The organism is Staphylococcus sp. AtHG25, assembly GCF_003217445.1.
Taxonomy (GTDB): Bacteria; Bacillota; Bacilli; order Staphylococcales; family Staphylococcaceae; genus Staphylococcus; species Staphylococcus haemolyticus.
On record NZ_QJSN01000014.1, the window covers coordinates 1 to 50,669 of the forward strand.

Below are 50,669 nucleotides of genomic sequence, written 5' to 3' on the forward strand. Positions count from 1 at the left end.
AAACTCATTAAAAGGTTATCTTTTGGTTATAGAAATTATGATAATTTGCGTAATCGAATTATTATAACTTCGCGACTATTTGCCTCAACAACAAAAAAAGAGATTAAACAACCTAAGGTTGCTTAATCTCAATATTTGGACTCATCAGTCCGATTTGACCTAGAGCCGAATATTTAAATTATAAAAAATGTAAGATATTAGCAAAAAAATATTGAAAACGCTTTATATTATAGGTATAATTAAATTGTTAAAAAAGAACTGCGTGTTACTATTCGATTAGGCATGAGCAGATAAGCTATCATTATTTTTGTCATAAATGATGAGCTTATTTGGTCATGCTTTTTTAATGCGTAAAAAGATACATTGAAAGGATTGAGTCAAAATGTTTAAAAAGCTATTTGGACAATTGCAAAGAATTGGTAAAGCATTAATGTTACCTGTGGCAATCTTGCCTGCAGCTGGATTATTACTAGCAATTGGAACAGCTTTTCAAGGTGAAGCATTACAGCAATATCTTCCATTTATTAAAAATGGAGTAATTCAAAATATTGCTAGCATGATGACAGGTGCTGGTGGTATTATTTTTGATAACTTACCTATCATTTTTGCACTCGGTGTAGCAATAGGACTAGCAGGTGGAGATGGTGTAGCAGCCATTGCAGCTTTTGTCGGATTTATTATTATGAATAAAACAATGGGAGCATTCTTAAATGTTACGCCAGCACAATTGGAAGACCCATCTAAAGGATTCGCAAATGTTTTAGGCATACCTACACTTCAAACTGGAGTGTTTGGTGGGATTATTATAGGGGCTCTAGCAGCTTGGTGTTATAACAAGTTTTATAATATTTCCTTACCATCGTATTTAGGATTCTTTGCGGGTAAACGTTTTGTGCCGATTATGATGGCAACGACATCGTTTATTTTAGCTTTCCCAATGGCTTGGATTTGGCCATTCATTCAAAATGGATTAAATGCATTTAGTACAGGTTTATTAGATTCTAATACTGGATTGGCAGTATTCTTATTTGGATTTATTAAACGATTACTTATTCCATTTGGTTTACATCATATTTTCCATGCGCCATTTTGGTTTGAATTTGGTTCTTGGAAAAATGCAGCTGGAGAAATTATTCGAGGAGATCAACGTATTTTTATTGAGCAAATACGTGAAGGTGTTCATTTAACTTCAGGTAAATTCATGCAAGGTGAATTTCCTGTTATGATGTTTGGATTACCAGCAGCAGCATTAGCAATTTATCAAACAGCTAAACCTGAGAATAAAAAGGTAGTTGGAGGCTTGATGTTATCAGCAGCTTTAACATCATTCTTAACTGGTATTACTGAACCATTAGAATTTTCATTCTTATTCGTAGCACCATTATTATTCTTTATTCATGCAGTACTTGATGGATTATCATTTTTAACGCTTTATCTACTAAATTTACATCTTGGATATACATTCTCTGGAGGATTCATAGATTTTGTTTTATTAGGTATTCTTCCAAATAAAACACCATGGTGGTTAGTGATTCCGGTAGGATTAGTTTACGCTGTCATTTATTATGTAGTATTTAGATTCTTAATTGTTAAATTCAACTTCAAAACGCCAGGTCGTGAAGATAAACAAGCCTCTGTAGCTAATACATCTGCAAGTAAATTACCATTTGATGTGTTAGATGCAATGGGCGGTAAAGAAAATATCAAGCATTTAGATGCTTGTATTACGCGTTTACGTGTTGAAGTCAATGATAAATCTAAAGTAGACGTTGAAGGACTAAAAGCGCTTGGTGCTTCAGGGGTGCTTGAAGTAGGAAATAATATGCAAGCGATTTTTGGACCTAAATCAGATCAAATTAAACATGATATGGCACGTATTATGAATGGAGACATCACAAAACCTAGTGAAACCACTGTGACTGAAGATACATCAGATGAGCCAGTACAGTTGGAAGAGGTAAAAGAAACTGATATCTATGCACCAGGTACGGGTCATATTATTCCATTATCTGAAGTGCCAGATAAAGTATTCTCAGAAAAAATGATGGGTGACGGTATTGGATTTGTTCCTGAAAAAGGCGAAATTGTAGCACCATTTGATGGTACAGTTAAAACGATTTTCCCAACGAAACATGCCATCGGTTTAGAATCTGATACAGGAATTGAAGTATTAATTCATATTGGTATCGATACAGTGAAATTGAATGGTGAAGGCTTCGAAAGTTTAGTCGATGTCAATGAACCTGTCACACAAGGTCAACCATTAATGAAAATTAATTTAGCATACTTAAAAGAACATGCGCCAAGTGTTGTCACACCAGTGATTATTACAAATCAGGGTGATAAAACATTAACATTCGATGATGTTGATTCAGTAGATCCTGGTAAACGCATTATGACAATTAAATAATAAAACAAGCCTGGGACATCACATGTGTCTCAGGCTTGTTTTATGTGTTGGCAGTCGATGACTGAATTGAAAAGGTGTTGTCTCAAGGTTTTCAATTCTAATCCTCTTTGCCATGGCGGGGCGACGAATTCAGAAAGAATGCTGTCCCCCTTATTTTTTATTTAATAAACAACATTATTCAGTTATATCATTCTCAATTAATAATTTGATAGCTTTATGATCTGTAGCATTTCTGAATAAATCATAAGCATGTTCAATATCACTTAATTTACTATAATGTGTCATGAGTTGTTCAGGTTGAATGATTTTAGATTTGAGAGCTTCCAACAATTCTTCAGTAGTATTCGCCGAAACTAAACCTGTTGTCACATTGATATTCTTAATACATAATTTATCGATATCAAATTGTACTGGTAATCCATGAACACCAAAATTAGCGATTGTCCGTCAACACCAATTAACTTTTGACATAAATCAAAGGTTTGTGGAGTACCAACATCTTCAATGGCTACGTCCGCACCACGATGGTTCAATGTTTTTACTTGAGCAACAGCATCTTCAACATTCGTTGAATTAATTGTATGTGTAGCACCTAATTCCTTGGCAGTTGCTAAACGATTATCATCCAAATCGAGCATAATAATTTTAGAAGATGAATAAAATTGTACTGTTGATAATGCAGCTAATCCAACTGGACCTGCACCTACTATCGCAACCGTACTACCTGGTTTAACTTTACCTTTTAAAACACCAATTTCATAACCCGTTGCTAAAATGTCAGAGAGCATAACGAGTGCTTCGTCTGGTAAAGATTCTGGTGCATGGTATAAAGAGTTGTCTGCGAAAGGTACTTTAAAATATTCTGCTTGTGTACCATCTATGAGGTGACCTAATATCCAACCGCCATCTTTTTCACAATGTGCATAAATACCTTTTTTACAATAGTAACATTTACCACACGACGAGATACAAGAAACAATGACTTTATCTCCAACTTTGAAATTGTTTACACTTGAACCAACTGATTCAACGAAACCAATACCTTCATGGCCAAGTGTTGTGTTTGATGGTACTTCCGATGTATCGACTTTAATAATATGTAGATCAGTACCACAAATCGTGTTTTGACCATTCTAATAATTGCATCTGTACTTTCCGTAATGATTGGCTTCTCTTTATCAATCAGTTTTGCAAAGCCTGGCTTTTCATAAACATAAGCTTTCATATGAATTATCCTCATAAAATATGCGAATATTTTCACAAACACTATACTATGTAAATTTGACTATGTATTTAATAAAAATAATATATAATAAAATAGACATATATATAGTACGCTCATTAAATGTTGTATAGTTAAAGTAGATGAAAAATGCATGTAAACGTCGTAGAATATAATTGAATGATGACTTAAAGGAGATTATATTTTATGGGACATGAAGGCTTGTTAGTCGCCGAAAGAGAAATCGAAGTTAACAATTGGAGATAAAGTGCATTGTATTGGACAGCAAACAGGTGGTTTCTTAGATTTAGAACGCCAAAGAGAAACTAAGATGCCAGAGGTATTTCAAAACTTATTAAAATAAGTGAAAGTATAGGTGAGGATATGGCAAAGCATTTGAGTAATATGGAAGCCTTCCATCAAATTATTAATAATAATCAGTTAGTAGTAGTTCACGTAATGCGGGATCATTGTTCAGTGTGCCATGCTGTATTACCACAAATTGAAGATATTGTAGCATCTTACCCTAATGCAGAACTCGCCGTCATAAATCAATCAGATGTCGAAACCATTGCAGGTGAATTATCTATATTTACTGTACCCGTTGATTTAATCTTTATGAATGGTAAAGAAATGCATCGCCAAGCTCGATTTATAGATATGCAACGCTTCGAACATCAGTTGAAATTAATGTATGATAGTTGCTTTGAAACATAAAGTGAGAGCGGGCCCCGGCAAAGAGAATTTCATAAAGAAATTCTACAAATAAAGCAAGGTGGGGTTTGGGGCCCCAGCAAAGAGAATTTCATAAAGAAATTCTACAAATAAAGCAAGCTGGGGTTACGAATTAATTTCTGTGCTCCCTACTCACTTACTTTTAATATCAGCACATTTGATCAATGATAGCATCGGCTTGTCGCTGATAGTCTAAGATGATATCAGCAGAATGATGTAGCTGTGATAATTCTTCTTTTGTGAGAGCTAATTCAATAATTCGGTCAGCACCATTTCCGTTAATAACGGTAGGTACACCGATATATACATCACTCAATCCATATTCACCTCCAATGTAACTTGAAACATTCATAATGATATTTTTATTAAATAAGATGGCTTCTACGATTCTAACTAGACTTAGTGATATTCCGAAATTGGTTGTGCCTTTTCGAACATAAATATCGTAACCAATTTGAGTTGTACGGTTGGAAATGGAAGTCTTAAATGCTTCTATATTCGTATTAGAAGGTAATAAATCTAACACCGGCTCACCTGCAATTTGTGCGTGTGACCATACTGCGACTTGTGAATCACCATGTTCACCAATAATAGGTGCATAGACTTGATTCGGTGCTACATCGAATTCTCGACTTAAAAAGAATTGGAAACGCGCAGTATCTAAAGAAGTGCCTGAACCAATGATTTTATTTTTAGGAAAATTCGACACTCGTTTAACGACGTAACTCATAATGTCGACGGGATTGGAAGGTAATACAAAGTAGCCATCGAAACCACTATCTACAATACGTTGAATCATTGGTACAAAAATGTCTACATTATCTTCTAGTAGCTTAAGACGTGTTTCACCTTTAGCAAGTTTAGCACTTGCACAAATCACTATAATATCAGCGTCTTTACAGTCTTCATACTGTCCGACATGCACATTTACGAAGTTATCGCCAAATGGAGTCGCATGATTTAAATCCCACACATCTGCTTTAGCCTTATCCTCATCAATATCTATAATTGTCATCTCATCCACTAAACCTTTAGCTACGATTGCATGTGCAAACGCAGATCCTACATAGCCACTTCCAATAAGTACAATTTTATGACGTGCCATAAATCGTTGCCTCCTTTTATAATTTGAAAATTCGGATAATTTATATAAGGATAGCATGTTTTCCTTAAAATGAAAATATTGTTTAACGATAACAGTGTTAATTACTAAATGAATTGTCGTTTAAGGTTTATAATATAGACATGTATAGGAGGTCGTTTAAGCTATGAAAAAAAGTATGATAACCGTAGCAACATCTGCGATAATAGGAACGTTAGCATTTGTTAAAGTTAAAGAGAAACGCAGTTACAAAAGTTTTATAACTGAAAAATATATACGAATGTCTGGCATGAAAAAAACGTTTGAAAATGAAGCGGACGCGAAAAAAGCATTGGAAGAAACGAAAGAAATTACAGCTGGAAAATATGGTGGCACTAGTTATGAATTTAAACATGACGTTCGAACAAAAAGTTGGAATGGGTGCGTCACATATATTGTGAATGACCAACGTAACCATCAACAAAAAGTTGTTTTATATATTCATGGTGGTGCATGGTTCCAAGATCCACTAGATAATCATTTTAATTTTATAGATGAACTCGCAGGACAACTTGATGCGAAGGTCATTATGCCGATATATCCTAAAGTACCTCATCGTGATTATCGTACTACATTCGAATTATTAAAACTTATTTATGATAAACAAGCTGCCAAAGTTGAAAGCAGTGAACAGCTTATTGTGATGGGAGATTCTGCAGGCGGACAAATTGCATTGTCATTTGCCGAATATTTAAAAGCAGAAACTACACTTCCACAACCTGGACATATTGTAATGCTATCTCCAGTGTTAGATGGTACGTTAAGCAATCCAGATGCTAAAACGTATGAACGCATTGATCCAATGTTAGGTATAGAAGGTAGTAAATACTTTATAAAATTATGGGCTGGCCAATTACCTATTGAGGACTATAGAATATCGCCAATTAACGGTGACTTAGAAGGATTAGGTCGATTATCCATTTTTATTGGTACAAAGGAAACGTTATACCCTGACGCTTTAAAATTATCCCAAATGCTTAATGATAAAGGTATTGAACATGATTTTATGCCAGGATATAATTTATTCCACATTTATCCTATCTTCCCATTACCAGAAAGACAGAAATTCTTTACACAACTTAAATCAATTATTCTATAAAAATTAAGCGCCGAGGACGAGATGATTACTAAAGTGACACGATGAATTCACGAAGAATTCTGTGCTATTCAGGCTAGTCATCTTTCAATTCCTTGGCGCTACATTATTGATTACATTTCTTCAGGTTGTTTCTTAAGTGACAACATTAAAATTAAAATAAGAATTAATACGATTCCAATGACTTGGACTGATTGGAAAGTAACACCAAGCCATAATGCACTTGTAACAACTGCTATCACTGGTTCAATCGTACCTAATAACGTTGTCTCCTTAGGTGATAAGTATTTAAGACTATCTATAAATAAATAAAATGCGAAAGCAGTCCCAGCGATAATCCCAAAAATTAAATAAATGATTGTAGATGCACTCATGTTGCTAAAGCTAACATCCCATATAGGATGCTTGAAACTCATTGCACAACCTGAAATAATCATTGCCCATCCTACGATTAGAATTGAAGGGAACTTTTCAAGTAAGCCTGTGGCATAAATCGTGTAAAACGCAAGTGCTAAGCCAGAGATAATTCCCCATAACAAACTCGTAGGTGATACGACTAAATGAGAGATAGATCCATTTGTTAAAAGTAGAAAAGTCCCAATTAACGTCATTGTAATGGCTAAAATATCAAAAGGACGAAATACGTCAAGACCACGTATGACGAACCAAATAATGATATAGACTGGTGCAATGTATTGGAGAAGTGTAGCTACTGCGACATTGCCGGTTGCGATGGATGCCATATAAGCGTATTGGACAAAAAGCATCCCGATTAAACTATATATAAACAAATTAACAATTGTTTTGGGCTTCTTAAAAACAATAAACATAGATTGCTTAGGATGTAATAGTTTGTACAGACTCAACAAGAAGATGCCACTTATTAGTAGGCGAGCAGTAACATACCAATCCACTTCAATATCTCGTTGATTAAAGAGTAAGTCGGAAACAGTCCCACCTAATCCCCATAAAGTAGCACCTATAATTGCAAATAATACTCCTTTTAATCTGTGTTGTGTGTGATTCATTGAATGCACCTCCATCTGTATTTTGTTTTATTATAAATCTCATAATATAATGTATATAAATTTGATAATACTCAAATAGTAATTAAAAGTATCAAGATATTGAGGTAGTGCGATATGGTTTCTAAAATTATTATTAATGAAGACTTAGAAGAAAAGATTAATTATCCTGATCGACGTTGGCCACATGTCATTCTACATACATCATTGAGTGAGACATTACTCGGATATATACCTTTACATTGGCATTATGCCTTGCAATTTATGTATGTCACAAACGGTGTGATTAAGGTAAAGTTAGCAGAAAATACATTGGAGATACATGAAGGGGAGGGATTATTTATTAATTCAAACGTTGTACATGAAATTCGTGACGCGAATGAAGGCGCGCGTTTCTAATGCTGGAACATTGGATTGCCCAATGTCACGGAATATATCAATTTTACTTATGTTAGTCGAATTGTTGATCAAGCGCAATCCATTCCATTTATTAAATTAATACCAAAAGATGAAGAAAATGTAAGTTTGTTACGGCGTATTGAGATAGTAGGACATATTTACTTATCACAAAGAGATTATTATCAACTGCAAATTCTTAGCGAATTTTATCAATGTCTAAATCATCTTTTAAATATTTTTAATCAATATGAACAAATCAATCAATATTTCTTTGATCCAAGAGTTAAACAATGTATTGAATACTTACAAAGTCATTATCATAAAAAGGTGCAACTGAGTGAGTTAAGTCATATGGTTCATATGAGCGAAGCGGAGACGATTAAGTTGTTTAAACGATTTGCAGGGGACACGCCATTCAATTTCTTACAAAATTATCGACTAGAGCAGAGTGCTAAGCAACTCATGTATCATCATAAAAATGTGACTGAAGTGGCAATGGATTGTGGATTCTCAACTACAAGTTACTTTATACAAAATTTTAAGCAGAAATATTCACTCACTCCTAAGCAATTTCAAATAAAATATGCAAAGTATTTAAAATAAAATAGGTGCATAGTGTCATCAATCAGATGAGCTTGCACCTACTTTTTCAGTATTTGTATTTGAAATTGTATCATTTGTATTTGAAACGGTTTCTTCTTTGGCAACATCATCACTTGTTGCTGAAGCTTTATTTAACTTTGTATCATTTATGCTTTCGTTAGAATCTTTAGTAACACTATTAATGTGTTGATGGTCTGTGTCTAAAACTGAACTACTCATATCATTGCCTTGTAAGCTACCCACAAGAATCAATACTAAATAGCTTGAACAAACTAATAATACCATTGCTAAATATATGCTAATTGCTATCTTAACAGGTTTAGTCAAAGGTTTACCCATCAGTATCCTCCTAAAGTTGTATCTTTAATTACCTCTAAATTAACATCAGTATTTTAATCTAATGTAAATGCGACGTAAATATTTGATAATTTCTCAAATAACTAGAACTAAATTTAAATTTTAGAAAAATATTTTTAAAATCATTCTTTATTTGTAAAAGTAAAATATTGAATATTTCTAAAAAAATTAATCTTTGTTAATATAATTTTACATTAGATTTACAATGTTAAAACTGACTAAATACGCACATGATAGCATACCCTTATTAGAAGTAATAATTTATTTATTATGTTCATATGAAGCAAGAGCGTTTGGATTTATTAGTCACTTCTATAGAAAATGTTTAAAGACATTTTTGATATACATAGCAATGAAATACGTATTTAGACAACTTAATATTAAAACAATTAAAGAGAGGTACTACACTGTGATTCTCATTATAATTTGTATCGCATTGATTTTATGGCTTGGTATTAAAGAGAAGAATCGCCATACTAATCGACTCAATAAGATTCCAATTAGAATCAACATAAATGGTATTCGTGGTAAATCAACGATTACGAGAATGATTTATAGCGTATTAAGAGAAGACCATTATCATGTTATTGGTAAAACCACAGGCACAGATGCTCGAATGTTGTATTGGTTTACTGACAAGGAATACCCCGTTATTAGAAAACCACAAGGTGCGAATATTGGTGAACAACGTGACATTGTGCGTAAAGTTGTTAAACAAAAAGCTGACTCTTTAGTTAATGAATGTATGGCAGTTAATCCAGACTATCAAATTACTTTTCAAAAAGATTTAGTTAAAGCCAATATAGGCGTTATCGTCAATGTCATGGAAGACCACATGGACGTGCTTGGACCTACACTTCAAGATGTTGCTCAAGCGTTTACTGCAACAATTCCTTACAAAGGGACTTTAGTTGTTATGAAAGACGACTATACGAAATTCTTCGCAAAAGAAGCTAAGAAACGTAAAACAAAGTTAATTGTCGTAGATAAAGATGAAGTTCCGGAATCATATTTAAGAAAGTTTCCATATCTCGTCTTCCCAGATAATGTTGCTATTGCATTAGGCGTTGCAGAAGCTGTTGGCGTTGATAAGGAAACTGCATTGAGAGGCATGTTAAATGCACCACCTGATCCTGGTGCGGTTGAAATCAAATACTTTAATGCAAATCGCACACGAAATGTATTTGTTAATGCATTTGCTGCTAATGAACCTCAATCGACAAAAGCTATTTTAAACAAAGTTGAATCTTATAACTATCCATATACGAAAAAAGTAGTGATTTTAAATTGTCGTTCAGATAGGGTAGATAGAACGCGTCAATTTGTTGAAAACTTTATTGATGATGTAGACTTTGACACACTCATTTGTACAGGTAAAAGTACACAAATGGTGACAGACTTAATGCAACACTTACCTGATAAAAAATATCTTAATTTTGAAAACCGTGAGTTCCCAGAAATTGAGAAAGCTATTTTGCAAGAGTCACAAAACGCACTCATATTCTGTGTAGGAAATATTCATGGTCCAGGTGGTAGAATAGCAGAATTTATAGAAGGGATAGAATAAAATGATAGGTTCAGAATTATACTTCTCTCTATTTGTCGGTATTGTATTAAGTTTAATATTTGCCGAGAAATTTGGGATTAATCCAGCAGGACTCGTTGTACCGGGTTATTTAGCACTTATATTCGATCAACCCATCATGTTGTTATCTGTGTTAGTCATTAGTTGTTTAACATTTTTCATAGTTACATATGGTATTAGTAGATGGGTTATTTTGTACGGAAGAAGAAAATTTGCGGCGATGATTTTAACTGGGATGGTACTTAAATTCCTGTTCGACTTGATTTATCCATTGACGCCATTTGAAATGGTTGAAGTGTCTGGTATTGGTGTCGTTATTCCAGGAATCATTGCGAATACAATTCAAAAGCAAGGTGTCGTGATTACGTTATCATCAACGATGTTACTTACATGTATCACGTATGTCATCTTATTCTTATATAGCTTTATTAATTAATCGCGAGCAAGGAGCGCAGAGTAATGAAAAAGAAAAAACGGTTATCAGCGAGCGAATGGTTACTTAAGCAATCGAAACGTCACAAACGTTTCAATTTTAGCTATACACTTATCGTTTTAATTGTGGCACTTGTACTTCTAGTATTCGCTATTAGAGCTGTAAAAGTTGAGCCAGTCGAGGCAATGCCAAGCTCAGGTAATGATTATATTCGTAGTACATATTTAGGCAATATCACATTGAATAAACATTTTCGACAAATGGATCTTAACGAAGTGTTTAAAGGGTTAAAGCAACCACTTCAACAAAGTGACTTTTCAACTGCTTCACTTCTAGTGAGCCATTTCTCAAATGATCCTAAAACGAATATTAAGAAGAATACTGAGAATATTATGTTCTTGAAAAAAGAAAATGTTAAAAGTGTCAATTTAATTAATAATACGATTGATAACGTGCAAGCCCAAGATTTAAGTAAACAAGTGGAAGCACAAACGGATTATAACTTTATGACTGGTAATGGCTCTAACCCAATTAATAGTAAGACGGTGCAACAAACGGTTAAAGGTAAAAAAATAGCTAACGTGTCATTCACTGACGTAGGTTCAAACTATGAAGATCCACTTAAAAATACAACATCTATTAGTTTAGACCCAAAAATATTTGTTCCATTAATCAAAAACTTAAAAGAAAATAACGATTTAGTTGTCGTAAACGTGGATTGGGGTATTACCAATGAACGTAGTGTGACGGATCGTCAAAAAGAATACGCACATGCGCTAGTGAAATCCGGTGCAGATGTAATCATTGGTCATAACTCAGTTGTCCAAAAAGTTGAAAAATATAAAAATGCAAGTATCTTCTATAGTTTAGGTAATTTAACATCAGATTCATTCTTATCTAAAAACCAAAAAGGTATGGTAGTTCAGCACGATTGGAATGGGCAGCATAATAAATTTAGCATTACACCTGTACGTGGTGCAGATGGCAAAATAACGAAAGACAACATGAATAAGATGGAGGCACAACGTTATTACAATAATATAAATGATAAATCAATTCACCTTAAAGAGGAGAATGGAGGATATACCTTTGAATATTAAAAAACATTGGTTAGGTATTGTAACAACGCTCATTATAATTGCAATTCTATTGATGGTGACGTTTGCCAAAGTGAACGAAGGCCTTGATAACTATGAGAAGAATGAATTAAAAGATGCAACGGAGCAATATTTGTCTAAAGGGGCCAGTTAGTATGAATATTTATAGTAAAGTGACATTATCAGTCATTTTAGTTATCACCATTTTAATATCATTTGTCTTTTACTACTTTAATAAAGAAGACAGACCTGATAAAGATACATTATTCGAAAATAAAATTGCAGATCATAAATCATCTGGCAGTAATAAAAAATATGGCGTAGCATCTAATAATGCGATTGCCACGCGTGTCGGTAATAAAATTATTGAAGATGGTGGTAATGCAGTAGACGCATCTATGGGTGTTTCTTATGCGCTAGCGGTAACAGAACCGCATTCGTCTGGTTTAGGTGGCGGTGGTGCCACGCTTACATATAACGGTAATGAAGGCGAAGAACCAAAGATGTACGAATATAAAACGCTATCTTCTTATAATTATAAGAAAGGCGATGAAATTGGTACACCTGGATTTGTGCAAGGTATGCATGATATGCATCAACGAGAAGGTAAAATGGATGAGAAGAAAATTTTTAGTTACGTAGTGCCATTAGCCGAAGATGGCTTCGAAGTTGATTCAGAATTAGAGCGTAGTTTGAAAATCTACGGTTCTGATATCGATCGAAATTCATCTTTCTTCAAAGGAAAACGTACAGTACGTGAAGGCGATGTAGTTAAACAGCCCGCTTTAGCTAAAACACTTAAAGGTATTAGAGATAAGGGGCCTAAATATTTCTATAAGGATATTGCTAAGAGTGTATCTAAACAAATCGATAGTGAATTAGTTGAGAAAGACTTTTCAACATTTAAAACTGAAGAAAAGAAACCAGTATCAACTAAATATTTAAATAATACAATATACTCTGCATCAAATCCTTTAGGTGGGGTTTTAATGTTACAAGGTTTAAAAATTGATGAAAGTGCCAATACAAATAATGATAGAACAGGTTATATCAATGGCATTATTAAATCACGTGATGTAATGTACCGAAATAGAGATATTGTTAATGGTCAGGAAGCGAATAACGACTCACACTTATCGGAAAATTATTTATTAGACAATTTAAATAATGTAAATAGTGGCGGTAATGAAATGAATAGTGATTTTGATACGTCATTAGATACGACGAGTACAACTCATTTTGTTGTCATTGATAAGAATGGTAAGCTTGCTAGTACTACAAATACATTATCTAGTTTCTTTGGTTCAGGTAAATTTGTTAAACAAGGTTTCTATATGAACAACTCTTTAACAAACTTCTCAAGTGATCCTAATAGTCCGAACTATGGTGGAAAACATAAAGCACCACGTTCTTATACATCACCATCCATTGTTGTTGGTCCGGATTTCTATATGGGTATTGGTACACCAGGTGGAAACAAAATTCCTACCATCTTAAATGAAGTGTTGATTGACTATTTAAGAGGTGACGGTTCCCTACAAGAATCTATTGATAAACCACGTTTTTATAACGATGGTGGTACAGTTTATTATGAGAATGCGACAAGTGATGAAGATATCAATACATTCAAGAGTATGGGATATGGTGTTAAAGAAAAACGTAATGACGCAAACTTTGGTAGTGTTCAAGGCGCAATATATAATAAAAATGATCAAACTGTTGAAATCGGTCAAGATGTTGGTAATAGATAATGGTTTGGTAAAAGCAAAATAATATTTTTGAGAGGCTGGGACAAAATAAAATGTCTCAGCCTACTTTATTATTTTGTCAGTAGATGACTGATTTGAAAATGCGTTTGAATAAAGCTTTTTTCAAACCTAGTCATCTTTGACGGGGTAGGACAACGAAATAAATTTTGAGAAAATGTTATTTCTGTCCAACACCTTTTTCTAAATAGAAATAAAGGGAAAAGAATTGAAATCATAGTTTACTATTGAAATTATCATTAAAATCGATATGATAAATATATAGGTTATAGAATTTAATATTAAAATTATATAAAATAAATATATATTGAATTGTTTACATGATATGTAAGATGAGCGCCTCTTATAATGATGGACAAGGTGGAATGGTTATGGAAGATGTAGTATTAGGAATAGACTTAGGTACGAGTGCAGTTAAAATAATAGCTGTTAATCGACAAGGAGAAGTAATTGCTTCAACGAGTGAACCTTTAACATTGATACAAGATCGTGCCGGTTATAGTGAGCAAGATCCTGAAGAATGGTTTAAAGTGGTTAAGAAAGGTATTAAATATATTAATGAAGTGCCTATAATGGCGAATTATACTGTCAAAGGGATCTCGTTCTCAGGACAAATGCATGGTTTAGTGCCATTGAATAGCGAACATAAACCTGTACGTCATGCCATTCTATGGAATGATACCCGTAACTCTGAACAATGTGCGCAAATCAAAGAAGTATATGGTGAAAGATTGAATGGCAATCCTATTCTTGAAGGATTCACACTTCCAAAAATGCTTTGGATGAAACAAAATGAGCCATCACTTTGGGAACAAGTAAGTGTCTTCGTATTGCCTAAGGATTACGTACGCTATTGTTTAACAGGTCATATTCACATGGAATATTCTGATGCAGCCAGCACATTACTATTAAGTCCAAAAACACATGATTGGACTAGAGATGTAGGTGAACGATTAGGCATCGGAGATATTTATCCACCTTTAGTACGTTCAACAGAGGAAGTTGGAGTAGTTCGTTCAGAATTAGAACAAGAGCTTGGTTTCAAAGCTCCTGTAAAGGTTTATGCTGGTGGTGGAGATAACGCATGTGGTGCCATTGGTGCAGGAATCATTAATGGTAACGATACGCTTTGTAGTATCGGGACATCAGGTGTCGTACTCAATGTTGAAAGCGAAGGCTACACTGAATACAAGAACAACATACATTTCTTTGATCATAGCGTTCCACAAACATTCTATGCTATGGGCGTAACCTTAGCAGCAGGTTACAGTTTAAATTGGCTTAAACAAACGTTCTTTGAACATGAAAGCTTTGACGATATCGTTAAACAAGCAAGTATCTCAACAATTGGTTCTAACCACTTATTATTCGCACCTTATTTATCAGGCGAACGTACTCCACATGGAGATGCTTTTATAAGAGGCAGTTTTATTGGTATTAGTGGTAGCCATAATAAGGCAGATTTTGCTAGAGCAGTATTAGAGGGTATTACCTTCTCTTTATATGACTCTATACAATTAATGCGAGAAGCTGGTAAAGAGATTACGCATATTACTTCAATTGGTGGTGGTGCGAAAAGTTCATTTTGGTTGCAGATGCAAGCAGATATCTTTAATGCTACAATAAGAAAGTTAAAACACGAAGAGGGTCCTAGTATGGGCGCTGCGATGATTGCAGCATATGGACTGCAATGGTTCGAAAGTTTCGATGAATGTGTAGATAAGTTTATAGATATTGCTCAAACATTTGAACCAGACGCTAAAAGACACGCACAATATGAAGCATATTATAAAGTATATAAAGATATTTACCGTCATACGCATCAATTAACTGAAGCATTATTAAAAATTGAAGATTAATTCAATGATAATAAACTGGAGCAGCAATGGTTGTTCCAGTTTATTATGTTAAAAACTAAATCATTTTAATTTTGCAACAATTTCAAATGTGAGCACTTTGTTATGTAAAGGTTAGTTGTCACGTTAAAGTGAAAATATCAACAAAGAAATGTATACAATTTACCCGAAATTTCAAATAATAAATACGCTGTTGAAAAGGTTTACAAAGCAGCTTTTATTAGTGTAAAATAACACGTATTATTTATTTCTTTTCAAAAAATTTAAAACTAAAATTTTTTAACCTCAAAAAGTTTCTAAATGTGATTTATTTCACAATTTTATTTTATTGTCATTGAATATGTCTTGAGATCGTTTTCTTCACGTTGTAGTATGACTATGGTAGTTAAATAAATAGAAAGAGGTTTTGGGGAATGAACATCATTTTAGGAGTAGGAACACTCGTATTAGTGCTTATCGTTATGACGCTATTCTTAAACTTTGCGCCATACGGTAAACAAGGACTACAAGCTTTATCAGGAGCTGCTTGTGCAACTTTCTTACCACAAGCATTCCTAAGTTACGCTATTGGTGGCGTATTCCATATCGAGTTTTTACAAACAATAGGAGATTTGGCAGGAAGCCTTGCAGGTGTTGCAGTAGGTATCTTAACTGGCTTGAAAATGGGCATCTCACCTGTTTTTGCAGTAATCATAGGACTAGTATTACACGACTTTAAATTATTACCAGCATTTATAGCAGCGTATATTATTTCATTCGGTATTAAATTTATCGAGAAAAAAGTCCCAGAAGGGTTGGACTTAATTGCTGTGATTTTAATTGCTCCAGCACTTGTATTTGGCTTAGCTACAGTTATTAGCCCAGGGGTTATGGCTGTATTAACTCAAATCGGTGGTGCAGTTACATCAGTAGGAGACAGCAATCCATACGCATTAGCCATTATTTTAGGATTAGTAATTCCAGTAACGGGTATGACACCACTAAGTTCAATGGTATTAACTAGCTTATTAGGACTAACTGGTATACCAATGGCTATCGGTGCTTTAACATGTACTGGTTCATCATTTGTTAACTATGTATTATTTAGCAGACTTAATATTGGCGGAAGTAAATCAAAAGCATTCGCAGTATTTGTTGAACCATTAACACAAATCGATTTAATCGCAAAATACCCTCTACAATTATATGGTACGAACGCAATTATCGGTGTTGTAAACGCTTGTATCGTTACATTCAGCGGACTCGTAATCGGTGTTAAAGGTATGGCAACACCAATTGCAGGTGCAATCGTCTTATTCGGATTTAACGATGCTACAAAATCAATAATTACAATCATCGTCGTTGCAGTTGTAAGTGTGGTATTAGCATTTATCTTCAGTACGTTAATTAAAAAATTCAACCTAATGAATATGAGCATAAAATTGCCTAGCAAACAGAAACAACCTAAGGAGAGTGTTTAATTATGGCTACTAAAAAAAGCTACGATTATCAAAGTGCATTTGATATTATTGGCCCTGTAATGATGGGACCTTCAAGTTCTCATACAGCAGGTGCAGTTAAAATTGGCAACGCTGCTTATGCAGTATTAGGTGGTATGCAGCCAGATAAATTAACAATTCATTATTACGAATCCTTTGCTCAAACTCATCAAGGACACGGTACAGATTTAGCTATCGTTGGTGGTGCAATGGGCTATAGCACATTCGATAGTCGTATTAAGAGTTCGTTAGCAATCGCTAAAGATCAAAACATTGAAGTAAATATTATCGAAGAAGAAGGCGACAGTATTGGTGAGCATCCTAACTGTGCGTATCTTGTTGCAGAAGGAAATGGTCGTCACATCGAAGTAATTGGTAACTCAATTGGTGGCGGTACGATTAAATTAAAACGCATCAGTGTAGAAGGACTAGACATTGATTTTAACTATGGTTTACCTATCTTAGAAATGGATGGAGCGGCAAATAAATCAGAAGTTAATCACTTTATCAATGATGTGAATGAACTTGGTGCAGACATTAAAGAGGAAATGACACAAACGGGCGATAATTTTAGTTTAGCAGTATTACCACTAAACAAAGCATTATCTGAATCAACGTTAGATCAAATTAAAGAAAAATATAGTCACTTAAATATATCCTATATTAAATAGAGGGGGATTAAAGATGTTTGATTCAATTAGAGAAACTATAGACTACGCAGTCGAAAATAAAATGTCTTTTGCAGATATTATGATTCAAGAAGAGATGGAACTTTCAGGCAAGACGCGTGACGAAGTTAGAGAAACAATGAAACAAAATTTAGACGTCATGAGAGATGCCGTAATTAAAGGATCAACTGGCGAAGGTGTTAAAAGTGTAACAGGTTATACTGGCCAAGATGCCATTAAACTTGCTAAATATAACGAGAATAATCATGCCTTATCAGGACATGAAATGGTTGAAGCAGTTAAAGGTGCGGTTGCTACTAATGAAGTAAACGCAGCTATGGGTATCATTTGTGCAACTCCAACAGCTGGATCCTCCGGAACGATTCCGGGCGTATTATTTAAATTAGAAAAAACACATGACCTTACAGAAGAACAAATGATTGATTTCTTATTCGTTTCATCATTATTTGGTCGCGTTGTTGCTAACAATGCAAGTGTTGCAGGTGCTACAGGAGGTTGCCAAGCAGAAGTAGGTTCAGCTTCAGCAATGGCAGCAGCAGCTGCAGTATCAATCTTCGGTGGCGAACCGGAAGCATCTGGACACGCTATGGCATTAGCGATTAGTAATTTACTTGGTCTAGTTTGTGACCCAGTAGCAGGTTTAGTAGAGATTCCATGTGTAATGCGTAATGCAATTGGTTCTGGTAATGCATTAATTTCTGCAGACTTAGCATTAGCTGGTGTTGAAAGTAGAATTCCAGTAGATGAAGTTATTGAAGCTATGGATAAAGTAGGACGTGGCTTACCAGCTGAATTAAGAGAAACAGGACTTGGTGGTTTAGCAGGTACACCAACAGGAGAAGCAATTAAACGTAAAATCTTTGGTGAAGCTGAAGTTAATAGCTTTTCATAATATAATTGAAATTAGAAGCCATTCTTGAATGTCAATATGACATTTAAGAATGGCTTTTTTAATACTTATGACAGATTTATCATTTTGGCAGTAGCTATCTGGTTTGAAAATGCACTTGAATCAAGTATTTTCAAATCTAGTCGGGGCTCCAGCAAAGAGAAATTCATAAAGAAATTCTACAAGCTAAGCAAGCTGGGGTTTGGGGCCCCAGCAAAGAGAATTTTATAAAGAAATTCTACAAGCTAAGCAAGCTGGGGTTTAGGGCCCCAGCAAAGAGAATTTTATAAAGAAATTCTACAAGCTAAGCAAGCTGGGGTTTGGGGCCCCAGCAAAGAGAATTTTATAAAGAAATTCTACAAGCTAAGCAAGCTGGGGTTTGGGGCCCCAGCAAAGAGAATTTCATAAAGAAATTCTACAAGCTAAGCAAGCTGGGGTTTGGGGCCCCAGCAAAGAGAATTTCATAAAGAAATTCTACAAGCTAAGATAGCTGGGGTTAAAACGAAATAAACTTTGAGAAAACATCAGATATGTTCTACTTCCATTTATTTATCAGAAAATTTAAAAAAGTTATTGCAAAATTTCACTAATACGTTTAAAATAGCCGAAAAGGGGGATGATGATATGCTAAGGTTATGTATCATCTTTTTTATATTCGTGACTAACACAACCATTACACAGTTATGGACAGTTGAGGGAACATGGGAGAATCTCTTATTACAATCGATGTCACTAAGTATGATTATTGTATTCCTGTTTTATTATGTGGGTTTAGTAATTGCGGAGAAAAAGAGGAAACAAATAGAAACTTTATTTAAGAAAGAATTCTTTCATGAGAAGGAAGACTTTTTTGAAAAAGACGATAAAAGAAAAGTAAGTGAGTAAAAGGGACTCACTTACTTTTTTATTTGTCATGCAAATCATATTGGTAAAAAGCAAGATCTAACCAGCGATCAAATTTGTAGCCAACATTTTGAATGGTACCTGCATGTTTGAAGTTAAACTTTTCATGTAATTTGATGCTGCTATCATTGGAAGCATCGATACCAGCTACAATAGTACGATAATTTCTAGTTCTGGCATCTTCAATAAGATGTTGTAATAATTGAGAAGCAATGCCTTTGCCTCGATTTGATTTATCTATGTAAATCGAATGTTCAATAGAATATAAGTAAGCCGGCCAGTTTCTAAATTGACCGTAAGTTGCAAAACCAACAGTCTTGCCAGCTTCTTCAAATACAAATATAGGTTCATTTGCTTTATTCTTCATGTCAAACCAGGCTTTACGTTCATCTAAAGTTTGAATATCGTATGTGTAAATAGCTGTAGTATGCAATATTGCATCATTATAGATTGATAGTATTGCCGGTAAATCTTCAATTTTTGCTTCTCTAATCATTATGGCACCTACTTTTCTAAGTTTGTATCAGTTTAAAACGAGATTTCAATTGTTGCAACTATATGTAATTAAATATGACACGATAAATTAAATTAAACTTACGAAATAAACATGATATACTATGACCTAAGAAAGTCACGTTAAAGGAGTAATACATAATGAAGAATTGGATTAATCGATTGATGACGATACTTGGTGTCATACTCATCTTAGTAGCAGTGTATCTATTTGCTAAACCACATATCGATAATTATTTACATGAAAAAGATAACGACAACAAAATAGAACAATATGATAAACAGGATAAGTCTAGCAATAAACAAACACCAACCATTCCTAAGGATAAAACTAAAATGGCAGGGTATATATCAGTGCCAGATGCAGAGATTAAAGAACCCGTGTATCCTGGACCAGCGACACCAGAACAGTTAAATCGTGGTGTAAGTTTCGCTGAGAAAGATGAATCGCTAAGTGATCAAAATATATCAATCGCAGGTCATACATTTACCGATAGACCACATTACCAATTCACAAACTTAAAAGCAGCTAAAAAAGGTAGCAAAGTATACTTCAAGATAGGAAAAGAAACACGCGAATATAAAATGACTAGTATACGTGATGTTAATCCAGACGAAGTTGAAGTATTGGACGAACACAAAGGTGAAAAGAATCAATTAACATTAATTACATGTGACGATTACAATGAGCAAACCGGTATTTGGGAAAAACGTAAAATCTTTGTGGCGAAACAAGTTAAATAAATAATAAACACCAATCGTTACATAAAACATAAATGCTAAATTTAAAGGAGTGATACAAGACATCCAATGTAGATCTTGTGTCACTCCTTTAAATTTAGCATTAGAAATAATCATGCTATTTTTATTTATTGTATTTAATTTCAGAATGTGAATATAGTTTCATCATGTTAGTGTGAACTTCAACCCTAATTAGATGACATATATAATAAATGTGAATACAACGGACTAGGGGGATTGCACATGGTTAAAGCTATTGCAGTAGATATGGATGGTACATTTTTAGATTCTAAGAAAAATTATGATAAAGACCGTTTTGAGAAGATATTTAAAGCATTGAAAGAACGCAATATAGAATTCATTGCTGCAAGTGGAAATCAATTTGCTAAATTACAATCTATATTCGGAGAAAGAGATATGTTCTTTATTTCTGAAAATGGTGCAGTTATTTACAGAGGGGAAGATTTATATAATTATCGTAGCTTCAATCAAACAGACTACAAAGAAGTTGTTGATTATTTAAATATTGATAGAAATATTAAAGAATTTATTGTTTGCGGATTAAAGAGTGCCTATATATTGAAAGACACGAGTGAAGCATTTAAGGAAGATGCGCATTTCTACTATCATCAGTTGGAGGAAATTGATTCTTTTCAACCATTACTGGATGATGAATATGTCAAGATTGCGTTAAATATTAATCGAGATATGCATTCAACACTTGATACTGATTTAGAGGAAAGGTTTAGCAATACTATTAAACTCGTATCGAGTGGACATGATAGTATTGATATTATTATGCCTAATATGACAAAAGGGCAAGCACTTCAACGTTTATTGGAAGAGTGGCATATGTCTGCTTCTGATTTGATGGCATTTGGAGATGCTAACAATGATAAGGACATGCTTGAATTAGCCGAGCACAGTTATGTAATGGCTAATAGTCATGATGAAACACTATTTGAAGTTGCCAAGGCAGTTGCTCCAAGTAATGATGAGCAAGGGGTATTACAGATTATCGAGCAAGAAGTATTGAAATAGCTTAAAAAAGGAGAACTCTCAATTTTGAGAATTCTCCTTTTTAATTATTAAACACATATCTTAGTTTAATTGAGTTTCACATTTACCAGTATTAATAACTGATAATGCTGCGTTTAATCCGCCTTCAACTAAATTTCTCACAGCTTCATCAGAGAAGAATGCGATATGTGGAGTGACCAAAATGTTTTCATGTTTTATTAATTCTAATAACGTTTCATCTTCGATCTCTTTACCTGTCCAGTCATATGTGAAGTAATCAGCTTCATTTTCATATGTGTCAATGGCAGCACCATATAAAGTACCATCATTTACAGCATTAATTAAAGCTGGTGTATCAATAACAGCACCACGAGCTGCGTTTACTAATACAGCGCCTTTTTTCACTTTGCTAAACATGTCAGCATTGAATAAGTGGAAGCTTTCTTTGTTAGCAGGTACATGTAAAGAAATGATATCAGCATCGGCAATTGCTTCTTCAACTGAATCTTTATATTCTAAGAAATCTAATGAGTTGTTTGGATATGCATCATAGCCTACAACTTTAGCTCCGAAACCAGCATAAATTTTACCAGTTGCAGCACCAATACGTCCTGTACCGATAATAGCTACTGTCATATTTTTAACAGGGGTAGACATGATAGGTGCAGCCCATTTGAAATTATGTTCTTGAACACGTTTTTCAATCGCAGGGAAGCGACGAACTAATTGTAAAGCGATAGAAACTGAATATTCAGCAATAGTTTCTGGTGAATAACTAGGTACATTTGAAATGATAATGCCATGTTTTTTAGCTAACTCTAAATCGTACATGTCGAAACCAGCAGTACGTTGAGCAATTTGTTTAATACCATATTCTTCAAGTTTAGGATAAACAGAGTCTGCTAATTTACCAAATTGCATTGTAGTAACACCATCGAAACCTTTAGCTAAATCAACTGTGTCTTCACTTAAAATTTCTTCAGTTGTAACAACTTCAACATTGTTCGCTTTACCCCAGTTTAAAGCGTCATTTTTCTCGTAATCACGAGTTCCATAAAACATAATTTTTGTCATTTTAATAACCTCACTTCATTTTGTATGAATTTATAATTAATAAATAAGTTTTCTTAAGTTGTCTATAGAAATGTGAATATTAATAGGAATAATGATTTGAAACATCTCTATTACTTAACTTACAAATACATTGTATTGTGAATTTATTCACAAATCAATAGGAAATACGAAATTTATTTTTCGATTGTTAAAAAATCACATAAAAATAGTAAATTTACATTTATTTTTTAATGATAACTTTTGTAAGCGTATAACTTTAGGCTAAAGGAAATGTACTTTATAATCAAATTAGTACTATCTAAGGAGGATATATTTCATGAGTTCAATGCAAGAGACAATAATCAATGCTTTTAATTTTAGACATGCAACAAAGGAATTTGATCCTAAAAAGAAAGTCAGTGACTCAGACTTCCACACAATATTAGAAACAGGTCGTTTATCACCTAGTTCACTGGGATTGGAACCTTGGCGTTTTGTTGTTATTGAGAATGAAGATTTAAAAGAAAAATTAAAACCATATAGTTGGGGAGCACAAAAGCAATTAAATACAGCAAGTCGTTTCGTTATTATTCTTGCACGCAAAAATGTCACTGCAGATTCAGAATACGTACAACATATAATTCGAGATATTAAAAAATACGAAGAAAGTACGATTCCAGCAGTTGAAGATAAATTTAATAATTTCCAAACGAATTTCCATATTAACGATAATGAGCGAACATTATTAGACTGGGCAAGTAAACAAACTTACATTGCATTAGCTAACATGATGACCACTGCAGCATTATTAGGAATTGATTCATGTCCTATGGAAGGATTTGATTTAGATAAAGTTACTGAAATCTTAGCTGAAGAAAATGTTATCGATACAGAACATTTCGCACCATCAGTTATGGTTGCATTTGGTTATCGAAAAGAAGAACCAAAAGATAAAGTTCGTCAACCAGCTGAAGATGTTATTGAATGGATTTAATATAGAATCAAAAAGGAGAGCAAAGACTCTCTTTTATATTATCCATAAGTGATAGATTCTATAACTAGAATTAATGATGTTTAAAGAGCTTAATACACGGAAAAATATTATAAGCAAGTTAGTGTATTTAAAAATGTGAATAAGGTAAAATAATAGCAGCTTTAAGTAAACGCTTGCATTTCGATATAAACACAACGCACATAAGGTTTTTCATAAATTTATATAAAGGGATGATGAAAAATGGCAAAAGTAAACGTTAGAGATTTCATAGAGGAACAATACGGTTTATTTATCAACGGTGAATTTCAAGCAAGCGAAAGTGGAGACACATTAACTGTAACTAATCCTGCGAATAGTGAAGATTTAGCTAAAGTAGCTAAAGCAAATAAATCTGATGTTGATAAAGCAGTACAAGCTGCGCAAGATGCTTTTGACAGTTGGAGTAAAACATCTAAAGAAGAACGTGCGGACTATTTATTAGAAATTAGTCGTCGAATTCATGAAAAAGTGGAACACTTCGCGACAATTGAATCGTTACAAAATGGCAAGCCTTATCGAGAAACGTCAACAATTGATGTGCCATTAACAGCAAATCAATTTAAATATTTTGCGAGTGTATTAACAACAGACGAAGGTTCAGTCAATGAAATTGATGAGAATACAATGAGTTTAGTTGTCAATGAACCAGTAGGTGTTGTTGGTGCTGTAGTTGCATGGAACTTCCCAATTTTATTAGCGTCATGGAAATTAGCACCAGCATTAGCTGCGGGTAATACAATTGTAATTCAGCCATCTTCTTCTACACCATTATCATTAATTGAACTTGCGAAGATCTTCCAAGAAGTATTACCTAAAGGTGTCGTAAATGTATTAACTGGTAAAGGTTCAGAATCAGGTGATGCAATCTTCAATCATGAAGGTGTAAACAAATTATCATTTACAGGATCAACAGACGTTGGTTACGGCGTTGCGAAAGCAGGTGCTGAACGTATCGTTCCAACTACATTAGAACTAGGTGGTAAAAGTGCTAATATCATCTTTGACGATGCAAACTTAGATCAAGTTGTTGAAGGTGCACAATTAGGTATTTTATTCAACCAAGGTGAAGTATGTAGTGCTGGTTCACGTTTATTAGTACAATCTTCAATCTATGATAAAGTAATGCCTAAATTAAAAGAAGCTTTCGAAAATATCAAAGTGGGCGACCCATTTGATGAAGACGTTAAAATGAGTGCTCAAACTGGCCCAGAACAACTTGAAAAAATTGAAAGCTACGTAAAAATTGCAGAAGAAGATTCAAATGCTAATATCTTAACAGGTGGTCATCGCTTAACAGATAATGGACGTGACAAAGGATACTTCTTCGAGCCTACAATCATCGAAATTAAAGATAATAGTCATCAATTAGCACAAGAAGAAATTTTCGGACCAGTTGTAGTAGTAGAAAAATTTGAAGATGAAGCTGAAGCGATTAAAATTGCAAATGATTCAGAATACGGCTTAGCTGGTGGTATCTTTACTACTAATATTAACCGTGCATTAAATGTTGCTAAAGCAATGAGAACTGGTCGTATTTGGATTAACACTTATAACCAATTCCCAGCTGGTGCGCCATTCGGTGGATATAAAAAATCTGGTATCGGTCGTGAAATTTATAAAGACGCTATTAAAAACTATCAACAAGTTAAAAATATCTTCATTGATACTAGCAATCAAACAAAAGGATTATACTAAGATAGCTAGTTTATAAATAAAAAATGAATATCATTTAAATTGAATGTGAGCTATCTGCAAAGCCGAGACTTTGCAGATAGCTTTTTTTATGAGTTTAAAAGATAAGCGCATATGATATAGTTACAAATTACATATTGTAGAAGTTTTATTTAGAAATTGATAGATTGAGACTTTTTTAAATTAAATAAGTTATAATACAATTTAAGTCTTTAAAATCTATATTTTGCAAAGGGAAAAATGATGAAAAAATTACAAGTACTATTAATTAGTTTTATAATATTAGTACTCACCCTGAGTGGTTGTTCTAAACATGATGAGAAACATTCGAATGACCATGAACCAAAAGAATTAAAAGTAGGATTTGTACCATCCCAAAATTCAAAAACGTTGAACGCTAAAGTGAAACCGTTACAGCAACAGTTGTCAAAGGAATTAGGCCTTCCAGTTAAAGTACATGTGGCAACTAACTATAATGCAATGGTAGAAGCTTTAAGATCAAAGAAAGTGGATGTTGCATTTATTTCACCAGTGTCTTATACCATCGCACATGATAAAGGTGTTGCAGATGTACTGTTGAAATCCAAAGGCTATTTAGTAGATGATAAAGGTAATACAACTAATAAATTAGTCGATTATTATCGCTCACAAATCATAGTTCGTAAAGACAGTCATTTACATAAGTTAAAAGATTTAAATGGGGCTAAAGTAGGCTTACAAGACCCAGAATCTACTTCGGGATATATTTATCCAATGGCAAGCTTAAAAAAAGTTAATGTTAATCAGAGTGATATCAAAATTGCTCAAATTAAAGGGCATGATCAAGCATTGATAGCCTTGTTAAACGGTGATGTGGATGCTGTAGCTACATATCAAGATGCACGTGCTGATTTAAAGCAAGATTATCCCAAAATATATAAAGACACTAAAGCGATTTATCGCACGGATAAGATACCAAATGATACGATTTCTGTGCGTGGTGATATGAGTAAACAGTGGAAAACTAAAATCAGTAATGCTTTTTTAGATATTAGTAAATCTGAAAAAGGTAAGAAAATACTTACAGATATTTATGGGCATCATGGCTATGAAAAAGCAAAAGATAGTGACTTTGATACAGTAAGAAAATATAGAAAACTTGTCGAGGAATAAAAATTTAAGATTAGGCCTGGGACATAAATCAATGTCTCAGGCTACAAATATATATTGGCAGTAGTTGACTGAATTAAAAATACACTTGTAGCAAGCTTCTTTTTAATCCAAGACAAACTTGTTATTGGGGCGAGACAGAAATAAATTTTGGAAAAATATTATTTCTGTCCCGCCCCCAATCTATTTAAAATGACATGTTTTATAAACGATGCCAAATATTAATCATTCTATCCTGGAACGACACTTGTATCACTGTGAACTGTAATATCAAAGCCTTCAGGAGATGTAATATGTTCTTCTTTAGCATTTGGTTTATATATATCGAAATGAACTAAGCCATAAGTAGTCTCGTTATCTGTTCTAGCTTGGTTAGATTGCCATACATTAGTAGCGATATGATGATGGTATTTTTGAGTAGACATGAACAAAGCTTGTGGGAAATTAGAAATGTGTTCTAAACCTATTTGTTCCACATAAAAGTCACGTGCTTGCCCGATATCGTGTGTTTTAAGATGTAAATGTCCAATTTTGCCATCTGCTGGCCAACCGTTCCAACCTTCTTCAGTACGTTGTGCAATTAAATCGTCCGCATCTACTGCAAGTGTATCCATTTTTACAAAATTACCATCCCATTGCCAATCTTCAGATGGACGATCTTGATATACTTCAATGCCGTTACCTTCTGGATCATTAAAGTATAACGCTTCACTTACAAGGTGATCACCACCACCTACAGGCACATTCAAACGACTAGCATGGAATAAAAAGTTTGCTAAATCTGTGCGTGTTGGAAGTAAATAAGCGATATGGAATAAACCAGCTTCTCTAAATCCAGGACGGCGGCCATCTTCTAAATATTGTAGTGTTAATGTATGACCATTAGCACCAACATTAAAGATGACATGATTGTAGTCTTGTTCTTTAATTGAAAATCCTAGTATATTTTTATAGAAGTTTGTCATTTTATTTAAGTCTTCAACGTTTAATGTAATATTAGTAACTTGTGTTGCTTCAGTAGTGTGAAATTCATTCATAATGTAGTGCCTCCTAAGATGAATAAGTCATCTTTATTTATTATTTATATCAAGTATAATAAATATACTCCTAATCGTTAAATTAATCAAGACAGTTGCTTTAATACTTTAAAAGCATACAAAAAAGCTTTTAGACTAATGTAATAAAGGTGATTAAAAACCTCATCCTAGCCTAAAAGCTAATTCTGTGAAATATTTTAGTTAACTTCAAATTGTATGACAACGATTATGAAATAGATTATCCTAAATAAACATCTTGATAATCATCATTTTTCTCTAGAACGTCTTTCGCAAATGGACAAGATGCGATGATTTTTAAGTTATTTTCACGTGCATAATTAACGACAGCTTCAACTAATTGTTTTCCTAGACCTTGTCCACCTAATTCATCAGCGACACCAGTATGGTCAATGTCGATTTCATTATTATCTACTTGTTTAAACGTAATGACAGCTTGAGCATTTTGTTCATCTTCGCCAACATAAAATTGTTGATGTCCTTGTTTAATTTCTTGTGTCATAAAACGTCACTCCTTTAATAATGTCATATTACTATCTATCACTTTTGAAGAAATCTAAAACATTTTATAATTAAATATTTAATCCTAAATAATATAATAAACATAGATATTGCATTATTACATTATTAAAGATATAGTTAAAAACGAATTTATTACGCTTTGGAGGGTTCTGTGTGAAGAGGATTGGCTATCTCATTATCGTCCTGTGCATTAGTATTGCTTTATCAGCTTGTAGCACAGGGCAATATTCGGATGCGAAAAAGAAAGATGTTTCAACTAATAATAAAATAAATATCTATACTACAATATTTGCATTTGAAAGTTTTACCAAACAAATAGGTGGCAAATATGTCAATGTGGATACGATTTATCCTCCAGGTGCAGACACCCATACATATGAACCAACTCAAAGAGATATGATTAATATTGCTAAAAGTGATTTATTTATATATTCAAGTGACGACTTAGATCCAGTGGCTAAGACGATTACGCAATCAATGACCAACGATGATATGAAATTAGCAGTTGCAGCTGATTTAAATCATCATACATTGCTTGAAGAAGACCATGATCATGAAGATCACGACCACCATCATAGTCATGAAGAGGAAAGTCACGACCCACATGTTTGGCTTGACCCAGTCTTAGACAAGCATTTTGCAGAAAAAATAAAAAATGATTTAGTTAAAAGAGATCCTCAACACAAAGCATATTATGAACAAAATTTTAAGAAATTAAATCAGGATTTAACAGATTTAGACAATAATTTGAAAACAATTACTAAAAATCCTAAAAGACAAAAAGTAACTATCTCTCATGATTCATTAGGTTATTTAGCAGAGCGCTATCACCTTCAACAAGAGGGTGTCAGTGGTATGAATAACGAAGAGCCTAGTCAAAAGGATATTCTTGCGCTTATTAAACAAATCAATCAATCGAAGCAACCTTATATCCTTTACGAACAAAATATCACTTCAAAGATAACTGATGTTATTCGTGATGAAACCAATGCAGAACCAGTAAGTTTTAATAATTTGTCTGTTCTATCTAAAGAACAAGTTAACGACAAAGACTTAACTTTCCAATCAATCATGAAAAAGAATATTAAAGCGTTGGATAAAGCGTTGAATCAATAAAAAATATCCCCAATCCTTTCATTAGGAGATGGGGATATTTTATACCTATTTATTCATATCTAATATAGCTCACCGTTGTATTGTAGTATTCTTCGAAACCATGAATACCATCTGCACCACCTAAACCTGATTCTCTCCAACCAGCATGGTAACCATTAACAACTTCTTCTGCTTCGCAATTAGCGTAAACTTCACCGAATTTTAAACGTTCTGTAGCTTCCATCACTTCTTTTAAATTCTCTGAAAAGATATAAGAAGATAAACCTGCATTTGTATCGTTTGCGTAATCAATTGCTTCATCGAAATCATTATAAGTTGTAATTGCTAGAACAGGACCAAAAATTTCCTCTTTAAAGGCTCTGTCATCTTTTTTAACATTATTAAGAATTGTAGGTTCATAGAAGAAACCAGCGCGATCTAATTTATGGCCACCTAAAACTAAGTCTGCACCATTCTTAACGGCTTCTTGCACTTTATCATCAATACTGTCCAATTGTGTTTGATTGATAATAGCACCATAATCAGTGTTATCGTCTAATGGGTCACCGACTTGTAAGTCGCTCATACGTTGTTTAGCCTTGTTTACAAAGTCATCATGAACATCTTCGTGAACAAATATACGCTCTGGGCAAGTACATACTTGACCAGCATTATTAATTCTTGTTTTGACAATGTAGTCCACCGCTTTGTCCAGGTTAGCATGAGGTGTAACTAAGACAGGTGCGTTACCACCTAATTCAAGATTCACTTTTTTTACTGTATCTGCTGCATTCTTATAAACTGCTTTACCAGCACGCATACTTCCTGTTAAAGAAATGAGTTGTACATCTTTATGTGTGGCAAGCTGTGTACCCACAGCTTCTCCAGTGCCTGGTACAATTTGAATTAGACCGGCTGGAATTGTTGAAGCACGGAATAGCTCAGCCAATCTTAACGTTAATAATGTTGTTTCTTCACTTGGCTTAATGACGATTGAGCATCCCGTTACAAGTGCTGGAATCACTTTACGCATTAAGACCATAATTGGTGCATTCCATGGCACGATACCTGCAGTTACGCCAATTGGCTTTTTAATTAATTGAATCATTTCATTCGATACATTATTTTGTAGTACTTCGCCTTTATTACGCATACTTAAACTTGTCATATAATCAATAAATTGCACAGCTTTATCGATTTCACCTTCAGCTTGCGCTAATGTTTTACCTTGTTCTTTAACATACAATTTGGCAAGTTCATCTTTGTTTTGCTCTAATAAAGGAATTAATAATTTTACATGCTCTGCACGTGTTGGTGCTGGTACTTTTTCCCATTCAAGTTGTGCATGTTTAGATTTTTCGATTGCCTCGTTAACTTCTTCCTCAGTTGCGAAAGTAATGGTATCAAATGTTTCTCCTGTAGCAGGATTGATGACTTCCATCGTGTCGCTAGATTTACTCTCTACAAATTCATTATTTATAAATAATTGATTGGTCATTTGAGACACCTCCAATGTTTGTATTCCCTGTAACAACCGTTTCCATGCTTATTTCATTTTGAAAAAAGATAGAAATAAATAGATATTGAAATTATAATAGAACTAACATATTGACGATTAATTGAAACGCGTGTACAATCTATCTCGAAATCGAAATAAATTAAAGGTGGTGAGTAAATGGATCGCACAGAACATTCATTAAAAGCATTTATTGGTCTAAATAGAGCATTAGATACATTAGAAAAAATCGTGCAACAAGATGTAAAGAATTACGGGCTCAACGTGACGGAATTTGCAGTGTTAGAATTACTCTATAGTAAAGGTCCACAACCTATTCAACGTATTAGAGATAGGGTGCTCATCGCGAGTAGTAGTATTTCATACGTTGTGAGCCAATTAGAAGGCAAAGGTTGGATTACACGTGATAAAGATCCATCAGATAAACGTGTATATAACGCCACACTTACTGACAAAGGTCAACAATTTATGTCAGATATATTTCCACAACATGCCACAACGTTAGAACAAGCATTTTCAGTTCTATCAGATGAAGAATTGATAACGATTCAACAAGCATTCAAAAAATTAAGTGCACAATCTACTGAAGTGTAAATCGTGCACTTTTATTTATAACGAAAATTATCTCTAAATCGAAATAAATGGAGGTTTTTAATATGGCTAAACATGATTTATTAGGTATTCATCATGTAACTGCAATTACAGATGATGCTGAACGTAACTATAAATTTTTTACCGAAGTTCTAGGTATGAGACTAGTTAAAAAAACAGTAAACCAAGATGATATTCAAACGTATCATACATTTTTTGCAGATGATGAGGGGACAGCTGGTACAGATATGACATTCTTTGATTTTCCTGGCATTCCTCAAGGACGTAAAGGTACCAATTCGATTACTAAACCATCGTTTCGTGTTCCGAGTGATGAAGCATTGACATACTATATGAAGCGTTTTGATGCATTTGGTATAAAACATGATGGTATTCAAGATGTGCTAGGTAAGAAGGTATTGCCTTTTCAAGAGGAGGATGGACAAGACTATCAATTAGTATCTGATGAAGGCAATAGCGGTGTCTCACCAGGTAAACCATGGAAGAATGGTCCGGTTCCAGAGGATAAAGCAATTTATGGCTTAGGACCAATCGAAATTACGGTTAGTTACTTCGAGGATTTCAAACAATTGTTGGAAAATGTATATGGAATGCGAACAATTATGAATGAAGAAGATGTAGCATTGCTTGAAGTCGGTGAAGGTGGCAATGGTGGTCAAGTTATTTTAAGAAAGGATTCAGAGAGACCAGTTGCCGTACAAGGATATGGTGAAGTTCATCATGCATCATTTAAAGTGAAAGATCATGAGGCTATTGAACACTGGATACAGAAATATCAAGAACTAGGCATACCAAACTCTGGTTTAGTTGACCGTTTTTATTTTGAAGCATTGTATGCAAGAATCGGTCATATTTTGTTAGAAATTTCAACTGATGGACCTGGTTTTATGGGTGATGAACCCTATGAAACGCTAGGAGAGAAATTATCACTTCCACCATTTTTAGAGGAACAAAGAGAAGCGATTGAAGCGCAAGTTCGTCCGTTTGATACAACTGGAAAAAGTTATAAATAGGGAGGTATTGAATTATGGAACCAATTACACATATTCATCATATTTCAGCGATTGTAGGAGATGCTCAAGAAACGTATGATTTATATACAAATGTATTAAATTTAACTTTGATTAAACAGACAGTAAATTATGATGATACAAAAACATATCATTTATATTTCTCAAATGACAGAGCGCAACATGATATGGTACTTACTTTCTTTAATTGGCCAAATCAATATAGAGGTCGTATCGGTTCAGGTCAGGTTGGACGATTAGCGTTTAGAATACCGAAAGATAGCATGTCACATTGGGAAATGAAATTGAATACGAATGGGATTCAAACACGTCAGACTGAATCATTCAATCGAGCAACGTTAGAATTTGAGGACATTCATGGATTAACACTAGCGATGGTTGAGAGTGATGACGAATGTGTTAACAATGACATCATAGGATTTCATGGCGTAACAATGCTATCAGCTAATCCTCGAGCTACGGAAGCATTGTTGCGAAATGATTTAGGGTTGGAATATATTCAAGAAACAGATGACAATGTGCACTATCAAACGAGTAGTAGTGTGCATCATCAAATTATTGTGAAAAAGTTTGTAAACCCACAACCTGTACGTTGGGGTGGTGGCATCTTCCATCATATTGCATGGTCAGTACCAAATGACGAGGTACATGTACAATGGCGTGATTATCTTCTTAATAAAGGCTTGCATGTAACAGATGTGAAAGAACGATTCTATTTTCATGCGATTTACATGAAAGAACCTGGCAATTTAATATTTGAATTTGCGACTGCTGGACCTGGCTTCACGATTGATGAAGATGTAAATGATTTAGGTAAACAACTACAATTACCTCCATTTTACGAGGGAAGAAGATATGAAATAGAAGGTCATTTAATGCCATTAAAATTAAAAGAGTACTAAGGAGAGGTGACACAAATGGAACATATTTATAGACCAGGTAAGGATAACTCACCTACGTTAATTTTGTTATATGGTACTGGTGGGGATGAAACAGATCTAATTCCACTTGGAACAGCTTTAAATCCTAACTATAACTTGTTAAGTATTCGTGGAGAAGTCAATGAGAATGGTATGAATCGTTATTTCAAACGTCTTGTTGAAGGTGTATACGATGAGGAAGATTTAGAATATCGAGGTCAACGGCTGCTAGATTTTATTTATGAAGCGGCTGAACAGTATCAATTTAATTTGAATAGAACGGCTTTAGTTGGTTTCTCTAATGGATCAAATATTGCGATTAACTTAATGTTACGTGACAAAGCACCGTTTAAAAAAGCATTACTATTTGCGCCACTTTATCCAATAGACGCTTCAACAAGCAAAGATATGAGTGATGTAGACGTTCTATTATCAATGGGAAAAAATGATCCAATCGTATCTATTGAACAAAGTGAACATGTTATTAATTTATTTAAGCAACTGGGTGCACAGGTTACAGAAGTATGGGTCAATAGTCATGAAATTACACAAGCTGGATTACAGAAAGGTCAAGAAATACTGAATTCATAATGGAAAAGGACTCAAAAATGTATGGTTCGCATCTTTGGGTCCATTTTAATGTATTCCTAAATTATTTAGAGAATATTAAGTGTTTAAACCCTTGGTATAAAATGGGGATAAGGAGTATGAAGCCAAATAATCCCATGATTGGGAAGACTCTTCCAATTAAAGAAATGAAACCGATAAATGTACATATAAACGTGATGATAGCCATTATAATGATGAGTACAAAGTACCCTTTGGAAAATGGTTCTGTAAATCTGGAAGCAAATGCATACATAAGACCTACAATCGTATTATAGATAACAAGAACCATTATAATCGACATGACTGTACCTAATAATGGTGAAATGTGACTTGCGAGTAATAGGGTAGGCAATGCGACAGATTGAATATGTTCAAATTCTGTAACAAGGCCAAAATTAATCATTAATAACAGTAATGTGATAATGATGCCACCAATTAGGCCACCCCATAAGCCAGACTGACGATGCTGCATTCGACCGCCCATAACACTTAAAAAACTAAATGCGGCTGCAATTTGTAGACTTGCATAATTTAACCCATCAAACCACCAACCAAGTGATAGTGATTGATGCTGTTTATTGAAATGATTGGCCGCACTAAAATTTAAATCTCCTGTTATAAAATAATAGATAGCTATAATAGAAACAACAATGACTAAGAACGGTGTAACCATACCTAATACCGTAATCAGACGTTCAAATTTAAGAAATAGCGTCATCAGAATGACTAACACTAGAATTAATGAACTTAACCAATAAGGTAATCCGAAACTTTCATGTATAGTTGACGCACCACCCGCAGTCATAATCATCGCTAAGGAGAATAAGAATAGAGTTAAGATAATATCAAAGATACGTGCAATGATTGGATGTAAATAATATCGAATAGACTCAGAATGATTATGAGATTGAATGACAAAGCCAGTGTTTAATACGAACACGCCTGCTAGCGTTATAATCAAACCGGTAACAATAATGCCAGAGATGCTATAGATACCGTTACTTGTGAAGAACTGAAATATTTCTTGACCAGTAGCAAAACCAGCACCAACGACAACACCAACAAATGCGAAAGCTACCATGATACTCTCTTTAAAAAGTTGCACAATTAAAATTTCCTTTCAAATCATTTCTAAATTCATATATTTAAACGCAATTACCTATTTTAGATGAAAAGATACTAGAAATAAATAGGAAAGTTTACTCGAAGTGAACATTGTGTGTCCAAAAAAGGCATTAACAGGTTGTTTATAAAATAGTAATGCAGGCTTAATCAAAGTTTGATAGTATTACACAGTATAAAAAAAGTTGAATCTTATTGAGGAAGGTGTAGGTATGTCATTAGATTTACCTGTCATGTTAATCATTGTCTTATTTTTAGCATTAGGCATATTTAGTCAATGGTTAGCGACACAGATTAAATGGCCATCAATTGTAGTTATGTCGATTGTGGGCTTATTGATTGGACCGATATTGGGACTGGTTAACCCTCAAGAAACATTGGGAGCCGAAGTATTTAGTCCCATTGTGTCTTTAGCTGTAGCTGTCATTTTATTCGAAGGAAGTAGTAATTTAGACTTTCGTGAATTAAGAGGCATTTCTAAAGCGGTCATACGAATTATTACCGTTGGCGCAGCTATATCATGGGTGCTCGGTGCGATTGCATTACATAAAATTTTAGATTTTCCAATCTCTGTTGCGGTTGTGATGGGCGGATTATTCTTAATTACAGGTCCAACCGTCATTCAGCCACTTCTTAAGCAAGCAAAGGTGCGTAAGAGTGTTGACTCTATTTTAAGATGGGAAAGTATCATATTAGATCCAATAGGACCGATACTCGCATTAACAGCGTTTTATATTTATCAAATATTTGAGCAAGGTTTTGGTGTCCAAGTTATTCTCATCTTTATTTTGAAAATGATTATAACTGCCATTATTGGCTTCGGAGCATCATTCGTTTTCAATTGGTTAATTCAACGTGATTTTATTCCGCAAAATTTGATGCCATCGATTCAGTTGGTCTTTATTTTATTAGTCTTTAGTATTTGTGACCAAATATTACAAGAATCAGGATTATTAGCCGTTACCATTTTCGGCTTAATGATGGCACGTTATAAGAGACATGATTTAATTTACAAGGAGTCAGATCATTTCATTGAAAATGCATCATCTATTCTTGTATCTACCGTCTTTATATTAATCACTTCGTCATTAACGTCATCTGTATTGATGGATGTCTTGTCATGGCAATTAGTGATTTTTGCGATTGCAATGATTGTATTGGTACGTCCAATCTCTGTTTTATTATCAACAATAGGTACAGAGATCACGAAAAGAGAACGCGCTATTGTTGCAATGATGGCACCTCGAGGGATTGTCGTTTTAACTGTGGCACAATTCTTTGGAGGATTATTCATGGATGATCATGTGAAAATGGCAAGTTATATCACGCCAGTGACGTTTGGACTAGTGTTTATTACAGTTGTCATTTATGGCTTTAGCTTTACGCCATTGAGCAAGTTGCTTGGACTTGCGAGTACAGAACCACCAGGCGTTATTATAGTAGGAGAGAGTGAATTTTCATTCCATCTAGGTATGAAATTGCATGAACATGATATTCCTATTATGGTATTTAATTTGTTTGAGAATACGTCGGAGAAGGCAGAAGAACTTGGTTTTGAAGTGTTTAAGGGGAATTTATTATCAAGTAGTGATCGAATATATGCGGATTTAATTCGTTATAATAAATGTCTATTAATGACTAAGTCGTTTATTTTTAATAGTTTAGCGTTTAATGAATTGGTACCGGAGTTTGGATTGAATAATGTAAGTATGATGCCAGTGTCATTTACTGATGAACAGGCACGTAATAACTTAAATGGTCCATTACGCAATCATATTTTATTTGATGAATCACACAGTCCAAGATGGTTTGATAATACGATAAGTAATAAGAATATTGTGGAGGTACTTGCAGAGGAATACGACACAATTACTGATCATGATATGATTATTTATCACGTTGATGATAATAGTGTTGTCTCATTTAATAAAAGTACTAAACCTATACCACAATATGATCAAGGCACATACGGCATCTTAAGAGATGTGTATTGAAAATAGTTTAAGTTATGTTTAATTAGAGGATTGTAAAGTAGTTCTTTGATTTTAATCATTAGAACTACTTACGTAAGTGTGTGAACACTTACGTTCATTTACGCCACTGCTCCCTTAGGAGTCTTAGCAACTATGTTTCATAATCCATTTTAGAATTACTTACCTATTTGTGTGCTTTACTATCTGTTATTAAGAATAAACAAAATAAAGGGCAATTTCTATTTTGAATATATAGAAATTGCCCTTTATTTTATGGTGTCATAAATATTTGTATTAATTTAAGTATCTATCATGCATTAATAATTTTAAGATGCGGATTTGTTCTTGAAGTACTTTACCATCATTGGTATCTCTGATTTTTTGGCGTTGCAATTCTTCATCTACAACACGACGAACTGATAATTCATCTGCACCGTCTGATAGTACTTTATCTCTTGAATCAAAATGTTGATGTGCGACTAATTGCATGCCAAATGAATTGTAAAGTAATGTATAACCCGCAATACCTGTCGTTTTTTGATATGCTTTTGAGAATCCACCATCGATAACTAACATTTTACCATCTGCTTTGATAGGGTCTTCACCATCTATTTCTTTAACAGGTGTATGACCATTGATAATTCGACCTTCATCTGGATTGAGACCGAAGTCTTTTAACATTTTGCGAATCATATCAAGATCTTCTCTTAAATAATAATATGGATTCTTAGGTTCTTTATGAGAAGCCTTATCTTCAATAAAGTAACGTTCAAATGTTGTCATCGCTCTTTTTCCGAAAAGTGAACTATATTTACCAGTCCATAAATACCACACTAAATCTGTTGATAGATCATCAGTGATTTCTTTGTAGTCGTATGCATAGCGTACATGTCTTTCAAACACGTCTAAAAGGTCACGACCTTTATGTTGTTTACCTTCAATTTCGAATGATTCCATTTCTCCATTCTCATCAACAGGGATACAACCATGAATAAGAAGATTGCCATTATATGGAAGGTAAAGTTTTCCTTTCTTCATCAAGAACGACATGTGACGTTTCAATTTCTCAGATTGTTGGAAAGAAAGTAGCAGTTTATTCATAACTTCTTCTTCCTCAGGTAATAATTTACCAGGATCTTGTGGGTCCACAGTACTGAAACATGTATCTTTTAAAGGATATGTTTTACCGTAAATCGTGATTTCATTCGTATCATAGTTGACCTTTTCCAAGACTAAACGGTCTTCCATTTCAAAGGTAGGACGACGTTTGATAATTGGCATTTCTAGTTTGAATTGAATCATCGCAATGGCTTGATGAATCTTAGTGATTTGGCTTTCTTCAAGTTTAGATAGCCCAACTGGTTTATCAGGGCGTTTCTTAGGTTTAAATGCAGGATTATCACCACTATAATGTTCTTCAGCAAGCGTTAATAACGGACGTAAATTAATTCCATAAGCATCTTCAATAATATCTAAATTATCGTATCGTGCACATATTCGAAGTAGGTTGGCTAAACATACTTTAGAACCAGCATATGCACCTATCCATAAGACATCGTGGTTTCCCCATTGAATATCAACAGAGTGATAATTGATTAACGTGTCCATAATCTTATCTGGTTGAGGACCACGGTCGTAAATATCACCAACTACATGGAGATGATCAACTACTAGACGTTGGATACTATAAGATAAACCAATAATTAAGTCGTCAGATTGTTCTAACTCGATAATTTGATTTACTAGTGTTTCATAATATGATTTTTTATTGTTGAATTCATTATTCTTATAAAGTAGCTCTTCAACGATATATGTATATTCTTTCGGTAACGCTTTACGTAATTTTGAGCGTGTATATTTTGATGAACAATAAGTAATTAAATCAATTAATTGTTCAATTGTAGTAATATACCAAACATTCAATTTTCCCTTTGAATCGAAGTTATTTTTCACAAGTTTTAATTTTTCTTCAGGGTAATAGACGAGGGCAGCTAAGTCATCGATTTCTTTTTGGGATAATGTCTTTGCATAAAGGTCATTTATTTTTGAACGGACATTACCTGATCCATTACGCAATACATGTTGGAACGATTCGTATTCACCATGAAGGTCACTGACGAAGTGTTCAGTACCTTTTGGTAATTCTAGAATAGACTCTAAATTGACAATTTCTGTTGCTAACTTCTCAGGACTATCAAATTGTTGTGATAATAAATCTAAATATTTCTCTCGTAATTCACTTTCAGTCGTTTGTGTCATCTAATTTCACTCCTGTTTGGAATTGATATTCATATGGGTAGATATGTCATAAAATCGCTTACATTAATTATCTTTAAAAAGCACTACTTTTTCAATGGTGATGCTTAAAATGTCAGAATTAATTCTTAAAGTTTAAATATATGTAAGACAAAAGCCTGGGACATAATTTAATGACTCAGGCTACAAATATATATTGTCAGTAGTTGACTGATTTAAAAATGCACTTGTAACAAGCTTTTTTTAATTCTAGTCAACCTTGCCGGGGTGGGACAACGAAATAAATTTTGGAAATATTATTTCTGTCCCACTCCCTTAACTGTTATTTAACTCGGTTTCTGTTTTTAAAGAATATTCTATAAAGTAAGTAAAGTACTGCAAGAATAATAATGACATACATAATATATGAATAAGTGTGTAAACCAGCCATTAGGGCATCGAAACTACCACTTAGCATACGGCCTAATAGGATTAGGGCGAAGTTCCAAATTGTAGTACCTAGTAATGATAATACTGCGAACGTAACGACATTCATTTTATTGATACCTGCAGGAATTGTGATTAATACACGTAATACTGGAATAAAGCGACATAGTAATACTGCCCATGCACCATAACGCTTAAACCAGTCATTTGCGCGCCTTACATCTTTACCTTTAAGTTTAAACCATTTACCATGTTTATCTACAAAACGATAAATACTTTCTTCGTTAATTAAACGGCATAAATAATATAGGATTAATAATCCAATAAATGATGCGATTGTTGATATAAGGAATAAAATAGGTATTGATAAACCCGACTTTACAGACATTAAACCAGCAAAGGTAAGAATTATTTCAGAAGGGACAACAGGTAAAACATTCTCTAATAAGATGAGAATAAAGATTGCTGTATAACCCCACTTACTTATAAAATCAGTGATTAATTGTTCCATTTATATTCAAGAACTCCTTTTATTAAAAGCATTATTTGTGAAATTAAAAATTCATAGTAAATTTATTATAATAAAATTTACTATGAATTACTTGTATAAACCTATGTGTATTTTTATTTTAGCGCTTTTAAATAAGAATGATACAACTTAATTGCTTCTTCATCATCTTCGATGCCATAAACATTCATACGTCCATCTTTAAATAAGGTAATTTCATAATCGTCATCTTTAATTAATTTTGCGAAAGAAGTGGATTTCACAATTTCACAGGGAAGGTGGTGTGCGTGTTCAAATATACTTGGCTGATATCTAAAGAGATATGTACGTCCACATAAGCTTTCAATATGCTGCTGGTGTTTCGTTTCTAAGAGTGAGTAGTGTTGATTCGCACATACCTCACACGCGTGATCTTTCAATATATCGACCTTCATCGCTTTATAATCGATATGCCACGTATCAATAGTGATTAGTTTCTTTGAAAAACCTTCTCCAGATAGGTAACGAAGTACTTCTGCAACTTCATAACTTGCTACTTGCGTAATAATAGTTGGTAGTACGCCATTAATTGCACAACTTTCGCCACTTGATGGCATTTGTTTTAGGAGACATTTTAGACATGGTCCTTTGAAATCAATGCCATAAACTGTTCCTTTATTGCCGACAGCAGCACCATATACCCAAGGAATTTGATGTTTGTGACACACTTCATTGATGAGATAACGAATTTTAAAATGATCCATCCCATCGATAACGATATCTGGTTTAACTTCATTTAATATATCTTCAATATTGTTTGAAGTTATTTCTTGGTAATACGTTTGTACGTCTACATGATGATTGATATGTGCAATATGTTCTTTTATTGAGTGTACTTTTGGTACCATATTTTGAGCGTCATCTTCAGTATAAAGCGCTTGTCGATGTAGATTAGACGTTTCAACTATATCCATATCAACAATTGTGATGTGATGTGCCCCCATTCGAGCAAGAAGCTCGGCGACATGACTACCTAATGCGCCGGCACCTAGAATAAGTAACTGTGCATTAGAAAGGGCATGCTGTCCTTGTTCACCAAAAGGAGAGAATCTCATTTGACGATTGTAACGTTGCATTATAAGAAACCTAAACCTTCAGTTGGGCTTGATGCTTGGGCAGTATATTTTACTGGGATTCGTCCTGCTTCATAAGACAAGCGACCAGCATGAATACCTAATTTCATTGCTTCTGCCATCTTCACAGGATCTTTAGCACTTGATACTGCTGTATTGAGTAGAATACCGTCAGCCCCTAATTCCATCGCATGACATGCATCTTTCGGAGAACCAATACCAGCATCAACGATAACTGGCACATTTGAGTTTTTAATAATGTAACTTAAATTAAGTTGGTTGTTTATGCCACGGCCTGTTCCTATTGGAGATGCTAATGGCATAACGGCATGCACACCTAATTCTTCTAAACGTTTAGCTAAAACGACGTCATTAGAAATATATGGACATACAATGTAGCCACGCTCTAGCAATACTTTACAAGCTTCATATGTTTCAAATGGATCAGGTAATAACGTTTCATCATCACCAATAACTTCTACTTTAATCATGTCACATACACCTGCATGTTTAGCGATTTCTGCAATACGAATGGCTTCTTCAGCAGTTTTTGCGCCAGCAGTATTTGGAAAAGTTATAAAGTCTTTTAAATTAATGTTTGCTAGTGGATTAGGTAAATTCTTGTCATACAAATTCATACGTCTTACTGCGAAAGTAAGTACATTTGTTTCTGAAGCTTTAATCGCTTCTGTTTGTATGTCTTCATTTTCAAACTTTCCTGTACCTAGTAATAAACGAGATTGTAATTCTAAATTTCCAATTTTAAACATTTTATCCGCCTCCAACAAATTCTAATAATTCTAATTGGTCATCTTCACGTACCGTGTGTTGATGATAATCTTCTTGTTTAATTAATGTTTTATTATGTTCAACAATGACACGTTCTGGGTCTAATTCTAGAGAGATGAGCACTTGATGAATTGATTGCTCAGTGTCGAATGTGAATGCATCGCCATTAATAATGCATTTCATGATTTAACCTCCTTGAGACATTGAAAGATTCATAGCGAGATGGTTTGACTCCAGTTAATAGCCAATTTGCAATGTCACGACCAATAACAGGGGACAATAAAATACCGTTTCGATAATGACCGGTAATGACATATAATCCATCGTCAACTCGGTCCATAATTGGTAATTCGCCATTGGTATATGGACGTACGCCAGACCATTGCTTCATGATACGTGCGTTTGCAAGTTTAGGTATACGTTCTGTCGCATAGTGTTTTAACCATAAGACGCCTTGTTCCGTATTACCTACAGAATAATTATCAAATTCGCTAGTAGCACCAATTAAGTAACGATTAGGCGCTTTCGGAACTATATAGCATCCATTAGTCATAAATACCGTTTGCTGTAAGTTTAAATCGTCATGTTCCACTAGAAGCACTTCACCTTTAACGCCGACAACCTCACGAGGCAATTGATATTGTTTTAACAATTGAGATGACCATGCACCACCTGCGACAATGATTTTCTTCGCATATAAATCACCTTGAGATGAAACGATTTGATAGTAACCATTATGGCGAATAATATCTGTTACATTTGTATTGAAGTAGCGCGAAATACGACGCTGTTGTAAGGATTTAAATAATGCTTTCGTATAATGATTTGCATTGATTTGTCCATCATTTGGAATGTAGATTGCCATTTCAGATGCAACCACACTACCATCGGTTAAATCTGCTAATTCATCGTCTGATAGTTCAATTACATTGTCATCTAAGGCGTGTAAGAATTGAAATTGTGAGCGCAAATGCTCAACATCTTCAATTTGATTTGCGATTTTAATCAATCCAGATGATTGATATTGAATATCTATTCCAGTTTCATCTTGGAGTGTTTCGCATAATTCAGGAAAGCATTCACGTGATTCTAGAGCGAGACGAAATAAGTCACTGTCTTCTGTAAATTCATTTTGTGCACCTAACATGCCTCCAGCTTTATATGAAGCATGTTTACCAGGTATATCACGGTCGACAATTGCAATGTCGAGTTGCGTATGACTTAGGTGTCTCGCAATGGACATTCCGATAACACCAGAACCAACAATAAGTACGTCATGCATCTTTCAACCACTCCTTTCGTAGATGTTGAATTTGTTGTAAAGATGCGCTCATAAAATAAGAAATTGCACAAATTCCTGCAAAGCCATTTGGAAGCCGTTGTATCGTATCTTCAGTAATACCTCCTATGGCATAGACTGGAATCGGAACTTGTAACACGGCTTTGATTTCAGACATTGATCTAGGCTGCTGATTTGGCTTAGAAGCCGTGGTAAAGATATGACCATAAAAGACATAATCTAATTGATGTTTATAAGCTTGTTTCACCGAGTTAATAGTGTGCGTCGACATGCTTACTTCAACATCAGGATGTTGTGCTTTATAATCGAACGCTAATGTGTCCATTTCACGACAGTGCAAGCGTTTAAGTTTTAAGGATTCTAATAAGTCAACATCACTATGGATAATAATTTTGTTACTTGGAAAGCCAGCAGCGATTAATTTTTTTAAAAAGGAAAATAAATCATCACTAGACATAGGCGTACGAAAGAGTAAACCATCGATGCCTTTATTAATTTCAATGAAGTATTGTAAGTCTGCTTCTGTTAAATGTTTATAAGTTGTTATCGCAATAAAGATGTCTATCACCCCTAATAAATGAAAAAACGCTATCTCCTTAGTAGGAAATAGCGTTAGTATCTATGTAACGATATGTGTAAGCCACTTTCCTACGCCAGTACAAACTGGATCAGGTTCCAGGAATTATAAAGTTCTTTCTTTACTCTCAGCCTTAAACGAAGGCACTTCCAGTGGATAAATTATCTATTTAATTTTAAATAATGATGAGTAGCGTTTCATTTCAAGTTCATTCTACAATTTTTTTAAATGGAGTTCAAATTTTAATGAATATTGAGATTGCAAAGCGTAAATACGAATTTAGTGAATAAAGTAACCAACGATGTACAATTTAATAAAAGAACTTTCCAATAAGGACTTGAAAACGATTTCAAAAACTGGTAATATTATTAAAAATAAATGCTGAAACCTTATGATGGTAAGGGTTTTAAGGGAGTTATTTTTACAAATAGGGAGTCTCATGATTATATTAGACAACATATTTAGAATCAACAAATTAAAGGAAGTAGGAAAAAGAGGATATGGTACAAAGACAAAAGAAAAGTAGTGTTCGTTGGTTTTTCGCATTAGCATTTTTTATCATAGGTGTTATTGCTTACATGGATAGATCTAACATCTCATATATTGCCCCACAAATGATGGAAGATTTACATATGACAAAGCAACAATTTGGTCTATTAGCTTCATTCTTCTCATTAGGTTACGCGTTAATGCAAGTACCTTCTGGTATGTTAGCTGAGAAATTTGGACCTCGTAAGATGATTACAATCGCTTTAGTATGGTGGAGTGCTTTCACTATCTTTACAGGTATGATTAAACATCACGGTTTATTATATTTAGTGCGTTTCTTATTCGGTATTGGGGAAGCGCCAATGTATCCGTCAAACGCTGTGTTTAATGCAAACTGGTTCTCTAAAGATGAGAAAGGTAGAGCATCTAGTATGTTACTCGCTGGTTCTTATTTTGGACCTGTATTAGCGCCTGTGATTACTATTGCTATTGTAAATGCATTTAATTGGCAAGCTGTATTTTACATCTTCGGTGCTGTAGGTATTTTAATTGCAATACTATGGGGAATCATTGCGAAAGACTTACCAGAGCAACACCGTATGGTTAATGACGCTGAGAAACATTTCATTATGGAGAATCGTGACCTTGTTCAAACAAGTAAATCACTACCACCTTGGAATCAATTCTTCCGTCGTGTAAGTTTCTATGCGATTGCAGGTCAATACTTTGTAGTACAATTCGTTATTTCATTATTCTTAATTTGGTTACCAACTTATTTAACTGAACAATATCATGTTGAATTTAAAGACATGACGATTAGTTCATTACCTTGGTTTATCATGTTTATTTTAATTTTGTCTGCTGGTGCGATTTCAGATAAAATTTTACGCAGCGGACAATCAAGATTCGTTTCAAGAGGTTTAATTGCCATTGTTGGTTTCATCGTATTTGCAATTTCAATTTTCTTTTCAGTACATACTGAGAATTTATACGTAACGATTTTCTGGTTATCACTTGGCTTAGGTGGTATGGGTATATCAATGGGTATGAGCTGGGCAGCAGCTAATGACATTGGTAGAAACTTTGCCGGTACAGTATCTGGTTGGATGAACTTATGGGGTAACATTGGTGCATTATTAAGTCCATTCTTAGCTGGTGCGTTGGTTGCATCACTTGGTTGGACAATGACTTTCCAATTATTAATTATTCCAGCAGTCATCGCAGCAATTTTATGGTTGTTTGTATCACCAGACAAACCATTGATTAAAGATGAAAGTCGTGAATTAAAATAATTTCATATAAGCTAGGAAATCATTCCTAGAATCTAGCCAGTAAGTGGATTTTAATTAATTCATTTACTGGCTTATTTAATTATATTACTTGCTAAGTGCTTTGGAACATAGATTCACTAAATGTCTATTTTGAGGAAATATAATAAAATGTGTTTAAAGCTTAAAGTCACATTATTGTTTTATGTATGAATGAAAATGGTAAAATAGTATTAATTAATCACAAAATTGAGGGTGAAATGTATGATTATTATTAATGCCAAACTTAAAGTAAGTGAAGAACATCGTGAAGCCTATTTAGATTTAATGACGAACTTAGTTAAACATGCACGTGAAGAGGAAGGAAATACATTTTATAGCCACTATGAAGATGTAACTGAACGAAATACATTCGTAGTCGTAGAGAACTATAAAGATCAAGATGCGGTTGAAGCACACAACCACTCAGACCATTTTAAAGTGTTCAGCGAAAATATCGGCAAATATATTACAGAAAAACCAGTCATCGATGTTGCGGAAGCCAAATAATTAAAGAAATTTTCATAATAATATACATTACTAAGGTAGGATTTGAAATCTATGTCACAGATATAATTTCAATCCTACCTTTTTTGTAAATTAGACAATGGTCATCATATAACTTAATAAAAAGTGTTACCATTGAATATGTATGTTTTATAGAAAGGAAAGATAACATTGGGAAATGTTTTAAACTCACTTATCACATTTGACACAAGTAAAGTTGACCTGATGAAGGGTGTCAAACAAGGCTTGTTATTAATTATCCCAGCACTATTAGGTTATTTCCTAGGCAATTTTGCATTAGGATTGCTTGTATCGACTGGGACGTTGGCGCATATCTATGTGTTCAAAAGTTCACCCCGCTCAATGATTAGAACTGTTATCTTATGCTCATTGTCATTTGCAGTATGTATGATACTGGGCACACTTACAGTTACTGAGCCGATATTATATGGTGTAACATTATTATTAGTTACAGTCATCCCATATTACATCTTCAGTGCATTGAAGATTGCAGGACCATCTTCAACATTCTTTCTTGTAACGTTTTGTTTACCAAGTAACTTGCCAATAGCACCAAATGAAGCGTTATACCGTGGTTTAGCAATTCTTGTTGGTGGTGCGATTGCTACATTAGTAGTCATCTTGACAATACTTTTCCAAAAACAAAAAATCGAAAATAGAGCGATTAATTCGGACTTTAACATGATTAAAGAATTAATGCACAATTATAATGATGTCGATAAATTTAAAGAAAGTACAAAAACAGCGGTAACACAGTTTAAAAATTCAGATGAATTGTTAATCACTGCTACGGCTGGAGTGAACCAGAAATTGAGTCCGCGCTTTCAAAGACTGTTATTACTCCACACATCGGCACAGGGGTTATATTCAGAGTTATTGGAACTACATGAAAAAGGTATGCGCCCTATACCAAATGAATTAGTTGAAATGATGGATGTTGCGATACGAAATGCATATCGAACAACAGCCTCTCGTGAAAAGTGGGCAAAAGAAGTTCATGTAGATGAAGCATTTGATGATTTATTACAATATATCTTGAAAATTGATGAAATTACGAACTTAGATTCAAGTCAAATTGAACATGAAGCAAGTGTTCGTAAACCGTTATATAGTCAACGTATCATTCATAATTTAACATTAGATTCGATTGTATTTCGAAATACATTAATATACGCCGTCATTATGGCAGTAGCAATCTTTATTTCATTAGCCTTTAATATCCAAAAATCTTACTGGATACCATTAACAGCACATACAGTCTTATTAGGCATGACAACTCGACGTATGTTAGACCGTTCTGTTGCTCGTGGACTAGGTACTATCTTAGGAACACTTGTCTTATCAGCCATATTGTATTTCAATCCACACTTAATCATTGCCGTTATCATAATGGGTATTACAGCGATGGTCACTGAAACATTTGTAGGTTCAAACTATGCGTTCGCAGTTATATTTATCACAATCCAAGTTATATTATTAAATGGTTTAGCATCAGATAACCTTTCAATCTCAATTGCCTATACACGTATCTTTGATGTATTAATCGGTATAGCAATTGCAGTTGTTGGAATTCTTCTTATTAACCGTCAAACAGCGTCTGCCATGTTACCACGAACGATTGCAGAAGTGGTTCGTAAGGAAGCGGTCATCTTCCAATATTTATTCTCAGAGAATCACTACCAAGATGATTTACGTGAAAGAGATGAAAGTTTAGCACTTTCAGTGAAAATGAGTAACATGATTCAAATCAACAATTCAGCAAGTGATGAATTGTTCTCTAATCAAGAAGTAATTCGTTATTATTATCCAAGTATATTTGCCTTGGAAGAGATTAACTTTATGTTAATGCGTGCGATGCAAGATCATCAACGTCAACGTATTTCAGATCAGCAAATGGGAGAATACCTAGTTACTTTTGAAAATTTAGCGAAACATTTCGAACTTCAAAGCCGACTTGAAATTAATGAACTCTCCGATTTACCTCAATATAATTACATTAAATCGGCATTAATGAGACTACAAAATAATTGTGTGCATACACGTAAAGATATAGATGATGTTGAAAATGGTGTGGCGATTAAAGCATAGTCCAATAAGCAAGTTTCACTCTAAACGATAGTGGTAAAGCAAACTATCAAGTTAAAAAGGAGTTTGATAGGATGCCTTGGACGATGGATGATTATCCGAACACGTGGAAGAACTTCGATGAATTAGAACGTAAGAAAGCAATTGATATTGGTAATGCTATGTTAAAAGATGGTTATAAAGAAGGGGATGTTATACCGATTGCTACACAGCAAGCTAAAGATTGGTATAAAGATGCGACGAAAGATGAGCTAGATGAATTAAAACATAAACACATTACCCAACACAAAAAAGATCAATCTGCAAATCCAAAACTAAATGACGAAAATGTACATGTCTATTTCGAAGATGATGAATGGAAAGTGAAAACAGAAGGTGCGAAACAAGCGTCTGATACGTTTGAGATGAAAGCAGAGGCCACTAAACGCGCACAAGACATCGCTGATAATCGTGGTACAAAAGTCATCGAACATAATAAGAATGAATCATCATAATTAATAGTTGCAAACCTTTATGTCTAGACGCATTGTTCAATATAAAGGTTTGCATTTTTAATTATAAATTTAATTGTTAAAAATAATGTGAAATCAAAGAGTATTATTTTTAGTTCATTTTGCAATTCGCTATAATATACAGTGATGATTAAGGAGGAAATACTATGTATGTAGAAAGAAAACCATCATTGTATATAGAAGAATTACGAAGTGAATTTAAAGATAACTTACATCATTTTAAAGATGGAGACGAAGCCTTTGATAGACTTATTGGCTTCGTAGAACTGGACCACTTATACTCCTCAGCCTTAAAAGAAATCAGTACAAAATTAGATATTCTAGATGACAACTTTAATCACGTTTATAAACACAACCCTATTCACCATATGGAACGCCGTGTGAAAGAAATGAACAGCTTAATTAAAAAGTTGCACCGCAAACAACTAGATATTAGTGCAGAAAGTGCTCGTGAACATATATTAGATATTGCAGGTATTCGCGTTGTTTGTAACTATTTAGAGGATATTTATGTCATTGAAAAGATGCTATTAAAACAAGAGGATGTCAAACTTCTAAAACGTAAAGACTATATTAAAAATCCAAAAGACAACGGCTATCGAAGCTTACATATTGTTGTGTCTATCCCAGTATTCTTATCAAATAAAGTTGAAAAGCTTCCAGTGGAGATTCAAATTAGAACCATTGGTATGGATATGTGGGCATGTCTAGAGCATAAAATTCGCTATAAAAATAATGCGAGTACGGATGATTATAGTGATATGTTAAAAGACTGTGCACTTGAAATTGCAGATGTAGAATCTAAAATGCAATCAATTCATTCTGCTATTTCAGATAATAACTAAAATGATTAGTTTAAAGTATAACTTGATGAATTGTACGTAACTTGCAACACTTCTATAAGTTATACTTTTTAATTTGCCTCTGTTTTGATAATTTTGTGATAAAATAATAATTTAGTAATATAGCAATTTTTGAGGTTGATTATGAACAGAAAACATTTCAAAACACAAATTTATCAATTGAAAAATTATCATAACGAACAAGTCGAAGTGGCATTTGCCGGGAATCAAACTTCAAATAGGGCAATTGTCTTCTTACATGGGGCAATCATGACCTACCGCATTATGACGATGTTTGAACCGTACTTTAGAGAATATAAGATGATCTATATTAACTGTCCAAGCCGTGGTAAAAGCTCAAGTATCGATCGCAATAATCACACATTAGATGATTACTCTGAACGAATTGAAGACGTTTTGGAACAAATTGTGGCTCTACGTCAAATCGGACTGATGAGTCCAAATATTGAGATTAAGCAACCTTAGGTTGTTTAATCTCTTTTTTTGTTGTTGAGGCAAATAGTCGCGAAGTTATAATAATTCGATTATGCAAATTATCATAATTTCTATAACCAAAAGATACCCTTTTAATGAGTTT

46 protein-coding genes, 4 pseudogenes and 1 riboswitch are annotated in these 50,669 nt (G+C 33.9%); of the genes and pseudogenes, 33 read left to right on the forward strand and 17 right to left on the reverse strand.

Going from position 1 to position 50,669, the window contains the following annotated elements; all coding sequences use genetic code 11:
• Positions 1–382: 382 nt before the first annotated feature.
• Complete coding sequence (gene ptsG, locus BDW31_RS09880) at positions 383–2,410, forward strand: glucose-specific PTS transporter subunit IIBC (RefSeq protein ID WP_053025316.1); 2,028 nt, start codon at positions 383–385, stop codon at positions 2,408–2,410.
• A 174-nt stretch (positions 2,411–2,584) separates the two neighbouring features.
• Here the strand turns inward: ptsG and BDW31_RS09885 are convergent.
• Positions 2,585–3,635 (reverse strand): annotated as a pseudogene (locus BDW31_RS09885) (zinc-dependent alcohol dehydrogenase family protein).
• 256 nt (positions 3,636–3,891) lie between these two features.
• On the opposite strand from BDW31_RS09885, the pseudogene BDW31_RS09890 reads away from it, so the two are divergent.
• Together BDW31_RS09890 and BDW31_RS09895 are read left to right on the forward strand one after the other, a co-directional pair.
• Positions 3,892–3,996: pseudogene (locus tag BDW31_RS09890) on the forward strand (acyl-CoA thioesterase); the annotation flags it as partial.
• Positions 3,997–4,016: 20 nt separating this feature from the next.
• Positions 4,017–4,349, forward strand: coding sequence for a thioredoxin family protein (locus tag BDW31_RS09895; RefSeq protein WP_053025317.1), 333 nt, complete (start codon positions 4,017–4,019; stop codon positions 4,347–4,349).
• Between the two features lie 166 nt (positions 4,350–4,515).
• On the opposite strand, the gene BDW31_RS09900 is transcribed toward BDW31_RS09895, so the two are convergent.
• Positions 4,516–5,472 (reverse strand): L-lactate dehydrogenase, encoded by a 957-nt coding sequence (locus BDW31_RS09900; protein ID WP_053025318.1) that lies wholly within the window; start codon positions 5,470–5,472, stop codon positions 4,516–4,518.
• Positions 5,473–5,635: 163 nt separating this feature from the next.
• On the opposite strand from BDW31_RS09900, the gene BDW31_RS09905 reads away from it, so the two are divergent.
• Complete coding sequence (locus BDW31_RS09905; RefSeq protein ID WP_053025319.1) at positions 5,636–6,607, forward strand: alpha/beta hydrolase fold domain-containing protein; 972 nt, start codon at positions 5,636–5,638, stop codon at positions 6,605–6,607.
• Between the two features lie 110 nt (positions 6,608–6,717).
• Here the strand turns inward: BDW31_RS09905 and BDW31_RS09910 are convergent, their stop codons facing one another.
• Positions 6,718–7,632 (reverse strand): DMT family transporter, encoded by a 915-nt coding sequence (locus tag BDW31_RS09910; RefSeq protein WP_370863318.1) that lies wholly within the window; start codon positions 7,630–7,632, stop codon positions 6,718–6,720.
• Between the two features lie 114 nt (positions 7,633–7,746).
• On the opposite strand from BDW31_RS09910, the gene BDW31_RS09915 reads away from it, so the two are divergent.
• Together BDW31_RS09915 and BDW31_RS09920 are read left to right on the forward strand one after the other, a co-directional pair.
• Positions 7,747–8,028, forward strand: a complete 282-nt coding sequence (locus tag BDW31_RS09915; protein WP_080365858.1) for a cupin domain-containing protein — start codon at positions 7,747–7,749, stop codon at positions 8,026–8,028.
• A gap of 15 nt (positions 8,029–8,043) precedes the next feature.
• Positions 8,044–8,631: a helix-turn-helix transcriptional regulator gene (locus tag BDW31_RS09920; RefSeq protein ID WP_110709612.1), complete on the forward strand. Its 588-nt coding sequence runs from the start codon at positions 8,044–8,046 to the stop codon at positions 8,629–8,631.
• Between the two features lie 18 nt (positions 8,632–8,649).
• Here BDW31_RS09920 and BDW31_RS09925 read toward each other — a convergent pair whose 3' ends face one another.
• Positions 8,650–8,970, reverse strand: coding sequence for a hypothetical protein (locus tag BDW31_RS09925; protein WP_053025321.1), 321 nt, complete (start codon positions 8,968–8,970; stop codon positions 8,650–8,652).
• Positions 8,971–9,397: 427 nt separating this feature from the next.
• On the opposite strand from BDW31_RS09925, the gene pgsB reads away from it, so the two are divergent.
• The 10 genes and pseudogenes from pgsB to BDW31_RS09970 form a co-directional block, all read left to right on the forward strand.
• On the forward strand, positions 9,398–10,555 hold the full coding sequence (pgsB, locus tag BDW31_RS09930) for a poly-gamma-glutamate synthase PgsB (RefSeq protein ID WP_011274856.1): 1,158 nt from the start codon (positions 9,398–9,400) through the stop codon (positions 10,553–10,555).
• A 1-nt stretch (position 10,556) separates the two neighbouring features.
• A complete protein-coding gene (gene pgsC / locus BDW31_RS09935; RefSeq protein WP_016930802.1) occupies positions 10,557–11,009 on the forward strand; it encodes a poly-gamma-glutamate biosynthesis protein PgsC in 453 nt (150 codons plus the stop codon).
• Between the two features lie 23 nt (positions 11,010–11,032).
• Positions 11,033–12,106: a CapA family protein gene (locus tag BDW31_RS09940; protein WP_053025322.1), complete on the forward strand. Its 1,074-nt coding sequence runs from the start codon at positions 11,033–11,035 to the stop codon at positions 12,104–12,106.
• Entirely contained in the window at positions 12,081–12,257 is a 177-nt protein-coding gene (locus tag BDW31_RS12515; RefSeq protein WP_180529098.1) for a hypothetical protein, read from the forward strand. Before BDW31_RS09940 ends, BDW31_RS12515 begins: the two co-directional genes overlap by 26 nt.
• Before the next feature lies 1 nt (position 12,258).
• Positions 12,259–13,854, forward strand: a complete 1,596-nt coding sequence (locus BDW31_RS09945) for a gamma-glutamyltransferase (RefSeq protein ID WP_053025323.1) — start codon at positions 12,259–12,261, stop codon at positions 13,852–13,854.
• Between the two features lie 386 nt (positions 13,855–14,240).
• Positions 14,241–15,728 carry a xylulokinase gene (gene xylB, locus BDW31_RS09950; protein WP_016930798.1) on the forward strand — a complete coding sequence of 496 codons (1,488 nt, stop codon included), beginning with the start codon at positions 14,241–14,243 and terminating at the stop codon, positions 15,726–15,728.
• A 410-nt stretch (positions 15,729–16,138) separates the two neighbouring features.
• Complete coding sequence (locus tag BDW31_RS09955; protein WP_016930797.1) at positions 16,139–17,185, forward strand: PTS sugar transporter subunit IIC; 1,047 nt, start codon at positions 16,139–16,141, stop codon at positions 17,183–17,185.
• A gap of 2 nt (positions 17,186–17,187) precedes the next feature.
• The gene (locus BDW31_RS09960; protein WP_011274863.1) at positions 17,188–17,874 is read left to right on the forward strand and encodes a serine dehydratase beta chain; all 687 of its coding nucleotides are present in this window, start codon (positions 17,188–17,190) and stop codon (positions 17,872–17,874) included.
• Positions 17,875–17,887: 13 nt separating this feature from the next.
• Positions 17,888–18,784: an L-serine ammonia-lyase, iron-sulfur-dependent, subunit alpha gene (sdaAA, locus tag BDW31_RS09965; RefSeq protein ID WP_011274864.1), complete on the forward strand. Its 897-nt coding sequence runs from the start codon at positions 17,888–17,890 to the stop codon at positions 18,782–18,784.
• A 621-nt stretch (positions 18,785–19,405) separates the two neighbouring features.
• Positions 19,406–19,573, forward strand: a pseudogene (locus BDW31_RS09970) (hypothetical protein); the annotation flags it as partial.
• A 112-nt stretch (positions 19,574–19,685) separates the two neighbouring features.
• On the opposite strand, the gene BDW31_RS09975 reads toward BDW31_RS09970, so the two are convergent.
• Entirely contained in the window at positions 19,686–20,180 is a 495-nt protein-coding gene (locus BDW31_RS09975) for a GNAT family N-acetyltransferase (RefSeq protein ID WP_053025325.1), read from the reverse strand.
• A gap of 158 nt (positions 20,181–20,338) precedes the next feature.
• Here BDW31_RS09975 and srtA point away from each other — a divergent pair, with 158 nt between their 5' ends.
• Both srtA and BDW31_RS09985 read left to right on the forward strand, forming a co-directional pair.
• Entirely contained in the window at positions 20,339–20,941 is a 603-nt protein-coding gene (srtA, locus tag BDW31_RS09980; RefSeq protein WP_053025326.1) for a class A sortase SrtA, read from the forward strand.
• A gap of 240 nt (positions 20,942–21,181) precedes the next feature.
• Positions 21,182–21,979 carry a Cof-type HAD-IIB family hydrolase gene (locus BDW31_RS09985; protein ID WP_053025327.1) on the forward strand — a complete coding sequence of 266 codons (798 nt, stop codon included), beginning with the start codon at positions 21,182–21,184 and terminating at the stop codon, positions 21,977–21,979.
• Positions 21,980–22,039: 60 nt separating this feature from the next.
• Here BDW31_RS09985 and BDW31_RS09990 read toward each other — a convergent pair whose 3' ends face one another.
• Positions 22,040–23,032: a D-lactate dehydrogenase gene (locus tag BDW31_RS09990; RefSeq protein ID WP_053025328.1), complete on the reverse strand. Its 993-nt coding sequence runs from the start codon at positions 23,030–23,032 to the stop codon at positions 22,040–22,042.
• 316 nt (positions 23,033–23,348) lie between these two features.
• Between BDW31_RS09990 and BDW31_RS09995 the strand changes: the two genes are divergently transcribed.
• The 3 genes from BDW31_RS09995 (at position 23,349) to BDW31_RS10005 (ending at position 26,888) form a co-directional block, all read left to right on the forward strand.
• Positions 23,349–24,005 (forward strand): NAD(P)H-dependent oxidoreductase, encoded by a 657-nt coding sequence (locus BDW31_RS09995; protein WP_037550327.1) that lies wholly within the window; start codon positions 23,349–23,351, stop codon positions 24,003–24,005.
• A 240-nt stretch (positions 24,006–24,245) separates the two neighbouring features.
• Positions 24,246–25,739, forward strand: coding sequence for an aldehyde dehydrogenase family protein (locus tag BDW31_RS10000; protein ID WP_053025329.1), 1,494 nt, complete (start codon positions 24,246–24,248; stop codon positions 25,737–25,739).
• 240 nt (positions 25,740–25,979) lie between these two features.
• The gene (locus tag BDW31_RS10005) at positions 25,980–26,888 is read left to right on the forward strand and encodes a phosphate/phosphite/phosphonate ABC transporter substrate-binding protein (RefSeq protein WP_110709614.1); all 909 of its coding nucleotides are present in this window, start codon (positions 25,980–25,982) and stop codon (positions 26,886–26,888) included.
• A gap of 227 nt (positions 26,889–27,115) precedes the next feature.
• On the opposite strand, the gene BDW31_RS10010 is transcribed toward BDW31_RS10005, so the two are convergent.
• Together BDW31_RS10010 and BDW31_RS10015 are read right to left on the reverse strand one after the other, a co-directional pair.
• On the reverse strand, positions 27,116–27,922 hold the full coding sequence (locus BDW31_RS10010) for a VOC family protein (RefSeq protein WP_037550321.1): 807 nt from the start codon (positions 27,920–27,922) through the stop codon (positions 27,116–27,118).
• 238 nt (positions 27,923–28,160) lie between these two features.
• Positions 28,161–28,442, reverse strand: a complete 282-nt coding sequence (locus tag BDW31_RS10015; protein ID WP_037550318.1) for a GNAT family N-acetyltransferase — start codon at positions 28,440–28,442, stop codon at positions 28,161–28,163.
• A 173-nt stretch (positions 28,443–28,615) separates the two neighbouring features.
• On the opposite strand from BDW31_RS10015, the gene BDW31_RS10020 reads away from it, so the two are divergent.
• Entirely contained in the window at positions 28,616–29,578 is a 963-nt protein-coding gene (locus BDW31_RS10020; RefSeq protein WP_053025331.1) for a metal ABC transporter solute-binding protein, Zn/Mn family, read from the forward strand.
• Between the two features lie 49 nt (positions 29,579–29,627).
• On the opposite strand, the gene aldA is transcribed toward BDW31_RS10020, so the two are convergent.
• Positions 29,628–31,055, reverse strand: a complete 1,428-nt coding sequence (gene aldA / locus BDW31_RS10025) for an aldehyde dehydrogenase (RefSeq protein ID WP_053025332.1) — start codon at positions 31,053–31,055, stop codon at positions 29,628–29,630.
• Positions 31,056–31,232: 177 nt separating this feature from the next.
• Here aldA and mhqR point away from each other — a divergent pair, with 177 nt between their 5' ends.
• The 4 genes from mhqR (at position 31,233) to mhqD (ending at position 34,227) form a co-directional block, all read left to right on the forward strand.
• The gene (mhqR, locus tag BDW31_RS10030) at positions 31,233–31,667 is read left to right on the forward strand and encodes a MarR family transcriptional regulator MhqR (RefSeq protein ID WP_053025333.1); all 435 of its coding nucleotides are present in this window, start codon (positions 31,233–31,235) and stop codon (positions 31,665–31,667) included.
• Between the two features lie 62 nt (positions 31,668–31,729).
• Complete coding sequence (gene mhqE, locus BDW31_RS10035) at positions 31,730–32,698, forward strand: ring-cleaving dioxygenase MhqE (protein ID WP_053025334.1); 969 nt, start codon at positions 31,730–31,732, stop codon at positions 32,696–32,698.
• A 14-nt stretch (positions 32,699–32,712) separates the two neighbouring features.
• The gene (locus BDW31_RS10040) at positions 32,713–33,618 is read left to right on the forward strand and encodes a VOC family protein (RefSeq protein WP_053025335.1); all 906 of its coding nucleotides are present in this window, start codon (positions 32,713–32,715) and stop codon (positions 33,616–33,618) included.
• 15 nt (positions 33,619–33,633) lie between these two features.
• Complete coding sequence (mhqD, locus tag BDW31_RS10045) at positions 33,634–34,227, forward strand: methylhydroquinone degradation carboxylesterase MhqD (RefSeq protein WP_053025336.1); 594 nt, start codon at positions 33,634–33,636, stop codon at positions 34,225–34,227.
• A gap of 61 nt (positions 34,228–34,288) precedes the next feature.
• Here mhqD and BDW31_RS10050 read toward each other — a convergent pair whose 3' ends face one another.
• Positions 34,289–35,326 carry a YkvI family membrane protein gene (locus BDW31_RS10050; protein WP_375342107.1) on the reverse strand — a complete coding sequence of 346 codons (1,038 nt, stop codon included), beginning with the start codon at positions 35,324–35,326 and terminating at the stop codon, positions 34,289–34,291.
• Between the two features lie 253 nt (positions 35,327–35,579).
• On the opposite strand from BDW31_RS10050, the gene BDW31_RS10055 reads away from it, so the two are divergent.
• The gene (locus BDW31_RS10055) at positions 35,580–37,361 is read left to right on the forward strand and encodes a cation:proton antiporter (RefSeq protein ID WP_053025338.1); all 1,782 of its coding nucleotides are present in this window, start codon (positions 35,580–35,582) and stop codon (positions 37,359–37,361) included.
• 273 nt (positions 37,362–37,634) lie between these two features.
• On the opposite strand, the gene BDW31_RS10060 is transcribed toward BDW31_RS10055, so the two are convergent.
• From BDW31_RS10060 to BDW31_RS10090, 7 genes are all read right to left on the reverse strand, one after another.
• Complete coding sequence (locus BDW31_RS10060) at positions 37,635–39,599, reverse strand: fructose-bisphosphatase class III (RefSeq protein WP_053025339.1); 1,965 nt, start codon at positions 39,597–39,599, stop codon at positions 37,635–37,637.
• Positions 39,600–39,918: 319 nt separating this feature from the next.
• Complete coding sequence (gene uptA / locus BDW31_RS10065; RefSeq protein WP_053016422.1) at positions 39,919–40,533, reverse strand: undecaprenyl phosphate transporter UptA; 615 nt, start codon at positions 40,531–40,533, stop codon at positions 39,919–39,921.
• 113 nt (positions 40,534–40,646) lie between these two features.
• Positions 40,647–41,645: a ThiF family adenylyltransferase gene (locus tag BDW31_RS10070; protein ID WP_053025341.1), complete on the reverse strand. Its 999-nt coding sequence runs from the start codon at positions 41,643–41,645 to the stop codon at positions 40,647–40,649.
• Positions 41,645–42,412, reverse strand: a complete 768-nt coding sequence (locus BDW31_RS10075; protein WP_053025342.1) for a thiazole synthase — start codon at positions 42,410–42,412, stop codon at positions 41,645–41,647. The genes BDW31_RS10070 and BDW31_RS10075 overlap by 1 nt, the downstream gene beginning before the upstream one ends.
• Position 42,413: 1 nt before the next feature.
• Positions 42,414–42,614, reverse strand: coding sequence for a sulfur carrier protein ThiS (gene thiS, locus BDW31_RS10080; protein WP_037550281.1), 201 nt, complete (start codon positions 42,612–42,614; stop codon positions 42,414–42,416).
• Positions 42,598–43,713 (reverse strand): glycine oxidase ThiO, encoded by a 1,116-nt coding sequence (gene thiO / locus BDW31_RS10085; protein WP_053025343.1) that lies wholly within the window; start codon positions 43,711–43,713, stop codon positions 42,598–42,600. The genes thiS and thiO overlap by 17 nt, the downstream gene beginning before the upstream one ends.
• Positions 43,706–44,296, reverse strand: a complete 591-nt coding sequence (locus BDW31_RS10090; protein ID WP_053025348.1) for a thiamine phosphate synthase — start codon at positions 44,294–44,296, stop codon at positions 43,706–43,708. Before BDW31_RS10090 ends, thiO begins: the two co-directional genes overlap by 8 nt.
• Positions 44,297–44,359: 63 nt before the next feature.
• Positions 44,360–44,469, reverse strand: a riboswitch (TPP riboswitch).
• A 339-nt stretch (positions 44,470–44,808) separates the two neighbouring features.
• Between BDW31_RS10090 and BDW31_RS10095 the strand changes: the two genes are divergently transcribed.
• From BDW31_RS10095 to BDW31_RS10120, 6 genes and pseudogenes are all read left to right on the forward strand, one after another.
• Positions 44,809–46,089, forward strand: a complete 1,281-nt coding sequence (locus tag BDW31_RS10095; RefSeq protein ID WP_053025344.1) for a pyruvate MFS transporter — start codon at positions 44,809–44,811, stop codon at positions 46,087–46,089.
• Between the two features lie 240 nt (positions 46,090–46,329).
• Complete coding sequence (locus BDW31_RS10100) at positions 46,330–46,614, forward strand: putative quinol monooxygenase (RefSeq protein ID WP_037550272.1); 285 nt, start codon at positions 46,330–46,332, stop codon at positions 46,612–46,614.
• A gap of 168 nt (positions 46,615–46,782) precedes the next feature.
• Entirely contained in the window at positions 46,783–48,720 is a 1,938-nt protein-coding gene (locus BDW31_RS10105; RefSeq protein ID WP_053025345.1) for an FUSC family protein, read from the forward strand.
• A gap of 71 nt (positions 48,721–48,791) precedes the next feature.
• Positions 48,792–49,211: a DUF2188 domain-containing protein gene (locus BDW31_RS10110; protein ID WP_053025346.1), complete on the forward strand. Its 420-nt coding sequence runs from the start codon at positions 48,792–48,794 to the stop codon at positions 49,209–49,211.
• Positions 49,212–49,375: 164 nt separating this feature from the next.
• Complete coding sequence (locus tag BDW31_RS10115; protein ID WP_053025347.1) at positions 49,376–50,074, forward strand: GTP pyrophosphokinase; 699 nt, start codon at positions 49,376–49,378, stop codon at positions 50,072–50,074.
• Between the two features lie 141 nt (positions 50,075–50,215).
• Positions 50,216–50,518 (forward strand): annotated as a pseudogene (locus tag BDW31_RS10120) (alpha/beta fold hydrolase); the annotation flags it as partial.
• Positions 50,519–50,669 lie beyond the last annotated feature (151 nt).

What these genes read in the sequence shown, in the direction of transcription:
- BDW31_RS10010 (WP_037550321.1), bottom strand. Translation starts at nt 27,922, where the DNA reads ATGAATGAATTTCACACTACTGAAGCAACACAAGTTACTAATATTACA.
- BDW31_RS12515 (WP_180529098.1), top strand. Translation starts at nt 12,081, where the DNA reads ATGGAGGATATACCTTTGAATATTAAAAAACATTGGTTAGGTATTGTA.
- BDW31_RS09910 (WP_370863318.1), bottom strand. Translation starts at nt 7,632, where the DNA reads ATGAATCACACACAACACAGATTAAAAGGAGTATTATTTGCAATTATA.
- BDW31_RS10075 (WP_053025342.1), bottom strand. Translation starts at nt 42,412, where the DNA reads ATGTTTAAAATTGGAAATTTAGAATTACAATCTCGTTTATTACTAGGT.
- BDW31_RS10055 (WP_053025338.1), top strand. Translation starts at nt 35,580, where the DNA reads ATGTCATTAGATTTACCTGTCATGTTAATCATTGTCTTATTTTTAGCA.
- BDW31_RS10060 (WP_053025339.1), bottom strand. Translation starts at nt 39,599, where the DNA reads ATGACACAAACGACTGAAAGTGAATTACGAGAGAAATATTTAGATTTA.
- BDW31_RS10015 (WP_037550318.1), bottom strand. Translation starts at nt 28,442, where the DNA reads ATGACACAAGAAATTAAACAAGGACATCAACAATTTTATGTTGGCGAA.
- BDW31_RS10110 (WP_053025346.1), top strand. Translation starts at nt 48,792, where the DNA reads ATGCCTTGGACGATGGATGATTATCCGAACACGTGGAAGAACTTCGAT.
- BDW31_RS09985 (WP_053025327.1), top strand. Translation starts at nt 21,182, where the DNA reads ATGGTTAAAGCTATTGCAGTAGATATGGATGGTACATTTTTAGATTCT.
- BDW31_RS09955 (WP_016930797.1), top strand. Translation starts at nt 16,139, where the DNA reads ATGAACATCATTTTAGGAGTAGGAACACTCGTATTAGTGCTTATCGTT.
- BDW31_RS09995 (WP_037550327.1), top strand. Translation starts at nt 23,349, where the DNA reads ATGAGTTCAATGCAAGAGACAATAATCAATGCTTTTAATTTTAGACAT.
- BDW31_RS09960 (WP_011274863.1), top strand. Translation starts at nt 17,188, where the DNA reads ATGGCTACTAAAAAAAGCTACGATTATCAAAGTGCATTTGATATTATT.
- BDW31_RS09900 (WP_053025318.1), bottom strand. Translation starts at nt 5,472, where the DNA reads ATGGCACGTCATAAAATTGTACTTATTGGAAGTGGCTATGTAGGATCT.
- BDW31_RS10000 (WP_053025329.1), top strand. Translation starts at nt 24,246, where the DNA reads ATGGCAAAAGTAAACGTTAGAGATTTCATAGAGGAACAATACGGTTTA.
- aldA (WP_053025332.1), bottom strand. Translation starts at nt 31,055, where the DNA reads ATGACCAATCAATTATTTATAAATAATGAATTTGTAGAGAGTAAATCT.
- thiO (WP_053025343.1), bottom strand. Translation starts at nt 43,713, where the DNA reads ATGCATGACGTACTTATTGTTGGTTCTGGTGTTATCGGAATGTCCATT.
- mhqR (WP_053025333.1), top strand. Translation starts at nt 31,233, where the DNA reads ATGGATCGCACAGAACATTCATTAAAAGCATTTATTGGTCTAAATAGA.
- thiS (WP_037550281.1), bottom strand. Translation starts at nt 42,614, where the DNA reads ATGAAATGCATTATTAATGGCGATGCATTCACATTCGACACTGAGCAA.
- BDW31_RS10040 (WP_053025335.1), top strand. Translation starts at nt 32,713, where the DNA reads ATGGAACCAATTACACATATTCATCATATTTCAGCGATTGTAGGAGAT.
- pgsC (WP_016930802.1), top strand. Translation starts at nt 10,557, where the DNA reads ATGATAGGTTCAGAATTATACTTCTCTCTATTTGTCGGTATTGTATTA.
- BDW31_RS09895 (WP_053025317.1), top strand. Translation starts at nt 4,017, where the DNA reads ATGGCAAAGCATTTGAGTAATATGGAAGCCTTCCATCAAATTATTAAT.
- mhqD (WP_053025336.1), top strand. Translation starts at nt 33,634, where the DNA reads ATGGAACATATTTATAGACCAGGTAAGGATAACTCACCTACGTTAATT.
- sdaAA (WP_011274864.1), top strand. Translation starts at nt 17,888, where the DNA reads ATGTTTGATTCAATTAGAGAAACTATAGACTACGCAGTCGAAAATAAA.
- BDW31_RS10100 (WP_037550272.1), top strand. Translation starts at nt 46,330, where the DNA reads ATGATTATTATTAATGCCAAACTTAAAGTAAGTGAAGAACATCGTGAA.
- BDW31_RS10005 (WP_110709614.1), top strand. Translation starts at nt 25,980, where the DNA reads ATGAAAAAATTACAAGTACTATTAATTAGTTTTATAATATTAGTACTC.
- BDW31_RS09940 (WP_053025322.1), top strand. Translation starts at nt 11,033, where the DNA reads ATGAAAAAGAAAAAACGGTTATCAGCGAGCGAATGGTTACTTAAGCAA.
- BDW31_RS09925 (WP_053025321.1), bottom strand. Translation starts at nt 8,970, where the DNA reads ATGGGTAAACCTTTGACTAAACCTGTTAAGATAGCAATTAGCATATAT.
- BDW31_RS09975 (WP_053025325.1), bottom strand. Translation starts at nt 20,180, where the DNA reads ATGATTAGAGAAGCAAAAATTGAAGATTTACCGGCAATACTATCAATC.
- srtA (WP_053025326.1), top strand. Translation starts at nt 20,339, where the DNA reads ATGAAGAATTGGATTAATCGATTGATGACGATACTTGGTGTCATACTC.
- BDW31_RS09945 (WP_053025323.1), top strand. Translation starts at nt 12,259, where the DNA reads ATGAATATTTATAGTAAAGTGACATTATCAGTCATTTTAGTTATCACC.
- BDW31_RS10095 (WP_053025344.1), top strand. Translation starts at nt 44,809, where the DNA reads ATGGTACAAAGACAAAAGAAAAGTAGTGTTCGTTGGTTTTTCGCATTA.
- BDW31_RS09905 (WP_053025319.1), top strand. Translation starts at nt 5,636, where the DNA reads ATGAAAAAAAGTATGATAACCGTAGCAACATCTGCGATAATAGGAACG.
- uptA (WP_053016422.1), bottom strand. Translation starts at nt 40,533, where the DNA reads ATGGAACAATTAATCACTGATTTTATAAGTAAGTGGGGTTATACAGCA.
- BDW31_RS10070 (WP_053025341.1), bottom strand. Translation starts at nt 41,645, where the DNA reads ATGCAACGTTACAATCGTCAAATGAGATTCTCTCCTTTTGGTGAACAA.
- BDW31_RS10115 (WP_053025347.1), top strand. Translation starts at nt 49,376, where the DNA reads ATGTATGTAGAAAGAAAACCATCATTGTATATAGAAGAATTACGAAGT.
- BDW31_RS09990 (WP_053025328.1), bottom strand. Translation starts at nt 23,032, where the DNA reads ATGACAAAAATTATGTTTTATGGAACTCGTGATTACGAGAAAAATGAC.
- BDW31_RS09915 (WP_080365858.1), top strand. Translation starts at nt 7,747, where the DNA reads ATGGTTTCTAAAATTATTATTAATGAAGACTTAGAAGAAAAGATTAAT.
- BDW31_RS10050 (WP_375342107.1), bottom strand. Translation starts at nt 35,326, where the DNA reads ATGGTAGCTTTCGCATTTGTTGGTGTTGTCGTTGGTGCTGGTTTTGCT.
- ptsG (WP_053025316.1), top strand. Translation starts at nt 383, where the DNA reads ATGTTTAAAAAGCTATTTGGACAATTGCAAAGAATTGGTAAAGCATTA.
- xylB (WP_016930798.1), top strand. Translation starts at nt 14,241, where the DNA reads ATGGAAGATGTAGTATTAGGAATAGACTTAGGTACGAGTGCAGTTAAA.
- mhqE (WP_053025334.1), top strand. Translation starts at nt 31,730, where the DNA reads ATGGCTAAACATGATTTATTAGGTATTCATCATGTAACTGCAATTACA.